We start from the raw sequence: 55,646 nt of genomic DNA on the forward strand, positions 1-55,646 counted from the left end.
AACTGGTTGATGGTGAAAGAGATATCGGTTTTGCCGTGCTCCTGATTGTGAAGCTTGGGTTCTGGGGCCGTTTCAATGCATCAGCGAGCCTGCACCGGCGTGCACTCCCGCCTGAAATGATCGACCTGCGCGCAAATTGAGGGGCATCGCGATGAACTGGAATACACTAGATTTTGTTGTTCGATCTTTGGTCTCGTGGTTCGTGCGAGCCCGTCATGCTGAAAGCTGGATTTTCCGCGGAGCCGTTGCGGTCTTGGTTGCAATCCACGGGGTAAACTGGGTCTTCAAATATTCCGGTACCATCGGAGGTGAGCCCGGATCGATAGAGTTCGGGACGGCAGGTGCTGTGCCCGATAGTATTCTCTGGATCATCACGGTCGTCTGCATCACCCTTATGCTGGGATCGGCCGTGTGGGCCTGGATACGTTATGCGAAGGAGCAACAGCGTCTTGCGCGAAAAAAAGTCTTTGTCATCGAGGGGAGAGGTTTGCGCGATGATGATGGATCATCGCTCAAATCCGCCGTACCCGAAAGCATCACGGGCACGCGTATCGACTACATGCTCGATCTGCGGCAGCGCAAGGATGGTATGATCGTCGAGCCGGAAGATCTCCTTCCACCTGTTGCCGCAATGAAAACCTGGGTCCATCAGGCGCAGAAGGGCAACGAACGTAGCGACCTGACAACAGTCTATGGCGGCCTGACGGCCGTCCCATTGACCTTTTTGACCGGTCTGCTTCTGGACGACGAAGGCGATATTGTCGTCATGGATTGGGATCGGGTTGCAAGCCGTTGGCGCCTGCTTGACGGTCAAGACGATGCATCGCGTTTTGAAATTACCGGTTTGGAACAGGTCGGGGCACAGCGGGAAGTCGTTCTCGCGATCTCGGCTTCGTATATGGTGAAAACCGAGGATCTCGCAACGACGTTTAACTGCCCGATTGTCAGGATGACATTGCCTGACCTGCAATCATCTCATTGGTCTCAGGCGAGGCAGTCAGCGCTGGCCGATCAGTTCCTCGGCGTCTTGAAACAGCTCGATGCAAAAGGCGTGGAGCAAGTCCATCTGGTTCTGGCAGCCCAGAACAGTGTCGTGTTCAATCTCGCTCGTCGATATGACAAGCGAAATCTACCGAGGGTCGCTGTCTATCAGTTTGAACGTTCCCAGGAACGGCGATACCCGTGGGGAATCGAGATGCCTGTTGCCGGGGTAAATGTTGCCCATGTGATTCAGACGGATGAAGGCGCTGCGAGATTTCCGGAACGAACGTAAGGGTGAGCCTCGAGGACAGCTGGGATATGGCGAACGCCTGAGCGTATGGTGCATTTGAGAAGTGTTAGCTCATTTTCGGACCGGGCACTGATCTCAAGGCCAACCTCCATCAGGAGCCGGTCGAGTTTCGCGCGGGGATCAACAGTCTCGTGGTCCCGATGCAAGACGTGATGGAAATGGACCGCTTGCCCATCATTCGAGCGTTCAGCAATCGCCAGCGTGACCGCTTGAAACTTTTGTTCTTTGAACGGTGTTGTATCGCAACCGATGCTATGGTGGTTCAGCCTGCAACAGCCGTGGATGCGCATCGAAAATCGCAGACGTCCCGTTGCTCGCCGACAAGCTTGTCCGAAGCCAGTACCCTGGCTTTTGCCTGTTTGTTTTCTTCGGCACATCTTTTCCAGAAGCGAGTATCACGTAATGGGACAAGGTTGCCATGTGTCGGGTTTTTGCATATATTCAGTGTCGGGTTTTTGTAACGGGAAGCCGATCATGGATCAGACATTGAAGCAACGGATCAGGACAAGAGTTAGCCGGACGAAGAAGACCGACGTCTTCATTCCGCGCGATTTTGCTGACCTGAGCGGCGACGATCAGGTTCTTCGGGCCCTGAGAGCATTGGTAAAGGATGGCGCACTCATACGCCTGGGCTATGGTGTCTATGCCCGGGCCGTACGGTCACGGCTGTCGGGGCGGGTTATGGTCTCCAGTTCAAACGGGTTTCACGGTGCTGCCCTCCAGGCCCTGAACAAACTCGGGGTCCCTTGGGAGCAAGGTGACAGCACCCAGGCCTATAATAGGGGGCAGTCCACCCAGGTCCCGGTTAATCTTACCGTCAAGGTCGGGAAACGTTTCAGCCGCCGGCTATCCGACGGCCGTACGGAGCTTCGCGTTGAGCGATAAGCCGGACCTGCAGACGCTGCTCGAGGTGCAGGACTACTTCGCCCTGCCCTCGACGGCCCTCGTCGAAAAGGACTGGTTCGTCGTGCGTGCCCTCGCGGCGATCCACGACGTAGAGGTCGACGGACTGACGTTGGCTTTCGGTGGCGGGACGGCGCTCGGCCGGGCATATCGTCTGCTCGAACGCATGTCAGAAGACATAGACTTGCGCATCGTAGGGGAAAATGCAGGTGAGCGCGGGTCCCTCAAGCGTATGAGACGTGCGGTAAGCAAACGTCTGCAAGACGCCGGCTTCACGGTCGAGGGCCACGTGCGGGTACTCCAGAACGGCTCTTATGTGCGATACGACCTGCCCTACGAGCCGATCGCCAAGGGCGAGGGTGTCCTACGCCCGGAGATCAAGATCGAAATCGCGGCATTTCCGATCTGCACGGCCCCGGAGTTGTGTTCGGTCACCTCATTCGTCGGAGAAGCCACCGGTCGGCCGGCCGAGGCCAACGATGTTAAATGCGTTCGTCTGGTGGAAACGGCTGCCGACAAGTTCGTCGCGCTCGGGCGCCGGGCAGGTTTTGCTTTTGCCGGGCACGAGCCGCTAGACCATACGCTGGTCCGTCATGTCTATGACATTTCACGCATGGATGGTACGTACGACCTTGATACAGCAGTTGCGATTGCATTGGATACCATGGTGACCGAGTCAAAAAGTGACCGGGCGGACAAATATCCGGACTACAAGTCAGATCCTCGCGCTGAGACGCTCAAGACGTTCGAGATAATGGCGACGCATGCTGAATTCGCTGCGCACTACGAAAAGCTCATGGGCGACATGGTATACGGCGCGCGGCCAAGTTTCGCGGAGGCCTTCACCGTTGTAGAACGCTTTGCGCAGAAAGTCCGCGAAGCCTAAGGGCGGTTTCGCCGATGAAGACTGGAACATTGACCGGAAACGCAGACCCCATCGACAGCCGCCCTGCTAGGCCGGTGTTGCTAACGGGTCACCCGACCTAAAATGGCAGCAATAGGGTCGCAAGCTACCTGACAAGCCTGTCCCCGTTGATGCTTGATTGCGATTCTTGAGGCTTGCGCAGTTTCACGAGGCTGATACCGACAAAGCTGCATCGAGCGACCTGCGCCCACTGCGCGCAAGCCAGGACCTGAAAGTCAGCAGGTCGGGGTTGATTTCGCGCATGAGTTCCAGATCGACCTGCTCGGCGAGCGGCCCGTCTTCCAGACTCTCCGCCATATGGGCGAGATCAGCGTTTGCAGCCAGAACATCTTCCGGAAACCGTTCGTAGGCTATCGGACGACCAATTGCTTCGCTGAGTATGACCGCAAGCTCGCGCCCGGTCAGGCGGTCGCTGGCGATCTTAAGTGTTGCGCCGCCAAAGCGGGACTTGTCGGCAAGCACGGCAGCGACAAACCTGCCGATGTCTTCCACGGCGGTAAGCTGAATGGAATGGTCGGATCGGATCAGGGACACCAGCCGGCCCTCATCCAGACCGAAGCCAGGTCGCACCAGCATTTCCATGAAAATCATCGGCCGGATGATGGTCGTAGTCATGTCGAGCTGTCGAATATGGGCTTCGATACGAGGCTTGGCGTCGAAACGCGGAACGCCTGTCAGTTCATTCCCCACGCTGGCGCCTGAGGAATAAACAAAATGGTTGACGCCGGTTTCAGCAGCGATATCCGCAATCGATATACCATGACGGACTTCGTCTTCGGCAGCCAGGCTGGCTGGCAGTACGCTAAAGACACCGTAAGCGTCTTTCATCGCTGTGCGGACTACTTTGGTCTCTTCAAATGAACCCTGCACAAGCTCGACACCTGAATTCCGCAATTGCAGCGATGCAGCTTTGGTGGAGTCCGGAACGAGTGCGCGAACAGGCCATCCCGCCTTCAACAAGGCTTTGGCGACAGATCCGCCTTGCCTTCCGGTAGCGCCGAAAACCAGAATGGGGTGCTTGCTATTGGTCACTTGAAACCCTCGCGTTAAAACAAGGGCCATCTATATATACGAATGTAATTCTGCCGGAAGACGGCACATTTTTCAGCATCAGGCACAAGGACGATACCCTTGGATATACAGATCGATGCCGGTCCATCGCGCGGATCAGAAAACGACAGACACTTCAGACCCATACCGTCAAACGGGGTCTGCAGCCTGCTGAGTGACAAATGGACTCTGCCAGTTCTTTGGCGTCTTTCTGTCGCGGAAGATCATCGGCTCCGCTTTTCGACATTGAGAAAAGAGGTCGGTGAGATCACCCAGCGCATGCTGACGCTCACGCTGCGAAATCTCGAGCGCGACGGATTTGTTGTACGTCACTATTTTCCCGAAGTGCCGCCGCGTGTCGAATACGAACTGACAGAGATCGCCCATGGAGCTTTGCGCGCCCTCGACGGATTTAACTTCTGGGTCCACGACAATCTGGACACCATCAAGGCGCGCCGGAGCACTTACGACCGGGCAGAGTCTTAGATCAGATCCCCGAGAAGAGCTGAGGTGGAGAGGCCGCTCCAGGTAACCGTTTCGCCAGGCCCGCTTTCCGCGTTATTGGTTCCGCGCTCAACGGCTACGTTCAAGGTCGCAAGCCCCATTTTGTGATCTGTTGTTGTCGATCGTGCCCACGGGGATGTTTGGGCCTGTCGTATCAAAACGACGGTTCGCTCATTGACCTATTTGCCGATTGGAGCATTCGCCGGTTTGCACAATGACAGAACAACCAGTTGGCGGACTCACCTCTTCGCCCAACCGGTGTTTCACCGCTTCACCGCTTCACCGTTTCACCGCTTCGCGTCTTCGCTGATTCACCGATTCTCCGGTTGGCCTGAACACCGATTCGCTCATTCACCGACTTGCCCAATCACGGATTCGCCTGGTCGCGCATCCGCCGGTTCACCGCGTTACCTATTCGGTGAATATGCATTGTGTCATTTCGCCGATACGCTTCTTTGCCGATCTGCCGATGTACCTATTCAGCCAAGCACCGAGCCACTCATTCGCTTATTTGCCGATGCACTCACTCGGCGAAGCACTCATTAACACCATCGCTCAGCCGCGGATTCGCTGAACCACCCGCCCACTTATTCGCTTATTCACTTAACCGCACAATCGCCGATCACCGGAATTACGGGATATCTTCAGCCGGATGAAGGCTCCGGGAACCCCTCAAAACAGGCGGAACCGCCCTCCTCACTTCCGGCCGTACATCGATCGCTCGCGCCCGTCGTTTTTGCCCAACTCTGGCAAAAATTGCAGATCACGGAGATGCCCGGTCGCCCAGGCGACCATCGCCCCTCGGGCGAAACGGCTATTGGTATACCAATAGCCTATCCTGCCATCTCTCACCACCATGTCCAGCCCACGTGCCCGACCCGCCAATGCTGTTGCGAGTCGTCAGACGATGCAACAGCGATCACAGGTGTATCGCCTGTGATCCGCGGAGGAGGAATAGCGCGTGGGCCGGACATGGTGGTGAGAGATGCTGAAGTGAGCCGCCGTCGGGAGCAGTCGGGATGCCCGTGACCGCAGGGAGCGGACATCGATGACATGCGAACGACTGGGCGGCGAACGCACCGCAGGAGAGGAGGATCGTCTGGAGCGGATGCCCGAAGCATGAGGGCGCAGCGCAGGACGATCCTCCTCTCCGTATTGTTTGGGGAAGTCGCGGCAGCGTCCGTTTACCGGCCCGGGAGGCCGGGCGGGGCCTGCCCCGCACCGCAGGGAGAGGGGAGTTTGAGGGGAGAGGCGGCAAGTCTCGCCCCTCAAGACCGCGCGCAGGCTCGATGCCGGCAAGCGGTCAGGACCACGCGGAAAAGACGAGAGGCGACCGTGCCGCCTCTCGTCTTCATATCAGTCGGTCCCCAGTTCGCGGATCACGGCGGCGACAGGCCAGTCGCCGAAATGGGTCCGGCGCTGGGCAACGAGGATGTCGACGGCCGTCTCATTGGCTTCGATGGCTCGGATTGCCTCATCCATATCGTCATAGGGGCCGAGATTTTCGACCGGCTCATAGTCGCCATAGTCTTCGTCCCAGCTGCCGGCAATGTATTGCGGCGCGTTTTTGACACGGATCAGTGCCCGTTCTGCCTCGCGGATGAGACGGAACCCCTCGGTGCGCTGCCGCCAGTATTCCGGGCTTCCACCATCGATGTATTTGATCTTGCGCTGTGTCATAGGAAGTCTCCTTTCGTTTTCTGACGGAAGGAGTCCGCACGATAGCCGCGAGGGGTCAGGGATCGCGGAACGCGGCCGCCGGAGGCGGCAAGCGGGGGAGCCGATTTTCTGACGACGCCCAAAGGCGGCGCCTGAAAATTGGGGGAACCGCGCAGTCCTTGACGCCGGAGTGGCGGGTGCAAAATGGGAAGTCAGGTGCGACCTGGAAAGTCGCATAAGTTTCTGTTTTACAGGAGGAATTCGAGAGATGAACTAACTGATAAAACCGGTTGTTCCATCAACCGTTCCCTACCCGGACATGCGGAGTTGGCAACGACTCGGTGTGAAGCTTCGGGAACAATGTAGCCACCGGGCATCCGGTACACTGAGCCGTGAGGCAACGTGGAATCTGCCAGCACGAGGGCGGTGAGGCGCTAGGGACGAGCGGCAACGATCAACATATGTGAACCTCTGATAAACGTCGTAACCATTGACAAGCCAAACGTGCTGACAGGCTTGACCAAAAGGTATGCAGCAAGGTGTGGTCTCTTCTGACGTGAGCCACCATGGACGATGTGCTGCCGGCGAATAGGAGGGATCCGACCCGCTCAGAGACTTATGTGGAACAGGGTAAGCCCGTAGCGCTGCCGGAAACGGCAGGCGAACCGTAAGGAACGCTGTTGGCGCTGCGGGTAAAGGAAAGCGGAGAAAGCGAAAGCCCGGCTGTAATTGTCGGGATACGGGCTGCAACATCGCCCGACACGAAAGTGGGCAGACTTCCGCTCGGTCATTCATGGCGAGAGAGCATGACAAATCGCTGGACGAGGAAAAGCAGATGACGGCTACCGATGCGAAAACATCGATGGCTGGTGCGTCCTCGCACGAGGCTCAGATGTGGGATCAGGCGAACTGGCTCCACATTGAGGCAACCGTGGAGCGACTTCAAGTACGTATCGCCAAGGCCACTCGCGAAGGCAGATGGGGCAAGGTGAAAGCCCTGCAACGTCTGCTGACCCGCTCGCACAGCGGCAAGATGCTTGCTGTGAAGCGGGTGACGGAAAATCGTGGTAAGAATACGCCGGGGGTGGATGGAGCAATCTGGTCAACCCCGGCGGCCAGATGGAAGGGAATGACGACGCTACAGCACCGTGGTTATCGAACGATGCCACTACGCCGCGTCTATATCCCGAAAAGCAACGGCAAGAAGCGCCCGCTCGGGATTCCCTGCATGCGGTGCAGGGCGATGCAGTCCTTATGGAAGCTCGCTCTGGAACCCGTGGCAGAGAGTCGGGCGGACCCGAACTCCTATGGATTTCGGCCCAGACGCTCGACAGCCGACGCCATCGGCAAGTGCTTCATCTCGTTGGCGAGACACGTTTCGCCAGCGTGGATTCTGGAGGGTGATATCCGTGGCTGTTTTGACGAAATTAGCCACGATTACATCCTCAAGCATATACCGATGGACAAGGGTGTCCTGCGAAAGTGGCTTCAAGCCGGATATATCGAAGAGGAAACCCTGTTCGAGACGACGGCGGGAACTCCCCAAGGCGGGGTAATCTCGCCGACGATCGCGAACATGGTGCTGGATGGGCTCGAAGCAGCGGCACACGCAAGTGCGGGTTCTACGAAACGCGCGCGCGAGAAAGCCTGCCTAAACGTCATCCGCTATGCGGATGATTTTGTCATCACCGGCATTTCCAAAGAAATACTGGAGGACAAGGTCATGCCTGCGGTCAGGAAGTTTCTGGCCGCTCGGGGTCTGGAACTCTCGGAAGAGAAGACCAAAATAACGCATATAGCGGAGGGTTTCGATTTTCTGGGCCAGAACGTACGCAAGTACAACGGCAAGCTCCTGATAAAGCCGTCCAAGAAGAGCGTTAAATCGCTTCTCGACAAGGTCCGGAAGGTCATAAAAGGCAACGCCACCGCTACGCAGGCGTCATTGATACACAAGCTCAACCCCATCATTCGAGGATGGGCCATGTATCATCGTCATGTCGTGGCAAAGGCAACCTTCTCTTTGGTGGATGACCGCATCTGGCGAATGCTTCGGAAATGGGCGTGCCGAAGGCACCCCAATAAGGGAGCACGATGGGTGCAGAGCAAGTACTACCGGATTTATGGAAACCGGAACGGGGAATTTGGCACGGAAGACACCAAATATCGGTTATTCCGCGCAGCGACGGTCTCAATTAGGAGACACATCAAAATCCGCGCTCCGGCCAGCCCATTCGATCCAGTGTGGCACGAGTACTTCGCCCATCGTCGAGCCACGAAATCAGCCGTCGAGTGACCGGGTGCCACGGCATGGTGCTGAAGAATGGCTTGAGCCGGGTACGGGGCGATCCGTACGCCCGGTTCTGAGGGGGCAGCGGGGCAGCAATGCCCCGCTGCTACCCGACAGAAGAAGAGCCCACGGCGCCAGGGGCGCCGTGTCCGTGTTGAGGGAGAGTGTGAGAGGGCTAGGCCCTCTTGCCGCCGGGCGGGCCGGTCGATCCGGACCACCCGGCGAAGGTGCGATGACAGACCCATCCGTCGGGTCCTTAGCGCGTCGTATCGGGTGAGCGGGGACGGGATTGCCGCCCCCTTCTGTCGCCCTCACACCGTGGCGATGACGGCCGGATTGGCGGCCTTCAGCGTGGCGGTAAAACCGCTGACGCGGCTGCCGAATACATGCGGTCCGCTGATTGCCTCGAAAGTCGGTGACAGGACCGGGAACCGGATCGTCAGGATGGCGGCAAAATCCTCGATGGGCCGCTGCGGTGAAACGGTTTCGCCAAACTGGTCGGTACCGACGATCAGGAGATTGCCGGCCAGCGGACTTGCATAATCCGCCACCTCGGTGAAGCATGGGATCTCGTCCATCAGCCCGTTGTCGTCAACGATGATGCAATGGTTCCGGTCGATCCTCACCATGTCGATGAGGTTGCATCCGATATGACGGCGAATGTCGGCAAGGCTGTTTGCCGGATCGATCGTCACCATACGGATGCTGCGGGTTTCGACTTCGACAAGATAGGCGTTGAGGGTCATTTTGAAGCTCCTTCGGTTCGCGAAGCGAAGGGCCTTTCGTCAGGAAGCAGGCCCCGCTCCTGCTTCCCGAGCGCGCGCGGAGCGGCGGGTGAGAGGGGGGCAAGGCGCAGGCGCCGGAGGGGGATCACCCGTCCTGCACAAGCCGGCGCGGAAGGACGGGGAGACCGGCGACTGGACCTTGCTGGGGAGAGAGGGCGGCGCCCTCTTTTCCCGATCAGACCGGAATGGATCGCCAAAGGCGATTTCCGTCGGCGCAGCCGAGGGAGAGGATCGTCACCGGCATCGGCGGAGACCGCTTGCGGGCTCCGTTCGCGCAGCGAATAGAGCCGTCCGCGTAGCGGCTCGCCCTCAATCCCCTTTCACTCCGCAAATATTCGGATAAGGCGGGAAACGAAACAGATTGCGAGGAACGGCAGGCATTGAAGAAGATCGTCAAGCTCGATGACGAGCGAAGCAAACGAACCGACAAGCGGAAACCAGCCGCCACGGCTGAACGAAGACCGCCGAAACGGCCGAGGTGGAAACGCAGCCGTATCCGACCCAGCAGCATCGTATTGGCGACCATCATCGCTTTGGTGGTGTTTGGCGGTTATCTTGTCGCAACGCAGGACATCATCGTTGATCTCGGGCCGCCGATGTCTGCACGGGCAAACGCTCCGGTTTCGGTTCGCTTCGATATCTGTCCGAATGGACCGCATCGCGACTGCGTGGTCGACGGCGACACGTTCTGGCTTGGTGATCAGAAGATCAGGATTGCGGATATCGACACGCCGGAACTCAGCCCGCCGCGGTGTGAGGCGGAGAGGATCAAGGGCGAGGCGGCGAAGACACGTTTGCTCGACCTCCTCAATGACGGGGCATTCTCGCTTGTGGCGGGTGATCGGGACGAGGACAGGTATGGCCGGAAGTTGCGCAGGGTTGTCCGCGACGGGCAGTCCATCGGCGACATTCTGGTTGCTGAAGGTCTGGCGCGGCGCTGGGACGGCGCACGGCATCCCTGGTGCGATTGATCCATCACCGAGATGAATCGGTCGGGCCTGACCGATTCAAATCTCTGGTTGGACGCAGAATCGGCAATCGACGATTCTGTCGTCATGATTGCCCAGCCCTATCAGCTTTATATCGAACGCAGGGACGTCTCGATGAACATGGCTCGTTATTATGCCATGGATATCTCGGAGACCCTGTTTGGAGAGACCCGGCTGACGCGCCGCTGGGGACGCATCGGCGCGCGCGGCCAGTCGAAGGCGCATATCTTCCAGCGTGAAGAGGAGGCGGTGCTGCTGTTTCTCGATCTCGTTCGCCAGAAGCGGACACGCGGCTATCGCCCGGCGGGACGTCAGGTGGAACGAGGCCCGCGCGAGCAGGCCTCGACTGGTGCCTTATCGGCGCCGGTCCCAGTCCGTCTCGAAGGCGATCTCGATCTCGACGAAGAACGGGATCTTGATTGCGAGCTTGAGGCCGAGTTTGCCTTTGCGGAAGAAATGGCCGGCGACTTTGCCGAGTGCGCGCAGCCGGCGACCGGTGGCGGTGAGGAATTGGGCGAGTTGGCGCATGATGTTTACTCCTTTCGATAACGTGTCATTGCGGGGATAGGCCGCGGCCCGGAAAGGCGTGCTGCACCCGAAAGGGCCGCAGCGTATGCGGAGGACCTGCCGGCGACGGAATTTTGAAGCGCGAGGAGCCGAAGGCGGGGAAAACTCCGTTGCCGGCAGGTTGCAGTGCAACGACCGGGCTGCAACATCCCCGATGCCGATGACAGGGGATCTAAAGGAACGACGCGGCAACCTTCCCGATCTCTTCCGGTGGGATGCAGGCTGCGGTATTGGTGTGGTCGGTGGCGAAGCGAAGCGTCGGGCCCTGGCCGCCGGTCGATCCGGCGGGCTGGGCCGGCAACTGCGGCAGAAGCCTCCGTCAGAACGGAGGCTCCGAGGAATGGCTGCCGTCCTGTTCGGCAAGCGCGGCGGCCAGCTCAGCCTGGGCGAGTTCGAGCTCGGCCTTGATCTGGCGGCGCTCTGCGGCATCGACTACGGCCCGCATCTCGGCGCGCAACTCTTCAACCTGGATTTCGAGGGCATAGGTCATCGTCGTCTCCTTGACGTTTGTGAAAGACGGGGACCAGCGGCGTGAGGGGATGGCGGGGTCAAGGATCGCGGCACGCGACCGGCGAAGCCGGCGTATGGGGGAGCCGATTTGCGGAACCTGCCCGGCAGGGCGGGCGGAGCAAATTGATGATGTGGACGGCCCTCCGAACCCGTCGCGCGAGATGCTAAGATCATTCTGCGCAACTCAGAGAAGGAACCGTGTCATGACTTTCGAGAAGATCACTGTCGTCGGCCTGGATCTGGCCAAGAACGTGTTTCAAGTTCATGCTATCGATGACGTCGGCAATGTTATTGTCCGGCGGCAGCTTCGCCGAAATCAGCTCCTGCATTTCTTCGAGCAGTTGCCACCCTGCCTCGTCGGCATGGAAGCTTGTTCGACTTCACATTACTGGGCGAGGGAACTCGGTGCCTTGGGCTTCGATGTGAAGCTTATGCCTCCGGTATATGTAAAGCCGTATGTGAAGCGCGGGAAAAACGATGCAGCAGATGCCGAAGCGATTTGCGAGGCAGTCACCCGTCCAACCATGCGCTTCGTACCGGTGAAAAATTGCGAGCGTCAGGCTCTTCTTATGCAGCACAAGACCCGAGATCTTTTTGTGCGGCAGAGAACGGCTCTGATCAACGCACTCCGAGGCCATTTGGCCGAATTCGGTATCATCACGCCTCAAGGAAAGTTCGGGCTGAAAGCTGCTCTCGAAGCCTTACACGTCGCGAAAGACCATCTTCCTGAACCGTCGTGGCAACCCTTCAAGCACATTCAGATGCAGCTAGAAGAGCTGAGCAATAAGATCGCCGAGCTTGATCGCACCATAATGCAGTGGTGCCGGGACCAAGCTGCCGCTCGGAGGCTGATGACCATCCCAGGCGTCGGCTTTCTCACGGCGGCCGCAATCGCGGCTTCGGTTGGGAATGCCGAGGAATTCAAATCAGCGCGACAGTTCGCGGCTTGGCTTGGCTTAACGCCGCGACAAAATAGTAGTGGCGGAAAGGAGAGGCTAGGGCGGATCAGCAAGCAGGGCGATCGGACAATCCGACGATTGCTGGTAGTCGGCGCCACTGCCGTCATACGACGAGCGCGCATTGATGCTCCATCATTCCCGTGGATCGCGAAGCTCTTGCAGCGCAAACCGGCACGCATGGTGTCGGTAGCGATCGCCAACAAGACCGCCCGCGTCGCGTGGGCTCTTCTGAGAAGAGAGGAGACTTACCGGCACGCAGCCGTTTGAAGGAATCCGGCTCGGCAATCGTCGACCGGAGGAATGAAGGACTGAGTAATGATGGCGAACCGGTTGGACCGGGGATGGAGCAAAGCCTAGGTTCCCCCAGAGCCTTGAGCTCGACAAATTGATTGGCTCTCCATCCGCGGACTTCATCAGGGCCAGTGGCTACAATGCCACGATAAAAGGCCGGACACATGACTGAACCTGACCGATCCCATCGATACAGAGTCTTGCATTCCACGGGCCGTCCACACATGGGGGAACCATGCGTCCTTGAGGCCGTCATTTCCGAACGGCACAATGGGACGATCTGAGCAGACCCCACCTCTCCGTATGGCACCGGAAAGAAGCAGGCGGGTTCGATACCCGCCTGCTTCTTCATCGTATCGGGAGAGACCTGACCTGTTCGTCGGCCTTGTCCATTGGACGGGGGTAGATGGCCCGCCGGGCCTCAGGGACACCCGAAGACGCATAATTCCTGTGGTTTTCGCGCCTTTTCGGTCGAATGCGGATGTTTCGCACTTATCGTTGCGGCATCTTCAAGATCATACCGGAAGGTGTGAAACACGAGGAGCTGTTATATCATGACCACGACCAATGAAATTGCTGACAAGATCGCGTCCGAGCAGAACCTTAGCAAGGTGCAGGCCAAGGCGATTGTGGAGAGCGTCTTCCGGCAGATTACCGAGGCGGCGCTGGCCGGTGCGGAGACGTCCATTCCGAGCTTTGGCAAATTCAAGCTGAAGGAAACACCGGAGCGCGAGGGGCGCAACCCGGCAACCGGGGCGACGATCAAGATCGCGGCCGCGAAGAAGCTGGCGTTTACGCCGGGCAAGGCCGTAAAGGACGCACTCAACGCCTGAGGCATCCCATGACAATGACAAAGCCGGATCCTGGCTCGCTGCCCGGCTCCGGCTTTGTTGCTTTTTGCGAACGACCCCGCCTCGCGGCGGGGCCATTCGTGGATCCCGGTCATGCGGCCTCGCGGTTCGGGCGGGACCAGACGAGGACGTAGTCGCCTTCTTTTTCGGCCGGCCACAGGGCGGCGTTGATCGGGGCGTTGAAGCTCGGATCGTCGAGCTTGAGGGAGATGTAGGGCTCGCCGTTCGCCGAGACCGAGTTCCAGCCGGCTCCCACTTCGGCGGCGCCAGAGGTGACGCGGAAGTCCGGGGCGTCGCGGGAGACGCGCTCGATGGGATTGAGGCGGGCCTTCATTGCGACGGTTAGAGTGCGAACGTTGCCGACGATGGTGTTGCCGTTGGTGGTGAATTCGCCGATGACTGCCATGACTTGGTTCCTTTCGTGTGATCGGGCTGCGCCCATCGCTGCCTCGATGACGGTGTAAGGACCGGGAGCGATCGGTACTGCACCCCTTCAGGGGCCGGAACGCAGTGGAGGGCGGCTGGAGCGGGCTATTTTGTTTCGCGATGCAAAGCCCGGCCTGCCGGGCGGCGGAAAATAGTCCGGGCCGGTCGTTGCGGTCGGCCGATCGAGCCGCAGGCGTCTTGCGGTCACACCAGTTCCATCGAGGTCTGCGTGGGTGCACCGGTGTCCAGGGCGGAGGAACCTGGCAGGGCGCGGGGTCTCGGCGGTCCCCTGCTTCAAACGAACCCTTTCGGTGGCACGGACGTTCGTGATCGGCCGCATGCTGGCGCTTTCGTCCGGCGACGACTTTTTCCGGGACGGTGGGTTTTCCGCCTGCCCCTCCCGTTGCGTTTGAGGCAGCGCACGAATGGACTTCACCGACGCACGGCACAGCTCATCTCATCCCTGTGATGCGTCAGCGGCGGCACCTGATATCTGCCGTCGGCAACCCTGCCGAAAGGGATGAAGACCGCCTTGTCCGGTTCACCGCCGATCAGAACGCCGGGTGTCATGTCCAGGGGCGCCATTGCCGACTTCCGCCTCTGAGGCACGGGTTGCGCTCGCCCGATCGCGCCGGGCTCCTGTCAGACGCGCGATCCGATAGAGATGCCCGGCATAGACGGCAACGGCTTTCCAGTAGACCGCCATCGGCGCCTTGTTCTGTCGCCAGCTCCGTTCGGCGCGTTCCCGCGCGTCAAACGACAGTTCCCGCAGAAGCTCTGCCAGAACCGCACGCGCTTCCGGTGGCAGAGATCGCATTTTTTGCGCCGCGGGCAGTTGCAGAAGAGGGTTGCGCACTTCGGCGCTGGAGGATCGATCAGACACCGCACATCCCCTCGCATTCATTCGGCCACAGATCGAGCTGACCGTGGTCGGCGGCCGTCGACAGGTCCGCCCGATCGAGCGGCACGCCCGAGCGATGGAGAAAGACCTGCCCGCGAATGCCGCGCAATCCGCTGCGAATGGCGCGGTCGACCTCGACCGCATCGATCCAGGCATCGGTGTCGTGATCGCGCATGAAGCGCCAGCGTGCATCGTCATGGAAGGGGCACCCGATGCAGGCGGATTTCGGGGGCTCGGGATAGTCATGGCGGCGCAGCCACGCAAGGCAATCGCGTCGGCTCATGCGCTGTTCGATGAGCGGCCATCGGTTGATTTGCCATGCCTCCCGACTTGGTTTCATTCTGACGACTTCATCAAGGCTGATGCCGATCCATTGTTCCACAACCGGTGCGTCGGGAGACCGCCGGCGGGTGAGCCCGGCAAGCTCGCGGACCTTCCTGCGGATCGGAACGATCTTGTAGTCGGAGGTGCATTGGCGTCGGATCATGCCAATCGAGATTGTCTCGGTTCTGGTCTGGCGTGTGCCGACGGTGACAATTTCGCCGTCCTCATCTTCATCGAGGATCGGCACACGGGAACCGACTGGCGTTACCGTGCGGGTGAAGGCGGGAATGGAGGCCCAGCGGTTGCCAGCGCCTGCCTCCATGAGCTGGTTGCGGATGTTTCCGTTCGAGACGATATGGACCGGGAATGGCAGGACATTGGATGACATCAGCCATGCGAGATGATCATAGACGGCCTTCGGTTCCCATCCGGTGTCTGCGAAGATGGCGCAATCGGGCATCGGACCGATCTCTCCATGGGCCGCCATCAGGGCCATAGTGGTCGATTGCACGCCAGCACCGAGGCTGAGCGCCCGCAGCCGGATTTCAGAGGATCCGGTGACCTGGTTCGGGACAAGCGGAGAATACGCCATCAGCCCGCCTCCCCGTTCTGGTCGACGAGCCACCGGCGCAGGGCGCGTCGCATGAAACCGATGGATTCATTGATCTCCGTGATCCGGGCGTCACCGGCGACATAGCCGCCTTTACAAAACAGATCGACAAGGTGCCGCATGACGTCGAGATAGAGATGCCCGCCGGCGAGCGCGACGTCGCAAAAGGCAAATTTCCGATGCTCGGTGAGCGAAGCGATGTGCATTCCCGGATGTTCGCCAGACGGCATGACGCGGGCATGAGACGTCGGTCGCGGCCAGCGTGTTCCGAGATCGCCCCTCTTCATCGCAGCGACCATAGTTTCCGTCATACGGGCATCGTAGATTTCGATCGGCATGTCTGCAGCGCGGAAGCCGAGATGGGCGGAGAGAAAGGCGACTTGCGCCTTCTCCCTTCGCGGATCGACCGTGCGCAGCGTCCGCCAGAGCGGGCCATCGTAGCGGTCGATGGCCGGCATGTATCGGGGATCGTTGCGTTTGGTCGCCGAGCACGCCAGGATGAGCAATCTCGTGCACGGGAGGGCCATCACGCAGCCTCCCTGTGTTCAGCACCGTTCGGCTGCAAGCCATGCAGATAGGCGGTGGCGCGTTGCGCATGGGCCGCTGCCTGGAAGATTGCGCGCTTATCTTCACCCAATACCTTCAACCATGAGTGGAGGTAGCTTGCATGGTCGGGCCGTGGTTCGAGCTCGGGCGAAATTCCCACGTCCGCGGCTAAAAAAACGCTGCCCAGCTCGGCAATTAGCTCTTCGCGGCTACGCTCCGATCTGTCCTTGGCATAGCGGCTGAGGTCGCGTCCGACCCGCTCCGGACTTGCCGTCCAATGGGTTGCCTCGTGACTCAAGGTTGCATAGTAGCTGGCCGCATCCTTGAACGTCTCGAAGGGGGGCATCTGGATGTAGTCCATGACCGGCGAATAATAGGCCTGGCTACCGCCATGCCGGATAAGGGCCCCGGTGCGGCGAAAGAACCGGTCAACCTGTTCGAGGCGCTCGACGGGATCGATCTGCACGACCGGATGATGGTAATAATGGTCGGGCAGACCGTCGATCTGTTCGACATTGAATACGCTGTAGGCCTTCAGGAACGGGATCTCCCGATCGACCTCGCCGCCCTTTCCATCGTCCTCGGACTTTGTGAAGCGGCTGGCGAAGACGACGGTGGAACCGGTCTCGCCCTTGCGCACGGCAGCATCCAGCTGCAAGGCCTGTTTGAACGTCATCCAGGTCTGTGAGGCAAAGCCTCGCGCGATACCCTCCGACCACAACAGGAGGACGTTCATGCCGGAATAGGGCTGTCCGTTGTGGCGCAGCGGCCGGGTAACCCGACCAGCGGCGTTGGCGGAACTCCAGGGTTTCATCCACGGCCGGACGCCTTTTTCCAGATCGGCGATGATCCGGTCGGTGATCCGTGAATAGATATCGCTTCGATCGCTGTGCTCTTTCCTGCTCATTTTCCTTTGCCCTCCAATCAGGAGGCCGCGCCATTGCGGCCTCGTCGCGGAGGGACTAGGGCAGGAGCTGTCAGGCGGTGAGCTGCACCGGAACGGCCGGAACGCAGTGGAGGACGGCGCAGCCGTTGCGGCTTGCCGCCGGCTCCTGCAGGACCGACAGCAAGGACGGGGCCGCATTGCAGCGACCGTTCAAAGCCTCTTGGCCATCGATGCGCTCACGGCAGGGGCAGACCCACACTGGTCCTCACCCGAAGACGACAAAGGGGTGGCGCGCTGGACGGAGATGGATAGGGTCAATCCTGTTGGGTACCGCCGATATCGATACCGGGTGTGCCGCCGGCCATATCGGCCTGCAATTTTCTTTGGCGGCGAATTTCGGTCACGCGCAGTTGCGCTGCCATTCTGTCGTCGGCACTGACCGGCGATGTCGGACGTCCGGCAATATCATGGCGCATGGCATCCGGCTGGGCGCAGGCCAGCAGGTAGTTTTTTGCAGCCGCATAGGCGGCGACAGCACGCCGAAGACGGATCCTGGCAATTCCAGGCTGAAGTCTGCCGCTGAATTGCTCGAAGATGCCGATCTCGAATGGTAAGATCGGATCGGTTTCCTGCTGCGGAAGGATTGCCGCGGGTTCGGTCAGCAACTCGTTGATGGCAGCGGCTTTTTTGAGATCATTGGCACTGGCAGGAACCGGGCCTTGCGAGGTGACCCAGGGCTTCATCTTGGACGTTTGTTCGTTGTTCATGTGATCCCCTTCGATAACGCCGTCCATGGGGATATAGTGACAAACTGCGACGGTTAAACGGCTGCCGGCGAAGCTGGCCGAAAGCGGGCACCGCTATAGGCACAAAAAAAGCGGGGCCGAAGCCCCGCCATCTTGCGGATCAGTCGAATGCCGCCATCTGTGCCGCGGCAGCCTTGCGGTCGAGATTTTGGCCGGGATTTTCGACCGGGCGGTCGAACGGCTTCCAGCTTTCACCAACCACCTGTTCATAGGCCGCGACGGCCCCTTCGGCTGCCATCCGCAGGGCGTGGGACTGTATCGCCATGTCCGCGGCAAACTCGCGTTTGCGCTGGGCGGCGCTATCGTAGCCGACCGGTCCATCGAGGTCCTCGTCGCGGGCGTCGTTGGCCGCCTTGGCCGTTGCATCGCGAGCCTCGGTGACGGCGCGGCTGTAAAACTGTCCCGCACCATGAGCGGACCCGACATAGGCGCCAACGACACGCTGGAGATGGATCTGCATCGCCCGCTCGCCCAGGCCCTCGGAAAGGCTGTCTGCGGTTTCGATAATCAGCCGCTCATGCAGATCGCGGATGCCGCCGCTATCGACCACGGCGGTCCCGAAACTCTCCGCGATCAGCAGTGCCTGTGCGGTATCGGGGCAAGTGAGCCGAACCATTTCGAGGGTGGCTCCCTTGCGGAGCTGGACGACGCGTGCCGACGGACGGGGCGACTGACGGGAGGGGGTAGCGGGCTTTGCCATGAGGGTTTCCTCTTCGGGTTTTCCTCCGGGGACCCGAAGCGGCCCCTTGCCGCTCCGTCCCTCGGGTGCGGTCTGGAAAAGCCGGCGGAATGACGGTTGCTTCAGGGTCCGGGGCGGCCATGACGAGCGTCATCGGCCTGCGGCCAAGCGGGGTGCAGCCCTGCGCGGGACGCGGGATGGTGATGTGAGACAGGCTGTTCCGGCCGCCGCGCGGCGCGATAGCGGCCTTGAAGCAGACGGCCGCCGGTTTAGACCGCAACACAACCGAGGGGCGGAGCGGCAAGGGGTTTAAGGCATCATTGGAAACGCGTGGTGGGATACCCGCCCGACAATGACGCGCCCTCACCACAATTGGCGATCACCGTGTCAGCACCCCGGGTCCCCTTCGCAAGACCGTCCCTGCGAGGTGCTCACGCAACCCTGCGGCCGGCCTCTTCGCCGAGTTTTCGACGCAGCGTGTCGATCGCCTGCTCCTGACGAGCCAGTTTGCCGGCGAGCCCATCGAGTTCAAGACGCCGCTCGAATTGAAGCCGATCGAGATGTGCCTGAAGCAGCATCTGGTCGTTTCGGCACCACCGCGTACCCGACCGCTTGCGGGATGAGTGTCTCGCCTTTGCCTTCTGTGTGATCGTAATGCGTTCGGCGCGGCATGCGATCTGCCGATGAACGAGATCGAGGTGCCGGCGGGTGTCCCGATGGGCTGCCTCCATTCGCTTCAACAGCACGCGAGGATTGACGGGTTTCATCCGGCCGTCCTCCGCGCCTTCCAGCCCACGAAGCTCGACGAACCGTCGTAGAGTTGATGACGGCCCGGATCGATGACGAAACCGAGCGGGTTCCGGGTGCCATATTCGGGACTTGGCACAAGATAGCGCCGCTCCCCGGCAGAAAGGTCGCGTTTCCCGCCGAGCGTGGCGATCACTTCGGTCATGCCTTGATGCTGGTCGGAAAGGATGGCGGAAATGACCACCCAATCGTCTGCATGCGCGGTGTCGAAAAGCCTGCGGGCCTTTTCCCAGGATTCGGCAGGATCCAGCACGCAGCCGTTGATTGTTTCCCACGCATCCGGCCAGCTATTGCGGATCGTATTTCCGGCGATCCGGCGCTCGTAGCTGGTGAATAGCTCCGGGAAAGTCACGGCGACGATCGCCCATTCGGCATCTTCTTCGTACCACGGGGTCTCCTTGCGAAGCGAAGGATGGATTCGCAGATTGCGTTCCATCGACAGGTGAAATCCGCCGTGACCGGCCGTCATGTGTGACGTCACACCCTCGGCATAGACCGTCGCCATTTGCGAGGCGCCCCATGGGGTGCTGCAGGCGATCCGCCTCTCGACACGGTCAAGACCTGCAAGCTCGCGACGGTGTTCGGCCGTCTCGAACACGCGATCGCGGAATGCCGCCTCGTCGTCCAGCCGGCGTTCGTGACCGTAAAAATCGGCTCGTGTCATCTCCGCGAGTGGCCGGTACACACGCCAGGCACTGGCAAGGAAAACGCCGCCATCAACCAACGGCAGCATCGCGAGCGTGATATCGCCGATCCGGGCGACCGGGAAATCATCAGCACTGCGCGCGAACTCGACCCCTGAATTTTGGGGGGTCATTGCATCATGGGCGTTGGCTTGCCTGTTCATGCCACCCTCCCCTCGATCCGGTCAGCGGCAACCTCATCCGCGGTGACCTCGCGCAACATCGTATTGCTGAAGCCACAGCTCCGTACCCAGATCTCGGCATGGGCTTGATCGGCCGCAAGATGCAGGAGTTCAGCATCCTCGGCATCACCGTCAAGAATACGGATGGAGCCGACCTGAGGCCGTTCAAGCACGGCGAAAGTGAGCACGCTGCCGACGGAAAACATCCTGAAGTCGGCGCCGATGATGGCACCGAGATCGTCGATACCGTCCGTGGCAACCTTGAAACTTGCGGGAATGCGAGACTGTGCCATGACAGTACGGCTGCGTTTACGCACCAGCCGTCCAACCGCATTGTCGCGTTTCCATCCGGCAAGCGTGTGAATTCTGTCCTCGGACGGGCGAGGATTGCCGTCCGACCAGGAAATGACGGCGCCGATCGGCGCAAGGTCGAAGATCATGAGTGCGGACATCTATGTCCTCCTTCTCGATAAGGGAATTGAACACGAAAGCGCCGCCGGACAGGCCGGCGGCGGTAGATGATTTCGATGTACAAAGGGAATGGCGGCTTATGCGGCGGCCTTGTCCTCGGACGGGCTTTCCTGGCTGCGCGTTACCTCTTCCAGCACGGCGTGCGGATGCCGGTGGCGGGCGAGCCATTCTTCCGCCGCGGGATGATCGGCAGCGACATGAACGAGCTCCGCGCCCTCGCCGGCGCGATCGAAGATGCGGACCGAACCGATCGCCGGACGCTCCACCACGGTGAAACTCAGGGAGCAGGCGCCAACATCGAAGGTGCGATAGACACGCAGCACGATGGTGCCCTTGCTGCCATGGTCGCCTTCATGGATGGTGAAGCAGTCAGGCGCGGTGTAGCTGCCACGGGTCTGGCTGGGCTGCTTGCGGATCAGGCGGCCGGAGCTGTTTCTGGTCCTCCAGGCAGCGAGTTTTTTCTTATGGCGCTCCGGCGGCTTGGGCGTTCCATCAGACCAGGACACGATGGATCCGATCGGAACGAGCGTGAAAACGAGAGAGGCGGACATGAGATTTCTCCTGTGGATTTGAGGGGCTGGAAACAAAACCGCCGCCGGTGATGAGCCGGCGGCGGGTGACGATCTGGATGAGAGCTGCACCGCTATTCGGCGGCGATACCGTAGGCGCTGTCGTCTTCGTCGGTTGCCGGCGTGTCGGATCCACCGTCTGTATCGGCAGGATCCTCACCCGATTCACCATCACCGGCTTCGGACGGGTCGCTGTGAGCCGCCTCGGTTCCAGCCTCGACATCCTCGGAGGCGGCAATCTCCTCCTCGTCACTACCCGGGCCGTCGTCATCGGCGTCGATGACCTCGCCACGCTTTATCAGATCTGCCACGTCGCCAGCCTCCGGTGCGAAGAGAGCCGAGGGGTGCACGAAATGGCCGTCCTGATAATGGTCGACCAGCGCAGCGCGGGTTTCGCGCACCTTCTGGCGCGGCAGAACGGAAGCGTCCTTGCAGGACGCCTCCAGCGCCTGGCGCGACAAGCAAAGCAGGAAGTCTTCGCTGCCCATATTCGGCAGATAGCCATCCGCCCCGATGGCATCGCCGGCAATCCTGGAGATAACGCCACTGTTCGACATACCACGGCGGCATGACAGCACCTCGACCAGCGTCGAGCGGGCAACGACCCGCAATGTGTCGAGATCGAAGGACAGCTTGCCATTCTCATCGATCAGTCGGACGACATGCCGGGCAAAACGCTTCTGCCCGTAAACCGTGTCCCCGGCTCCGGAATCGACGCGTACGTTGGTACCTGCAAAGGCGAGTACCAGCAGAGCCAGCAATGTATCGTCCTCGATCGGCGCGCGGCCGAGCGCCTCATGCAAGGCATCGGTCCGAAAATCCCCGACCATGTCGAGGCCCTTCTGAGTGACATCGGGGCGTGGTTTTGCGCCAATGATCGTGTCGTCCTCGGCCTCTCCGACACCGCCCGTCGTCGCACCACCGGCGCCCTTCGGCTTCTTCACCTCGGGAAGACGATAATAGACCGTCTGCACTTTACCATCACGATCGAGATAGATGCCGGCATGGTCCGATTTCTGCGGCTTGCTGTAGACGCGCTCGGCTTTCCTGGGCAGTTCCGGCTGTCCCCAGGAATTGACCTCGACGATGGCACCACGTTTCGGGAGATTGGCCGTCATCCACTCGTGCTGAGCACCGAGGAAGCCCTCGACGTTGGTTGTGTAGCGCGTATCCTCGTCGGCCGGAGCGAAGAGATCCTCGACCCATTCGACACCATAGGCTGCCGCGAGATCGTCGCCGAAGCTCGCGTCCTTGGCGTACATACGCTTCTTGGCAAGTGCACTGGAAATCTGGTGCCAGGATGCCCGCTCGCCCTTCTTCGGCTTGTTGGCTTTCCAGACCTGCTTCTGTTCTTCGACACTGGCGGAGGCGATGGTGCGAAGCTGCTGCTCGGACGGCATGTCGCCGAGCGCCATCTGGTCGAGCATCGCAGGCAATACGTTAGCGAGAAGCCTGAGCTTGCGGACCTGCCGTACCTGAAGTGTCAGCGCCAGCGCGATCGCTTCCTCGGTCCAGCCGAGAGCCACGAGCCGTTCGATGCCACGCCATTGGTCGACCGGGTTGAGGGGTTCGCGTGCCGTGTTTTCCACCATGGAGCGCATCGCACCATTGTCGTTCGCCGCCTCATCGACGAGAACCTGAATTTCCTCAAGGCCAGCGGCGATGGCCTGGCGCACGCGGCGATGGCCGGCATCGATGATGTAGCCGTTACCGCCATCCTTTTCGGGTTCGACCACTGGCGGCTGGATAATACCGACGGCCTTGATGGTGGCCAGAAGTAGCGCATCACCCTGTGGCGATGACTTTGACTGGCGTGTCTTGTCGGGGTTGTCTTTCAGCGCGCGTGGATCGAGCGTGACAAGATACATGGGTTTCTCCTTCACCGGATACGGAGCGGCCCGTTGCCACTCCTGTTCGTGTCTTCTTTTTTCCGAAGACATCTTCCGGACCGCGGGACGGCCGGACCGGCGCAACTGCGGCCGAGCGTCCCTGCGGCGAAGGACAAGCGGGGCTATGGGCCCTGCGAAGGACGAGTTGCCGGGATGCGGCAGGCGGCGGTTGAGCGTGAGCGTCGGCGGGAGGACCGATCTGCGACCGGTTTCTTCTTCCCCCTTTTCTTCCTTCCCATTCTTTTTCCGCCCACCACGCACGAGGGACAGGCCGATGCCACCTCTTGCGAGGCGCGCGACATCAGAGTTGAGCGAAAGATAAAAAAATGGGCCGTCGGAAACCGCGGCCCATGAAGTGTGGAGATCTTGAACCTCCAGAGGGGAACAGCTGATGCGACGGAACTGGGAGGTGACCGTCAAAATGCATCAGCTATGTGCTGTATGACTAATTTCTGCCCAGATGGAAACTATTTATTGTGCAATGCAGCCATGCAGATGCTGCACTGCGTTTGTGAATGGCCCCAATTGCCGAGCACAGTTCCGCTGACCACATGCCCGCAAACGGGGTTGGAATATTTCTGGGTCCGGATGCGGGTTTGCGCAAAGATTGAGCGCTATCGCGGTTTCGTCGCTATGTTTTGGCGCGAACGAAGTTTATCACACCGCTGCTACATGGCAGGATCCCAAGGATTGACGAGTTTCACGCCCATCCCCGCAAAATCCTTGATGTTGCGCGTGACGAGTGTCATGCGACGGGTGAGCGCCGTTGCCGCGATATAGGCGTCGTTGATCGGCTTGGGGTCAGGCACATGCCATTTGGCTGCCTGTAAGGCCGCCGCGTCGTCAAGGGGAAGGATTCGACCCGAGAACGCCGTAATAACCGTGTTGTCCAGCCAGTTGCGCAATACTCTCCCGGCAGCGCTGTCATTGTGTTCCACCAACCGCACACCGATCTCAAGCTCATGCAGAACAACAGAAGAGATGAACGTTTCGGCCGGATCAACGGTTTCGTTCCAGACCACGACATTGGGATGCGCCTTGCCGCTCACAATCTTGCGCAGTTCGGAGACAACATTCGTATCGAGTAACAGCATCAGGACAGGTCAACTGCCTGCGCACGTTCCGTCCGCGGCGAAAGCGGCAAATCTATTTCTCCCGCACCCGGTGCAGCCAGCATGTCGCCGAGCGTCCGCATTTTTCCGGTCAGCCGTTTATACTCGTCGAACGACAAGAGGACATGCGCTGGCCGTCCTCTGTCGGTGATGATGACTGGCCCCTCGTTGGCCGCGCGTTTTGCGCGGCCAAGATCCTGATTGAGTTCCCGGCCTGAAAGCGTGGTGACCGTCATGACAAGCCTCCAAATATCGTGGTTACGTAACTACATTTAGCGCGCATCACCTTAAATTGCAAGATAAGCCGCCTCAGCTGGCACATAGGGTGCGGGAACGGAATCGTCGCGCACTGGTTTTATCCTATTTTGATGACCAGTTTGCCGAAATGGCCTGCATCCCGCAGCGCGTTATAGCCGGCTTCTGCTTCCTCGAAAGGGAACACCTGGTCAACCTGGGGGGTGATTCCGGTCTTCACGAGGGACGCGAGCGTTGCCACGGGGCCGACATAGATCCCCTGCAGGGTGATCCGCTTTTCGAGAATCGCTCCCGTATCAATGTGACCGTCAAACCCGGTTAGCACTCCCATCAGGGAGATACGACCATCAAAACGGGTAGCGGCAAGTGTCTGGCTGAGCGTGGCCGGGCCAGCGACGTCAACCGCCAGGTCAGCGCCGATGCCATCTGTGAGTTTCAGAACCTCATCCTGCCAGGCCGGAGTACGGCGATAGTTGATGACTTCATCCGCGCCCAGCTTACGGGCACGCTAGAGCTTTTCGTCCGAGCTGGAGGTGATGATGACACGGGCGCCTGCCTTTTTAGCGAGCTGAAGAGCGAAGATCGATACGCCGCCCGTGCCGAGCAACAAAACGGATTCACCTGGCTGCACCGGCCGACGCTCAAACAGGGCGGCGAACGCCGTCACGCCAGCGCAAGGCAGCGTCGCGGCTTCCTCGAACGTCATCGCGTCCGGAAGGCGCACGATGCTGTCGGCGGGCACGACAATGCGCTCTGTCAGAACGCCGTCCATGGTCTGACCCCCGAGGCTTGTTGCCTTCTTGGCGGCAGTGATCGGGCCATCTACCCATCCCGGCATAAATCCGATTACCACGCGATCGCCAACCTCCCAGCCGTCTACCTGTTCGCCCACGACCGACACGATGCCTGCGCCATCGGAGAGCGGCACCACGTCTTTGAAGTTTCTGGCGATGATCACGTCGCGGAAGTTAAGGGAGGCAGCGCGCAGATCTACGGCAACTTCGCCTTTCTCCGGCTGGCGCACATCGGCCGAGGCGAGCTTGAGGCGCGGGTTTTCGTTTCCGGTCAATATGTATCGTTGCATCGAGGCATCTCCTTTTCAGAGCCTCCAGATAAGCCTACAAGTCAATTTGATGAAGTACGTACAAATTGAGCATGTAGTATCATGAACGATAGTACCCGCATGAAACGGGGGCGGCGCCGCGCCGATCGCACCGGATGCGCAGTCGAAGCTACGCTGTCGGTTATCGGCGGCATATGGAAGCCAGTCATTCTGTTTCACCTGCTGGACGGCAAGCTGCGTTTCAACGCACTGTGTCGCCTCGTCCCGGCAGCCACACCCCGCATGATGACACTGCAATTGCGAGAGCTGGAGGTGGATGGGATCATTCGGCGCATCGTTTATCCCGAGGTGCCGCCCAAGGTAGAATATGAACTCACCTCGCTCGGTGTCTCACTCGCCCCCATACTGATAACGATGCGCGACTGGGGCGAGCAATTCCAGAAAATGCACTGAGACGGCGGGACCGACTGGCCGCATTCGTTGCGCTCCCTGTTTTCTTGGGGATGCGGAGCGCTCATCAATTTATAGACCAGCTATCGCGAGCGTAGGGAAACAAGGTTGTTGCCACACGCCACCCGCTCGTTGATGCTGGATTACAGTCAATTGTGATAGGCAGGATCCTTTGGCATGGCAGAACCCCGTTCCCCGCGCCTCGCGGTGCTTATCGACGCTGACAATGCGTCCGCGAAAATCGTTGATGGCCTTTTTGAAGAAATTGCCAAGATCGGCGAAGCGAGTGTTCGACGCATCTATGGCGACTTCGCCAATCCTCGTTCAAAGGCGTGGATCGACGTTCTCGCAAGGCACGCAATCATTCCCCAGCAGCAGTTCGCCTACACGGCCGGCAAGAATGCTTCCGATATCACGCTTGTCATCGACGCGATGGACCTGCTGCATAGTGGTCGCTTCGACGGTTTTTGCCTGGTATCTTCCGACAGCGATTTCACCCGCCTCGCCTCTCGCATCCGTGAACAAGGCATCGACGTCTTCGGTTTTGGAGAGCAGAAGACGCCTGAAAGTTTCAGGCAGGCCTGCCGGCGTTTCATCTATACCGAAAATCTGTTGCCCGTGGCTGCCGCGAACGGGACAGATACGGCACAGGCGACAGCCTCTCTCCAGCCTCCGACAGCCGCCACGCCCATCATCAGGAAGGTCATCGCCCAGATGGAAAGCGAGGATGGATGGGTGCCGCTTGGCGCCGTCGGCAATCAACTTGCAAATCTCGCTTCGGATTTTGACCCGCGAACTTATGGGTTTCGCAAGCTGAGCGATCTCGTGAGGAAAACAAACGCCTTCGATCTTGAGCATGCAGAGGGCCGCCCGCTGCGTATCCGGGTCAAGCAAAAATCTGGAAAAAAGAACGGATAGACCCTGTGTGCCGCGTATGAGATTTAGTCGATACGGCTGATTTTTGCGCTCAAGGTTGCGAGATACGGCTTGAAGGCTGCGGCAATCTTGGAAAGAAAGCCTTTGCTGAACGATCCCAGCACTTCCATGTTCGGGTCATAGTGGAAGGAGGTCTCTGCCACGTCGTGATTGAATTCCGACACAGTAATCCAGGCATCTTTCCAATCTCGGATACCGGCACGGCGGCATTCGAGCTGCGGGATCTCGAGCGCTGTCTGATCTGAACGTGGTGGTGTTCCCGAGATTGCCAGCAGAATGAGATTTGTCTGGCTACCTTTGGCGATTGCAAGAACCATGCAGACGGGCCGTTCTTTTCGACCCTCCGTCTCCCCTTTGTCGCGTTGCCATGCCCAAAGATAGGGGTAGGAAATGACAGAGCCATTCGACGGTACGTCAACCATTGGGGTCACGCCCTTCCTCGATCAGCCTGTCCAGTTCAGGCAGGACCATCGCCGCGAGGTCAGCTGGTGCTTCATTGGGGCCGTAGACCCGGCGGGGATCGCTCCTGCCTTTCAACGCCTCAAACTCGTCATAGGTCATCAGCACATATCTTGGCTTGCGATGCTGCGTGATCGCAACAGGCTGACGATCAGCTGCCATCGTCACGGTCTTGATGTCACGCAGCAGTTCGACAGTCGAAAACTTTTTCATGGTCACGCTCCATTCAATTTAATCGGAATATACAAATTATTTGACTATTTTGCAATTCCGGCGGTTCTGCGTATGTGAACAGCCGAAGGCAGCGTAGAAATACAACTTGTCCCCCCCGATCAGCGGGGACAAGCGATGGAAGCGATCAGGCTGCCTGCTCAACACCGTGGCTCTCCTCACGCATCGAGGCGGCCAATGCCTCATCGACATCGCTCAACTGGCGACGCTTTAAAGCAAGTTCCTCAGCGAAGGCGAAGCTGCCGCCCTCACGGGTGCGATATGAGGCGAGCCGTCGGCGGGCGTCTTCGAGACGATGGCGATAACGATCACGCTCCTCCCCGAACCCGTCGAGCGCATGTTCGAGGCGGGAGATCGCCCCGAGCGGCGTTACCGTGACGGCTAGGTCGATCTCGTAGTCCGCACCGGTGCGCTGCAGCAGCGTCGCATAACGATAACCGTCCGCCTTGCCAAACCGTTCGCCCTCATAGATGAGATCGAACCCGCCGATCGATGCGAGATGAACCTCCCCATGCTGGCGAAGCTGTACGAGCGTCAGGATTTCCCGCATCAGTGCCCGGCCAGCCTCCTTGCGTTCATCGTGGACCTCACCCAGAACGGTCATGGTGAAGGAATCCGCCGCGGTCGGAATCAGCCGTATCAAGTCCTCACCGATCTCAGCGATCCGGCGGGTCGCCGTTTCGATGTCACGCTTGGCGTCACGGATCTGGCGTCGAACGGCATATTGATCGTCGTCGTGGGCAGCACGCAACCGTTCGAGCCGGGCGATATCGGCCTCCAGACCTGCCTTTTGCATCAGCCTCTCGTCACCACTGGCGATCGCTTTCGCCATTGCGAACTGGTTGGCCTGGCCCTCGCCGAGATCTTCAAGCCTGCGGATCGAGGTATCGCCGCTCAACGCCGCAGCGATGAACCTCGCCTTGCGCTCATTGTTCTGCCACATGGATGCATCGAGACTGCCCTCCGTCGCGTAGGCGAAAATATCGACCTCGTCATGCTGATTGCCCTGACGGACGATGCGTCCTTCGCGTTGTTCGATCTGGGAAGGCAGCCACGGCACGTCGAGGTGATGCAAGGCTTTGAGGCGCAACTGCGCATTAACACCTGTTCCCATTGTCTCGGAGGATCCGAGGAGGAACCGCACCCTGCCGGCACGCACATCGCCGAACAACCGTTGCTTGGCCTCGGTCTTCTTGTAGTCCTGCATATAGGCAATTTCGGAAGCGGGCACGCCGAGCCGGATCAGTTCATCGCGTATCCAACGATAGGCGGAGAAGCCACGTGTCTTCTCGACATTCATGGTTCCGAGATCGGAAAAAATCATCTGGGCAGCACCCGGCACATCGTAATCCTTGCCATCCGGGCGGCGGAAAATGCTTTCACCTGTCTCCTGCCAGATCCGGAAAGCGTTGCGCACAAGCATGTTCAGCTTGTTTTCGTCCTCGTTATCATTCGCCGGCATGACCAGACGAAGATCGATCGCCGCGTGGCGGCCGTCGGTGATCACCGACAGGAGAATGTCGTCACCGGGCTGCGCCGGTCCCTCACGCATCTCGATTGCCTTGATGCGCGCTTCGAGGATCTGCTGATACATCTTGAAGGCAGGCGTCGGCTTGGCGGTGACGATCTGGCGGCGGCCGGTCGAAATCGCCGGCACCCTGACATATTCGCGAAGATCGTCGGGCATCACCACGTCGGCGAAGGCCCGGAACATGGCGATCAGCTCCGGGACATTCACGAAGCTCGCAAAGCGGCTGACGGGTCGGTACTTGCCGGACGGCTGGATCTCCAGCTCGGTTGACGTATCGCCGAAGCAGCTTGCCCAGGCGTCGAACTCGTGCAGGCCACGTTCGGCAAGCGCGTCATGTCCGAGCAGCCGCTGGATCGAGAACATCTCGCCGAGCGTGTTCGTGATCGGGGTCCCCGAGGCGAGCACCAGCGCGCGGCCGGGATTGCGAGTTTCGATGTAGCGGGATTTCACATAGAGATCCCAGGCGCGCTGCGAACCGTTCGGATCGATGCCCTTGAGCGTCGACATATTTGTCGCGAACGACAATTTGCGAAATTCCTGGGCCTCATCAACGACGATCTGGTCGACACCGATCTCGGAGATGGTCAGAAGATCGTCCTTGCGCGTCGAAAGCGCTTCAAGCCGTTCCTGCAATCCCTCCTTCAATCGTTCCAGCCGCTTGCGTGAGACACGATCCTCGCTGTCGACCCGGGTCAGCAATTCCTCATAAAGCTCCAGTTCGTCGTGGATCATCTGTTGTTCAAAGGCGGAGGGAACACCGATGAACTTGAAAGCCGAATGGGTGATGATGATCGCATCCCAGGTCGCGGTCGCGGCGCGGGAGAGGAACCTCGCCCGCTTGTCCTTGGTGAAGTTGGTCTCGTCCGCAACAAGGATGTTGGCGGATGGATAGAGCGCCAGGAACTCTCGGGCGGCCTGTGCAAGGCAATGTCCTGGCACGACCTGCATGGCTTTGGCGATCAGGCCCAGACGCTTCTGCTCCATGATCGCGGCGGCCATCGTCATGGTTTTTCCCGCCCCGACAGCATGCGCGAGGTAGGTGGAACCAGCGGAGATGATGCGCCAGATGCCACGCTTCTGGTGAGAATAGAGGCGGAAGGCGGCGCTGGCGCCCGGCAGTTTCAGATGCGAACCGTCAAAAGCCCGAGGCGCGATGTTGTTGAACCGGTCGTTGTAGATTCTGGCCAATCGATCGGTGCGATCCGGATCGGTCCAGACCCACTTCTGGAACGCCTCCTTGATCTTCTGAAGCTTGTCGCGCGCTGCTTCGGTGTCGATCACATTGAAGATGCGCCGCTCGCCGCCGACGTCCTTGATCGTATCGAAGATCTGCGGCACGCGGGAGTTCAGTGCATCGGCGAGCAGTTCGCCGGCATCGCGCCGGCTGGTGCCCCATTCGGACGTACCTGCTGCACTGTATCCAAGCTGGCGCGCCTCGACCGTCCAGCTGCCGAGTTCCGGCATGTGGTGGATACGGATCTCGGCGCCCATCAACTCCTTGACGAAATCCACGACGTCGGATGCGGGGATCCAGGGAGCACCGAGGCGGGCGGTAATATCGGAAGGCCGAAGATCGGCCGGCTGGACCGCCTGCAGGGCACGGACATTGCGCTCAAAAGCTGGATCGAGTTTGGCCGCTGCTTCCGCTTCTGTCATCCTGGTCCGAACCGGACCCGAGAGATAGGCATCGGAGGTCTGCCAGGAGCCGTCGGTGGGATTCTGGAAGATTGCTTCGCCGAGTTCTTCGATCACCTCCTCGGCGGACATGTGCAGCAGTTCGGCGATGTGTTCGAGATCGACACGGCCACGTTCGTTGAGCACGACCGCAAGCGCATCCCCGGCGCTGGTGATGACAGGCGCAACCGGTGGCGCGATTACCCGTTCGGAGAAGATCGGACCGGGCTTTGCCGTGTCGGTATCGAGGTCGTAGTCCTCGATGGACGCGACCAACCAGCAATCGGGATCGTCCCTGAACGGCGCCAGGTTCGGTTGGCGGTGGGTCTCACGGACCTCACCGGTCTGTTCGTCCTCGCTGATCGAGACGGTAGTATGATTGATCGGGCCGAATTCCCGAACAAAGGCCCCCCAGGCGATGCGCAGCCGGACCTGAAGATCCCGCCAGGGACGATCCTGTTCCTGGGCTTTCAGCACCTCGCGAACGGCATCGCGGATCGGGAGCAATTTGCGGATAATGCGGGCATGCTTTTCCGGAATGCCGTCGCCGCCGCGACCCTTGCGTATGCCGATAGGCACGGGGGAGCCGTCGATCAGTTGCATGAGGGAATTTTGGCTGTCGAGGAAAAAGCTGCCTTCGCGGACTTTGGCATTATCGGGCTTCAGGTCGACGATCTCGGCGAGTTCTTCTTCCAGATCGAGATCAATGATACTCGGCTCGCCATCATAGAGATGTTCGGGAAGCAGCGAGATGGCGTCCTTCAGCAGACCCTCAAGGTTCTCGCCGGGACGCGGCTGGCAGGTATAGGTCTCGCCAAAGGGCCCGGAGGTCAGGGCATGGTCGCCGAGCACGAAGACGGGATGTCTGGCAAACCAGCGATTGACGCGGATCGCGCCCTCATCGGCGGTGGCGGGCCGGATCTCGTCGACGTCAAGCCAGGTGACATCGCCTTCGGGCTCTCCGGCCTTGCGTTTGCGGAAGAACAGGATGTCGACCACGACATCGGTCCCGGCATCTGCGCGAAACGCGCCTTCCGGCAGGCGAATGGCGGCGACAAGGTTGGCCGATTTCGCGATATGCTCACGGGCCGTCGTATCGGCCTTGTCCATCGTACCGTGGGAGGTGACGAAAGCGGCGAGAGCGCCTGGCTTCAGCAGATCGATCGACCTTGCAATGAAGTAATCATGCAGTCTGAGACCCAGGCTGCGATAGTTGCGGTCGGAGCGCACCGTTCGATCAGAAAACGGCGGGTTGCCGATGGCAAGATCGTAGATCACCCCAAGATCGGTGCGGGCGAAATCGCCATTGACGATCCGCGCCTTCGGCTGAAGGAGGCGGACGATCCGGGCGGTGACCGGATCGAGTTCGATGCCGGTGACATAGCTGGAGGCGCGGAATGCCTCCGGCATCAGGGCCGGGAATAGACCTGTACCGATTCCCGGTTCAAGAACGCGGCCGCCGCGCCATCCCAGACGTTGAAGACCTGCCCATATGGCGCGAATGATGAACTCGGGCGTGAAATGAGCATATTGCGTGCAACGTGCCAGCGAGGCGTAATCCGTCTCTGAAACCACACTTTCCAGCGAACCGCCAAGATCGTCCCAACCGTCCCTGAATTCGACCTCGCCGGGGCGACGGAACATGCCGTTCGCCAGTTCGGAGGCTCCGAAACCGGTGAAGCGGATCAGCCGCTTCTGGTGTTCGCGCGTCACCGGAATATCGAGCTTCTCGATCTCGTTGGCGGAGAGGATGGCGGCGACATTGATCCTGGCGCGCTCCTTCCAGCTTTTCGGAAGGTCGCGATCATCGTCATCGAGATAGAAATTGGCACGATCGCCCATCTTGCGAGGCGACGGTAGTTTCGCCGCGACAACCGGTAACGGGACGATAGGCGCTTCAGGCGCGGCGCTTGTGTTTTCAGGCGTGGCCGGTTCGGGGGCAAATTCTTCGTTCATGCCAAGGCCAAAACCAAGCCCGGAGGAGAGCGCGGTATTGCCGAACATATCGAGGGAAAAGGAATCGTTGGACATCTGGTGAATGCTCCTGAAAAAAGACGAGCGTCATCGACCGGGTGAACCGGCATGACGCTCGCGTGGAAGGGGGAAAGGTTGTGGTTGTAGCGGACGCCGATGCGTCAGCCGCGTTGAATGACCGAGATCTGCATCGCGTCGTCATCGAAGGCGAAAGAGAGATGCGTACCGCCGGGGCTGGCGGCGATCATTGCTTCGAGGCTCTCGGCATCGATGAAATCGACACCGTCGTCGCCGCCGAAGGTCTGGCGTTTGACCTCGAACCAGTCGTCATTTCGCTCGGGGTGGCATTGTTCGGCATAGATGACCAGCGGCTTGCCGTTGTCAGGCAATTTTCCGTTGGACATGACGTAAACCCCATGGTCCCCGACGAGCCAAAGGCCGGGCTTCTCGCCCTTGCCGGGTTCGAGCCCATAATAGGGGTCACGGAAGCCGCCATTGACTTCTGCATCGGCTCGACCACGTGCGATGACGTCGAGGATGGATTGGACCGGGAAAGTCAACATGTTCGATCCTCCCTCAAACCGCGATGGGAAGTGGCGGGATCTCATTCGCCACCGATGCTGGCCTTGCGGCGGCCGCAGGTGACGGCGGCGTCGGATCCGGATCGTCGTCATTGGCAGCCGCCGGGATGAACCGGCTTTCCGATCCACCAGGCCGACCGGCAAACGATGGAATTGAAGTTGACGTGAAGGACTTGCTGGGCATGCTCTTCTCCATTCTGTTGAGCGACCGATCGCGCGGCCGGAATAAAATCCGCCGGGGCATGTCGTGGCTTTGTGATCGCTGTTTTTCGGGGATGGAGCGGAAGCTCCCCGACGCTTTTCGCGTCTTTTCGGACCTTCCAATCCAGCTTTTCACCGCCGCATTGGCGATGGCCGGTCAAGGGCCGCTTTAGCGGCAAAGCCCGCCCTTGACGGGCCGGAGCCACATGCGGCAGAGGTCTTCTTTTCTTCTCCTTCCCTCCCCTTCCCTTCCCTTCACAGGGTCCGGAACCAGAAACGACGGTCGGCCTCCAGCCGTACATGCTCGGAGCGGGCGTTCCATTCGGGCATCAGCCGCGCCTTGCAACGCAGGATCAGGCGTGTCTCGCGGCGGGACCGTTCATCGTCATCGCCAAACAGATCAGGGTGAGCTCGGAGGCACCGCAGAAGACGCTCATTATTCATCGGCGCCATCCCAGACGTCCGCAACGTCATCGTCCAGCCGTACTTCAAAGGGGCCGGGCCAGTCCCGGATCCATTGCGGAGCATCACCTTCGTAACGCAGGTCATCCCTGATCTCAGCCTTGGCATACCAGTCCGCCTCTGTCGGAAACCGTTCGAGAAGCAGCGACCGCGACACGGTCCGGTCTGTCGGCTCGGAGACATCGTCCTCAATCGCCTGATCGTCGCGCCAGATCTGGGGTACGAACGTCAGCGTCACGCGCAGGTCCTCCGATAAAGTGACAGGCAGACGCCGGCGTCCCTCATCCAATGTTTGCAGTTGGTGGTCCGCACCATAGTTCCGGGTTCTCTCATAGACCGGGTCGTCCACCTCATCGACGAGATAACCGACCACTTCCCCGGCATAATCGGCCTCGATCACGCCGTTGCCACGGGGATTGAGGCTGACGGCAAATCCGTTGCCGAACAGACGTTCGTCAGCCGCGGCCATGGTCGCCCGGTGGTTTTCGGCATCGACTTCAACCTTCACCCGGACCACGGCGTAGACATGGACGAAATGCTTTCTGCGCGCAGGATCGCCAGGATCCTTTCCAGCTGCCGACATTGCGGGAGATGGGGCTTGCTCGCTCATCGGTTTGCTCCCTGCTGCACGTCGAGCTTCTTCAGCACGCGGACGGCGGCGTCCTCGAGCGTTGTTGCGAAGTCCGGGCCATTTTCCGTCCATTCGAGCACTTCGAGGACTGCCGGGATAAATCCGTAGTCGAACGGGGCATGACGATCGATCAGCTCCCGTCCAAGATGGTCATGGATCTGAAGCGCATAGATGGCAGCCGGCCGCGCCCAGCGCCGCAGTTCGATCGAACCGAGCTGGGTCCAGTGCAACATCAGAGCATGAATGTTCCGCACCAGCGGCTTGTCGTGTTCGAACAGGATGCGGTAGTCCTGCATGGCCTCCCAGCAGCACAGGGCCGCGTCCAACTGCCGGCTATCAATGTCGGCGATCACTGGCGCCGACGTGGCGAAGGACTCGATGAACCGGCGGATGGTGGTCAGCGAGTTGCGACCGCCCCGATCGAGCATGAACTGGTCGTGCGGGAAACGCCCTGTGATCTGGCGGTCGATCGTGCGGCGCATACGCGCAAGAACCGGATCGGCATTTGAGAGATCAGGCGCACCGGGCGGGTATCGCAGGCCCTCGGCGGGCCTTTGTGTCTCGGTCGCAGCGCGCAGATCCTCAAAGAGATTGTCGCTGGAACGGCCGGCGCATTCCGTTGCGGTGATCAGCATGATGCTGGCGCTGAAACTGTCAGGTCTCTGCGATGAATGCCGGGACCATTCGAGCACGCGCACTTCCGAAAGCGTTTCGGAGCGCGCGACAATGTCCTGCAGAATGAACTCCCAGGAGCTCGGTCGCAGATCGATTTCTATTCTGTCCCGACCATCGATCTGGTCACGCCAGCATTCGGCAACGATCCGATTCAGTTCGCTCTTGGGCGCACGGCGAGACGTTTCATAGGCTGCCGAGAGATCGCCCGCCGCCAGGCTGAACGTCAGGGCGGCGCCGCGGTCGGTATAGAGCAATAGCGCGTTGTCGACCTCGCCTGCGTCGAACACGCTGGAGAGAACCAGCCGTTCGAGTTCGGTGATGTCGACGAGTGGGATCGCCGGGTTGATCACGATGGTGGTTTCGAGGTCGTCCATGGGGTTGTCCTTTTTGAAAATGGAAAGGCCCGAAACGATGCTCCGGGCCAGTTGGTCGGAATGAATGTTGATTGACTGCGGCGTTGCGGATGGCGGTCAGGGTACCGACAAAAGCTGCTGCACCTCGTCGGGAGACAGGTGGACGAGAAGTTTGAGAACGGGCCTGAAGCCCGGCTTGCGGACGATAATGGTCCTGAACCCCTTATTGCCCGGCGGCCAGACGTCGTCGGCATAGCCGCCATCGCTACCCGCGCCGTTCCAGATGCGTTCGAGCTCTTCCTCGCGGATGTACGGGACAGGTTCGCCGGTCTCCCGCGCGACAATCGCCGCCCGCATGGCCTCAGGCGTCACGGCGGGATCGGTGACGCTGACGAAACCGTGGAACCAGCGTTCGCCATAACTGGTCACAAGGCTAAAGAGACGGACCGGATCTGCTCGGGGCGCCGCCCTGGGAGCACGATAAGACCACCGGGCCGTAGACGGCCGAGAAACAGACCAGCCATCGCGCGCGCCGCGGGCTCGTCGAGCTCGAACCACTCACCTGCATGCAGGATACCGGTGAAGCGTCGCAGGGACATGGGTGCTGTATCGTGCCTCGAGAGGAGCGCTCGAACTTCAGCAGCAGACGCCGTCCCCGTGTTGATGCGACGGAACGGCGAGAAGAGAGATGTGGTGGGCATCCGGATCGCTCCTTCGATGACGGGGTTCTGTGGTCGGACTGACGTCAGTCCGTCTCGTCGGATGCGAGGCCGTCGAGATAGCCGGCCAGCGCTTCGGTGTGCCGGTTCTGGTCAAGCCAGCGGGAGATTTGCAGCGACAACGTGAAACTGTCCCAACCCGCGGCGGCGGCGATGCCCTCCAGACGGCTCCGGGTGTCATGGCCACCGGTTTCATTCGAGCCGGTGTCTGGCGCCGGCTGCGTTGGGTGCTCGTTCCACATGCGCTCCAGCATGTCGGTCGTCGAGGAATACTGGATCGCCGTCTTCGTGATGCGCATGACACTGCCGCCGAAGCCGTCTGCGCGCATTTTCGTGCAGGTGAAGGCCGCGGTGACGACGATCTCGTCCAATATGGATGAACGACGGGCGATATCCTGAAGGATCTCGTCCCAGCCCGGCCCAGCCGTCAGATCGATATCAAGATCATCCGGAAGATCTTCCTCGGGGGTGGCTTCGTGCTCCTCCAGCAGCTTGGTCACGTAGACGGTGATCCTAGATTCGGTGCTTTGGGACGCATGAAGAGCCTCGCGAAGCTCGCCGATACCTACGGTAATGACGTGGGAAGGCCCACACCAGGAATGAAAATAGAACCCGTCCTCTTCGGCACTTTCATCGAACACGAGCGGCAAGAGGAGAGCTTCGAGAGGGGTGACGTCGTGAAACGGGACGTTCGGGGTTACCACGGTGGGAGAATGATAGTCGGCCATGTCACGCCCCCTCACGCTGCGATGGAAACGGGAAGGTGGCGCAGATGCACGGGCAGTTTCGCAGCGATCTCGTCGTCGGTCAGGTCTTCGAGCAGCTTGAGCGTGGTGCCGGCCGCGCCACCATAGAGGATGATCGTTTTCTTGCCGCGTGAGGCGTGTGGCCAGCGATCAGTGGCATAGCCCCGATAATCATCGGCCGTGCTGCTCCAGATGTGGTCCAGACGCTCATCCCGGGTCATGGCACGCACCGGCCGGGTTTCGCGCTCGGTGATGGCGAGCCGCATGTTTTCGACAGAAGACGTGTCTGAAAGATCGCAATAGCCGTGGAAGTGGCGGATGGTTCCGTCGATGCGCAGCGCGAAGAAGACGCTGGTGATCGATCCGGTCAGAAACTCGCGCATGGCGAACAACGACCCCCGGATCCATAGGGGTGGCAGGATCTCGAACATGTAATCGTGTTCGCTCTCGCGGATCTCAAACCATTCCCCGCTGTAGAGCGCTGTCGCATCATCGTTCCAACGATCAGGTCGCTGGGCGTGGCGGTCGAACATGCGGAACATCTGGTGGCGATCGGCGACCCCCTGATAGACCTTGCGGATTGCGGGTGAGGTATTCATCTTCGGCTCCCTGGGAGTTGTTCCGGACCGATGCGCGGCGCTGCCCTCTCGACCTCACCATCCACTTCAGTCCTTCATTACCCCTTCTCAGCCGCCGGCATCGTGACCGGCCGGGTCAAGGGCCGGCTTCAGGCCGGGCGAAGCTTCCCTTGATGCGGCTGGCGCGAATGCGGCACGCCTTCCCTTTCCCCCCTTCTTTTTCTTCTTTCCGCCTCCCTCTCCTGCAGAGCCTCGTTCCAGTCATCTGCAGGAGGCCGCAATCGCTGCCAGCCACAGCCCGCCTCTTCCGCAAGGGTTCGAAGCCGATCGGCGAACGTGTCGCCCTGCGCGTTATTGTCCGTTGCCGCGACCAATTGGACACCGGAAGGGGCGGCAAGCATGCGCAGCGCCGCATCTGTTGCCGGAGACCAGCCCCCGCCGGTACTGAGATAGAGGGTGCCATCACGCAGACCCTCGAAGGCAGCAAGGCTCATGGCATCGATCGCCGCTTCAGTGACACAGAGCCGGGACGCCACAGACCGGCCGAGGCGAAACAGAACCTTTGTTCCCCCGGTCGAAAAGCCCCTCCATTCCGGGCCTCGCTCCTCCCAGCCCGTAATGGCGCCAAGATCGTTCGTATGGGCGGCCCACATGCTGCCGTAAGGTCCTTCGCGAACAGCGTTCTGGGAAATGGCAGCATGGAGTGTATGCGATGGCAACAACCTTATTTCGGAGAGATAGTGCCAGGTCTGAGAACCAGGCCATGGCCGGCGTTGGCGGTTCCATCGTTCGGCAATTGCAAGGTTTGGCCCTCGGACACGATTAACCGTGCGTCTGGCGGTTCCTTGCGGGACATAGCCGATCAACTCGGCGACGCGATCGCGTGCTGCCCTAAAGCCTCCGCCATCCAGATGGGCGACGAGCGAGAATACATCACCCTTGGCTTCGGAAAGCGGGTCAAACCAGCCGTGACCGTCATGAATCATGATGATGATTTCGCTGTCACGGCGATATTTTACCGCCCGCAGGGTGCTCTCTTTCAGATCGATGACGAAGCCCGCTTTTTCCAGCACCGCAGAGCATGGCACACGAATGCGCAGTTCCTGGATTTCTTTCTTTTCCATTCTCTTTTCGGCATTTCTTGCCGCCCTCTTTTCCACTTGGGTTGCCTTCCCACACATTTTGCGGGACCCCATCTGACAGCCGCGAAGAGCATGCGGAGGCAAGGGCGCGGCGGGAGTTGCCGGCAGGTCCGGAACCACAAGCGCCACCTGCCCGCCGCGGCGAAGCTTCCCTTGCCGCCGCCGGCTCGCAAGCGGCACCCGAGAGGGCAAGCCGGCGGCGTCTTGAGCCGGCTTCATCAGGCTCGGCTCGATCAAGCCGCTGCTAGCGAACGAAATGTCACTAAAGAGCGGCAACCTCCATCCGGACCGTTGGAAAGTTGGCTGGCGAAACACTCCAGGCTTTCACCTAGCGCCCATTTTGACTGCCACAGGCCCCTTCCACGCCATTCTGCGGATATGCCGATATTCGCAATGTCGAGGGAGCCGTGATCGAAGATAATCGAAGAAATTTCAGGACAAATTCAACAAGATCACATATCGTCCGCAGCGAAGCGGTACGCGCCGCTTCGGGGCGTCGAAACCCCTCATACCCGGTTGGTGCCACCCGTAAGGCACCAGACTCCTTGACCTTTGCGGTCGGGGGACCTGTGGCGTATGCAATAGGTTCTCCGGAACTAAAGGCCATGGGGCCGTGGTATGCGGTTTCGAATCCCCCGATCACCAGGGGTCAATGAGCATTGAACGGCGGGGGCGCACCGCCGAAATTGCTTTAGGAGAAACCATTGGCACAGGACATTGCCTTCACCTTTTACACATATTCAAATGCCGGTGTAACCGCCGAGGAGCGTTGGAAGCCAACCGGCATTCCAGATGTTTTCTTTGACAGTCATGAAGAAGCTCAGCGCGCCTTGAAAGAAATGCGCGCAGATATAGTAGCCGACCCCGAGATGGAGTGGCCGGTTATGAACATAGAAAAAGTAGTAACAGTCCCCGTCAACTCAGAGAGTATACTTGCGTTATTGAATAAGGGCTTAGGTTCATTTGTTCAGCGTTACGAAGTTGTTGAGAGTATTGGGCCGTCGCAATGAACTCCATGTTCGCCGATGTGCGCCGGGGTCCGGGTCAATCAGCACGGTCATTGCGCGAGGCGATCGCCTGTTGGCCGAGCGGGAAAGATTGTCGCTCCACGCATCATTTGTCTGCACGCCTGAAAGTATCTGTCCTGGGCGTATTTTTGCAGTGAGCACTGCTCCTGCAGCAGTTGCATGTAGTTATGCCGAGCTTCTGGAATTTCGATTTCACCGGCTATCCATTGCTCGATCCAAGCCAGCTGGTATCGGTTTCTTTGGAAAAACTTGCTTGGCGCAAACGGTCAAAAGGCCTTGCAACGGCACGTCCTCGTCGCTCAATTTTCATTTGCAGCAACTCATATAGTCTCGCTCGACGACGCTTTGCATTAAATCGCTGGGGAATGTGCGTAGCGGTTAACGGAATCTCGATTGAGTATCCTCTGCGGATCAATGGGTGCATATTGATCGGCAAGATTCCGCGTCTTGGGCAATGCTGTCCGACTCTTGATGGTTCAGTGTGATGGGCTCATCCCCTCACCCGTTGGACAGAGAAAATCCATGATGCCGCGATCCGACGCTGCCCGCTTCTGCCGACATGTCCGCCGATCGGTGGGCAATCACCTCCCCTCCCCTCTGGGTTCTGCAATAGATTCAGATCAAGCCAGGGCAAAGATTCAAGAGGCGGGATCTTTTCTTCATCCACATTCTTGCCATAACAGGCGTCGAACACATTCACCACTTCCCGCGGCACGGCAATCGGTGTGTTCGATATTCAAGCGCGCAAAGCTCGGGCCACGGACGGGAAGTTCGACGGGCGCACGGAAAGGCGCACCGCCAACAAGGGGTCGGGTGACGAAGCTAACTCACCCCTTCGTTCTCTTTATGTTCTTTCTTGGCGCTACGACAATGAGCCGACGATTATTAAAGGGCCCCGGTGTTGGGGAGTAACAGATACATGCGATCCAATGACAGATGCGGGTCGACAGGGCCTGTCAAAATCTTTGCCAGTCAATCTGGAACACCAGCTAATGATGTGCATTTCCAGCCTATGTCAGACGAGGGTATTGTCGTCGCATAGGGCTCGCACCAACGATCCAACACGAACCCAATGTTCGGTATAGCTACCGTCAAGAGCGGCAGACCCACTCACCAGATCCGTCTCAAGACCCCGAGAAATCGGGACTAGTTCGACCAAACTTCCATGAGAATCCATGTGAAAGTGAAGACCATGAAGAGGCCAAAGAGCAGACTGCTTATTGCAGCTCGCATAACCTCACTGTAATCGCAGAACCGGCCGGGACGTTGTTTGTGCGCTCTATTCGGGAGCTTGACCAAACTGCGCCGCAGCTGAGGCGAACTGGATGTACGTAGTCCGCCATATTAAGACCCCTGGAAAAACCACGGATGTAGACGGTGATCCGCTCGAAAAGCCTTCGAGCGCATGTGCTATGCGCGCCCTGTTCTTAGAGGTGGGACACCAATGGGAGAGCTTGCAGCAAAAGCTCGTTGAACCTTCAGACGAAGAGCATCAAAAGGCAACCACCAGATTCCACGTGACGCGCGATCCGGACGGCCTCACCTCGGCAAGCGATTGAGCCTGGACATCATCCACTCGTTTTCTTCACGAAGCTTGTTCATCATCAGTCGTTTTAGGTAGCGATTGTCAGCCTCAAGCAACGCGAGTACGCTTGGCGCTGTGTCGTCGTCCTCCGTTCTGAAGAGTTTAGGGGCTATCGGAGGTGCTCGTTTGGCTCCCCTCCCCTTCCGCACCTGAGCTCGGCCTGGCACCGGTTTTGCTGAATCGTCATCCTGCGCCGGAACCATTAATGCGGCTTCGGTAGTCTGATCGTCTAGCGCGCCGACATCCGGGCTTTGCTCCGGCATTCGTTCGCCGCCCGAAGAAAGCGTATGTTGATGTGGTTCTGGCTGCGATTCCAGAATCGATACCGGCGATGCACTATCAGGCGTTAGCGAGCGAGGTGCAGTGCCCGCGTTTGCCAAATCACCCGGTACCATCCCATCGACTTCGATTTGTCGAGCGACGGCCTGCAAATCGAGACTGCCCCAAATTGAGGTTCCTCTTGGCTTCACTTGGCGCCTGTTCGTCTTGTACTCGACGACAAAATTGGGTCGTGGTGTTCTCATGGGTCGTATGTCTGAATTAAATAGAGTCCCAAGACCAATCGACTTGGGCCCGTTATAAAGCGCATGCTCATCAGCTTCATGCGTTCCTATGGCTCGATAAACCTTAATATGATGGCTATTTCAAACCCAGCCTTCGACGCAAATCGGCGTTTTCCGCCCGAAGTTTTTCTGCCAGGAGTTTGCGCAGCCGACGGTTCTCTTCTTCGAGGTGAACAAACTCGGCAAACTCATCATCTTCTGGAATTCCTGACTGGGGAGCGGGTCCCAGCGCTTTTTTCCATTGATAATAGGTTTGGTCAGATATCCCGGCCTTTTCAACCGCGGCCTTGAGGGTATCGCCAGCCGCAACGTGCTCATCAATGTGGCGAACGCGGTCGAGCTTCTCCAGTTCGGTTAGACCGCGGCTTTTCCGCCTTACTTGCTTTTTCGTGTCCCCACGGGCCTTGCCACCTGCAACGCTTCTTGACTTGGAAGGCGACTTCGGACCTCGTTGTTCAATCTCAGTCTGCGGGTCCCCTTCAGCAGGGGTACGGATTTCTTCGTCAGCCATTGATTATCCTCTATTGCTACATGATCTTCTCTGCCACCTCTGATCGCGAGTCAACTCATCCGACAAGCTCGGCAATGGCCCAAGCGCTCATGGTACATAACTCCCCCGTCGCCGCCGTCCTGCGCACCAAAATCAACAGACACAAAAAATCACGGCAGTTAATTATCGCGGGAGCAAACAACGTCGAGTCTGTTGGCTTTGAACGCGCGGCTCAAATCGACAGCAAAGGATACAACATCTGATACTCCTTCGGCATCGCCGCGGTTGGCGGAACGAATTGCGGGCAGGGGAAATCACAACATGGCTTATCGAAAACCGTCTACAGGTATGCAAATTGACCAACAGTCGCGACAGGGAAAAAGACGGTTTTCAAAAATCTTTTTATTTTCAGCGCATTAGTTGCTGTGGGAGCTCCCACAAGATGTTGCCGACCAACTGGTGTTGTTTTTGTCAGAAAGTCGGACCTTCATATTAACACAGCTAGCCCTTGATCTGCAGTCCTCTTCTATATCGGACAGCCTATCGAGCAAACGTGTGACGTCAACCTTCCGTCTATCTGTTTTGCCTCAACGATGAGCCACCCTCTTCAAGCAGGATTGTGCCGCTGAAGCCTGCGACCTCATCCTCGTTCACCGCGATGGACTTGGAGGGGTTTGCCTTGGAGTTTCGTCCAACAGATTGAGGTCTTCACCCCGATCCTGCTGGTGTTATCGCGGGCAGTTCAAGGAAGCCAGATCCGAGAAACAGCGCCTGAACGGTGAAAGCGGCCATCTAACTGTGATAGTTGCTCTGACAGTAGCCTCTGTCAGCGCAGATGTCGGACACGGCTTTCTGGACATGTGATCGATGACCGGAACGCTTTCAACGAAGACATTGCCGAGATACTTGCCTTCGTCATTTTCCAAGAAGGAGATTTCCGGTCTTTTTTTCACTGCCGTGAAAGGGAGGACATCGCCTGCGCTTTTTAGATCCCATACGAGGCGTCCAGGCAACGATACCCGACCAGATCCTCCTCCTGGCTCCTTCTCATTGCAGACTGCCGCGTCGATTGTTGATGAACGGCGTCCCAAAACTCCTTTCGACGAAACCAATACGCAACACTCCTAGATCGACCGACCTGCTGATTGTGGAGATCGGCCAGGTCGATATCATTACCTTGGAATGAATGTACGGCCGCCTGCCAAACCCGATGGATATCGATTAAATTTTTGTCGCAGTTTTGAAGTCTTTAGCAGGCGCTTCTCTCCCATATCCACGTCGGCAAGCGGTAATTTGAGATGCACTTTATCCATTTGGGTCGCCCACGCTCTACCGTGCTTCCGGAAACCGCGGAAGATGGGTTGCGGCTGTAACGGCCGAAACCGAAAGGTAAATCAATCCCGCGACTAGCGGGCTGCGCAAGTGGTCGAACAATCTTTTGTGGCGCGATAGTCTCGCGCTGCCGAGCGCGTTGCATAGATATCGTTCGCCAGTTTCAGCTCGACAACCTTCGCGCAAACGCTGTCTCAAACGTGGCGCAGGTACAACCTTCAATTCATGGCCGAGCTCGCAGGAGGTCTCGTTAATGTATCTCCTGTCTTAGATGCTCATACGCACATTGCCGCGTTCGCAAGAGGTAGCGCCGATCAAGATATGGATGACGCGGCCATGGGGTTTTGTAGCGATCCCGTTTCCAAGCCTTCTGACATCGCTCTTTCGCCCAGCAGAAGAAATGTGTGATGCGTTCCGGCCCTCTCAACTGTTCCCGCCAGGATTTTGCAACGGCACCATCGGCGATGAAAACCGTTGGCCGCCTATGCCTCGTGGTTCGGCAGTGCAATAGACTGCCAGCGCCGCACCAAGACCAAACGAGACCCAAGGGTTCCCGCCAGACCTATCCTGCGCTTCGAGCCTCTCGCCGACTAACGTTGAGGAGCGCCATCACCATAGGCCCGATCGAGAACTCCCCGCGCTCGGCTCGCCGCGTCAGGTCTCTGAGGTATCCTCCCGGAGAATTGATCATATTCGCCTTCTCGAGGATGCAGGCCGCCGCCACCGCAGCGTTTTCAGGCCCCAGAACCTCACAGGCCTCCTGATACGCGGAAGCACTGATACCCAGCATTGAGCGCACGACGACAGCAGCGGACATAAAATCTCGCCAGTGCACAATTTCTCCGTTCTTGCCGTAATCCGCAATCTGCGGGCATGCCTTCATCACCAATCCCAATGGGAACACCTTCGGCGGCTCACTCCGTCTTCCACTAACGGCACTCGGCTTTGCTCCCAGCTCTTTTCTGGAGCGTGGTTCAAGTTCATTTAGGGGTTCGGGTTTTGAATTCTGTATGTGCTGCTCAATATGGGCAGCATTGGTGCTATTATTTATGACTTTATCGTGCATTGCCAGTCGGTTGAGTACTTCTTCCTTCAGTACTCCCATCTCATCGAGCATGGCCGTCGCCTGGCTGAGATCCGGGGAGCGTGGGATACGGGCAATGAGCCCCACATACGTGTCCTCAACAGCTTGCCAATCTCCGTCAGCCCCCTCTTCCATAGCCGCTGTGATTAGCTTCCTGACGTCCCGCCGGCAAACGGTCAGCGCCTCCCTGACTTTCTTGAGGGCCGCGCGGTCGGCCAATATCTGTTGGGCCATCATTGCGAATTCTTCAGCACGAGCGAGCAGGGGAGACAGGTCGAAACCGAACGCGTGATCGACTGTGCCGGATGTATTTTTCCGCGCATAACGCTTGCCGTTAGCGCTGTCCCTTCGGACGATCAGTCCCGCATCGACCAGAACCGCGATATGCCGCCGAAGCGTCGAACCAGGCATGCTGTGCGCTCGCAGTGACAGTTGGATGTTTGATGGGAAAACAATGAGTTGCGCATCCGGACGAAGCTCGTTTTCGGGATAGAAGCTCAGAAGCGCGTCTAGGACCGCGAGGCTGTTTGACTGGATCCCTAACAACTCGATAGCCACCGAGGCGTCGCGGAACACTTTCCACTTGTCTACGCTCTTGCCCGCCCTGATTTCCCCGGCAGTTAGTTGCCGCCGTACGAGGGCAAGAGATATCGGACGCCGTCCGAACGGCGTTGAAACATTTCCTGTCTGCATCGTTTTCTACCTGTCAACAGGCAAAAGAAATTTGTTCGCCAAAATGGCGCCGAAAACTCTTGACGATGATTCTCGAAAATGCGAATCTGAACTTGCTAACGAACAGAATAGGGCTTCCGAGACGGCGACGTTTTGGGGGCTCTTTTCTTTTGCGGGTTAAGCTTCCTTCTCTTTGTCCTTGCTGGCCTGATGCTCCTCATAGAGCGCGGCCAGTCGTTCGAGTACGAAGGTCGCGAAGTCTGGCGTGGCCTTCTTGTCGATAGTTATTTCAAGTTTGGTCCTGCCGTTCTTGAGTTGGGCCAAGCGCCCCCCAGTTGATGTCGACAGCACTACCGGAACTCCCCGCTCAAGTCGGGCGGGTTTGAGATAAGCGATAATCTTTTTAAACCGCTCCTCCGATGGGAGAGTGTTCAGTGATCGAGCCAGATCGTGAACTTTTGCAGGTTCGGGAAACTTTTCAAGAAGCTCCGCCAATTGCTGCCAATTGCCCCGTCCGATTCCGGGCGCCGGGCCAATTGCGTCGACCAGTTCGGGCGGGAGAGCATCCACAAGGGCCATCATACGGGAGATGTCTGCTCTATCGATTGACATCGACGCGACGATAATCTCCCGTGTGAATCGGTCCTTTAGATTGGCCGCGAACCGCGCTTTCTCAATATAGGTGAGATCCGCACGCTCATTGTTTTCTTGACCCTGCGCGATCACCAGTTGTTCGTCGGTCAGTTCACGGACAATGGCTTTCGCCTTGATCCCAAGCTCTTTGAGCGCACGGAGGCGTCGATGTCCGAACGCAACTTGATACTTGTCTGGAAATTCGGGATGCAGACGAACGAGAATAGGGACCTGCTGTCCTTGTTCAGCGATCGATGCCTTCAAACCTTCTATGTCGCCGTCCATGCGGTCCTGAACAAACGACGGTTCTACAATGCCGGCGTCAATCTCGATTACCGCCTGGCCTTCCATCAGGCTCTTTTCTATCTCATCGGCTCGGCGGCTGCGGTCGTTCAGATCTCCGACCGACCGCTTGATAGCTGACATCGGTTTCGTAGACCCCTGAAGAGGCCTGGCATGTGGAGGCGGTGCCGGCGTTACGACAGGTGTTGGCAGGTCGGAGAACAGATTCTTTCGGCTCATGTTCTACCCCACGTCTTTTTGATGAGTCCTTCAATCTCATGATTGACACTGTTCATCGCTTCGAGCGCGCGATCATAGGTGACGCGGTTAAACTGACTTCTGTCGACCTCAAAAAGGGTCTGGTTGGTCAGGCCCGCGTCTGAGACCGCGGTACTCTTCACCATGGAATTAACCATTACGTTTGCTCCGAACAAGGATCGCAGGAACGCCACCATCTGGTGCTGAGGCCCGTCGGTGGGTTCAAAACGCGTGACGAGATAACGCATCCAGTTTTGTTTATCGTCGGCTCCCGCTTCTCCAATTGTGTCCATCAAGTCACTGGTCATCGCCAAAAACTGGTTCATGGACATGACGTCTAGCATTTGTGGGTGGACTGTAATCAGAACTGACGTCGCTGCGGTCAGTGCAGAAAGCGTCAAATAACCAAGCTGGGGAGGGCAGTCGATGACTACGACGTCATAAGCATCGGCGATCTCATCTAGCGCGTCCGACACGCGGGCAAAGAAAAGCTTGTCGCCGGGCACTCGGTTTGCCAGAGCCATAGGGGTTGCATGTTCGAATTCCATAAGTTCAAGATTACCGGGGATCAAATGAAGGTCTGGAATATAGGTTGCTCTGACAATATCCTGGATCGGCCGTCGCTCATCATCATATCGGATAGCGCCGTAGATCGTGTCGTTCGGACCGACATCCGTTTCTGGCTGGCTTCCAAACAACGCCGATAAGCTCGCTTGAGGATCAAGATCGACAGCAAGGACGCGATATCCTCGAAGCGCCAGATATTGGGCAAGATGGGCTGATGTCGTTGTCTTTCCCGAGCCGCCCTTAAAGTTCATGACAGCAATGATCTGAAGTTCCTCACCCTCACGGCGATGGGGCAAGTATCTCCCGGCCGGCCGACTGCCCGCATCCATGTACTGGCGTATTTTCGCAATGTCCTCGACAGAATATACGCGACGGTTGCCTGGACCAGAAGCCACTTTGAAGTTCAGGCTATCATCTTTCTCCATCTCGCTAACAATGGTGCGAAGATACCCTTCCGCGCAATCGAAAAGCTTCTCAGCCTCTGCCGGCGAGAAGTTTCGAATCGTCTTGCGTGCGTGGGGCGGAAACATCTTAGTTTGGTAAGCTTGAAGTTGCGCCGACAGCGCAGCCGAATGGGTTCGGACAAGATCCCGAAAACCCGAAAACTCCTCGATAGGTGCCAAATCCAAATTCACCATTGCCGCACTTTCTTACCCAAGATACGGAGTTTTGCCAGCGCACGGCTAAACTCCGCAAACAGATAAGACGCGATTTCCGGTTTCCGCAAGCGCTTTATAGTTAATGAGATATTAACGCTGGGCCATTCATGTCGCGAATGAAGCCGGAATTTCGCCTCAAACTCCCAGAAACCGGCAGATGTTGGCCTTTTTCATTCAATAATAACGGTTCCCAAAAAAAGAGTCGATAAACACGGTTCGATCATCATTTTCGTCCGAGTTGCTGCACGTATTAATGAATCACTGCCCATTTGGCTGAAGTGAGTCGGCGCAAATAGCGGCCGATACCGGTTGTTGTGCCGGTTCTTCAACTGCAAGCAGGCGGAGATTCCGCAGTCCGACGCAAGTCGTCTCTTACAAAGATACTGATGGTGTCACTATCCAACTCACGCAGCTATCAGCGGGAGTTTCGGCGGGGCAAGCGAATTCGCCTTGTGCCGCTGGTGGCATACGGCTTGCGCTTCAGTCTGATCCCTTTGAGTGAAATTACGAACAAAGATACCGCACAGATCAGCAACAAGTACCCGCCTACATGCTGATAAGCGAATACGCCTAATATGCCTCCAACAAGGAAAGCTCCTATCGTCCAAATGTGTAACGTGAGCCGTGTACGGTTTTCAACAGCGTACGTGTCTGGCTCTCGTCCCCGAAGAATGTCCAGCGCAATACCAAGTTCAATGCCTACGTCGGTCGCCATCCCGGAGACATGGGTGGTCCGCACGCGAGCATCGGAAATTCGGGTGACGGTGGCGTTCTGCAATCCCATTAAAAAGGCCAGCCCAAGTGTTAAAAGGGGAGGGCGCCACATTGCAAGGAACCAGATGTCCGCTATCCCGAGCACAGCGAGCAGGATGGCTTCCAAGAGGATGCTATAGGCATAGATGGCCGCGATGCCGCGGCGCCGTCCTGAGTTGATAAGGAGGGACGAAATCGCGGCACCGAGGATGAAGATTATGATCACGGTGAAGAAAAAAACTGCCTGTCCCCAATGCGCGGTCGCAAGATGGTCGGACAGAGATGAAACGTTGCCGGTCATGTTGGCGGAAAAGAACCCAACGGCATAGAAGGCTGCGGCATTCAACGCGCCGGCTATCATCGCCAATGAGCAGGCGAGGTTGAGGTTGATGCGCTCGTTACGGGCGGCGCCCTGGCTGATCAGCATTCCTACGATCCGAAGTGTTCACAAGGTCGGGTAGGCCGAACCCTATGCGTTGCGTACGTCATAGTCCGGCGGCCTTAGTTAGATTGACCCTGAACCTGTCTCGACGTCGCTGATACCGCCTGGTCATCTCGGCCGAGGCGTGCCCCAGTTGCTTTTGGACATAACGCTCATCGACTTCGGCAGAAGAGGCGAGGCCGGCCCGCAATGAGTGCCCTGAGAACTTCAACCAACGCTCGATCTCGGCCAGGTCGCCTCGAATACCCGCGGCCATCGCTGTGCGCTTGACTAGGCGGGCGATTTCTTTGTCGTTCAAGCGATCCGATCCAACGGCCTTTCCTTGTCCGGTAACCCGCCGGAAGAGGGGGCCATGGGCGAGCTTGGCGTATTTGATCCAAGTTTGGAGCGCGAGGACGGGGCAGGTGTTGTCGGACGAGCCTCTACCGATCTCCACTTCACGCCAACCCGTCTTGCCCCGAAGCGTCACCAGCATGCCTTTGTCGAGGATCTCGATCCAACCGCGACCGTCTTCGGTCTGATCTGCCTTGAGATCGAGGCAAACGATCTCGGACCGTCGAAGTCCGCCGGCATAGCCGATCAGCAGCATCGCCCGGTCGCGCATGCCACGCAACGTGCCGCGATCGATCGTTTCCAGCATGGCGATGATGTCGGTTGCCATGACCGCTTCCTTCTGGACCGGCGGGCGGGCATGGCTGTTGCGAATGCCGGCCATGACAGTTGCAATATGCCGGTCCTTACGATCGAGGCTCAGGCCGCGTTGCGCGTAATTCCAGGATATCGATGAGAGGCGTCGTTCAATCGTAGAAACGGAATTTGGCTTGGCTCCACGCTCCACGGATCCCGAGGCGCAGGCGGTGATGTAGAGACCAACGGTTTGAGGATGCGGGGGGAGGGGGGAAAGATTGGAGCGTCGGCACCAGGCAGAGAAATGTTTCCAGTCTGATGCGTAAGCTTTGCGGGTGTTGACGGAACTGGCCGCCTCGACGTAGCCGCGCGCCCGATCGGTGAGATCCTGAAGGTGGCCCGGCAAGCCGAACCCCGGCTGCGGGGCAGGGGACGGGGCTACCTCCGCCAGATCCTCATCAGCAATGATCTTTCCCTCACTATTCATGCCGCTTCGATATCCGTCTGCTTAAAATCTTCCCCGATGAAGAGAAGGGCGTCGTCGGCCCGCTTTGCCAGCGCGTAGGAAAAGCAGTCCGCAAAATTCAGTCCGGCGCGATGTCTGCCCATGCCATAGGTGAGCCACGCTTGGGTGGCGAGATCGACCAACTCGGCATCGACCGGAATGATTTCCGCCGCGATCTTGGAAAGCCACAAGTCGATTTCGGCCAATGCATGCTCGCCACGACGGCTGACCATCACCATGCGAGCTTCGAACACGCATGTCGCCGGTACCAATCGGATCGGGTCGGCGACGATGGCTCTCTCAAGTCGTTCCGCCTGTGGCTCGTTGCGCAGGATCGTGACGATCGCCGATGTATCGATGACCATCAGTTCGGGATTCCGTGCTCATCGAACCCGACGATGTCCTCGTCGCTGCGCTTTTCCAACTCTGGAAGCTGTGCTCCTCTTTCTGATAGCGCGAAGTTCATCAAGCATGCGGTCCTTCGGGACGTCGGCATGCCCGAGTCGGTGAAGGCGCTCGGTCAGGGCCTGGTGGATTGCCGCCGTTTTGCTGATACCCTGGCGCCGAGCGAGCTCGTCGACGAGCGCTACAGTGGCTGGATTTTTGATGTTCAGCGACACCACAACCTCCAAAAATCTACCTTTTCGTCATTATCTACCAAAACTTAAGACGCGCGTCAACAATGTCCGATAATGCAAGATTATCGGACGTTTTAAATAACATACAAGCCGTGCGGTTTAGTCGGATATAACTGGCGTAAACTGCGCACATGAACTATGCTTCCGGGCATGGATTCGATCGCGACCCCGCACTCACCCTCACCGACCTGGTCATCCCGCCTGCCGGGCTGGGCGCTGTCACGCGGCCGCGACCCGAGCGATATCGACGCCGCCTTTGTCGCCGGTATCGCCCTGAAATCACTCGATGATCTGATCCGCGCCGAACCGCCATGGCTCGGCTGCTGGCGCGATCGCCTTGCCCTGAAATCCGCCGCCATTGCCGCCCGAATGCTTGGTCGCAGCGAGGAAGAAACTGCAATCCGCGACGCGGTGTTGCTGACGTCTTCTGGCGATGATCCCGGCCCGGCTGGAAAGCTGTTTTTGGCCACACGAATCCTGGCGCGCCGGACTGGGACGCTCGCCACACCGTTTGTTAAGGAGCTTGTCGCGCTGCTAGGGATGACGTGGGACAACAACCTTGCCTCGATCCCGGACATCGTCGATTCTGCAAATCAGTCCGGGCGAGCAACACCCTTCGCGGTGGCGGACCTTATAACGGCGATCTCTGCCGTTCGCCCGGACGCCGAGGCGCTGGCCTTTGGCCTCGCCGAGCTCGTGCTGGCGCAAAAGCTGAACTGGCCGAAACCCGTGCCGCTGCTGCTGCCCGAGCGTTTTGGCCCGGCGTTCCGCACCATCGGTGGTCGTGGTCGCGTCCGGCCCGGCGAACCGGCCTATTCGAAGGCCGTCTGTCTGGCATTGGTTAGCGGCGTCGAGACCGCACTACGCTCCGCCGTCGAGATTGATCGCCGCGCCGCTCGGTTGCTGGCCGTGGCGCCGAAAGTGCGAACCAAGGGCGCCGAAGCGGTGATCCGCAAGTTGCTGAACGAGGATGCGATCGCCGCTTCGGCTCCCGGCAGCAGTCTTTCGCGATGGGCGGCCAACCGTCTGTTCGACCGGCTCGAAAGTTTCGAGGCGGTGCGCGAGCTCTCCGGCCGCTCCTCCTTCCGGATTTTCGGGTTGTGACGATGGCGGGAGCGAGCACAGCCAAAGCCAACCGGCGTCAAGCGAAGGATCGACAGCAAGAGGTCCTGTACGATCGGGAGCTCGAAGAGCTGCCGCCGGAGCTGCGCTGGCGGGAATGGATGATGCGGGTCGAGGCGGTGATCTTTGCCTCAGCCGAGCCGGTCAACCGTGAGACGCTGGCGCGGGTGGTGGGAAAAAACTGCAGCATCGATCTGCTGATAGACGATCTCATCGAGGAACTGCGAGACCGGCCCTATGAACTGGTGTCGGTTGCCGGCGGCTGGCAGCACCGGACCCGGCCCCGTTTCGCCGAGACGATCCGGTCTTCTTCGGCGCCAACCCGGGGAGGGGCAGCAGCCCTCTCCGAGTTCGAGGCGATGGTGCTGATGGCGGTGGGATATTTCCAGCCGGTGACCCGCGGCGAACTGTCGAAGATTTTTGGCAAGGAGGTCAGCCGCGACGTCATCGGTAATTTGCGGAGTGGCGGTTACGTCGGCTCCGGGCCACGGAGCCCGACGCCAGGCGCGCCATATACCTATGTGACGACGCCACACTTTCTTTCGGCGTTCGGCATGGATACGCTGCGCGACATGCCGAATATCGAGGCACTGGAAGATGCGGGCCTTCTTAGCAGTAGAATCGGATCAGAAGCTTTCATCAACGATCCAGGTGACGAGAACGATGAAGCTGACGCTGACCCTAGTTAGCCGTCTTTGGTTCGATCGCTAGGGTTAGGATCTGTAATTTGCAGAGCTTGGCGGTGTTGTCCCTTGAGGGTTTCAAGGATCTGTCCGCACTGATGGCTGCAGGCAGCGATCGTGCTTTATCGGGTTTCACAAGGTCGAACGTTGCATTGACTCGATGCGGGCTTCTGGCCCATCCGGTAACCTTCGCAGATCGTTCGTCCCTGCGTTCCCTCTCGGGACACCGCCCTCGGATCAGCTATCCGGCTTCACCGCTGGCAAATAATCTTATCTCACCTCATGCTTCGAACAAAGTGCCATCGCGCAGCATGGCATGCATGATGACGGCAAGACGACGCGCCAGCGCCACCCGTGCCTTCCGCAGTCCACGCCGCTTGGCGATCTTCATTGCCCAGCCCTTGAGCGGGAAGCTCCCACGACTGCGTGTGAGGATCGAGTTGGCCGCTTCGTAGAGGAGTTTCCGCACCGTGCTGTCACCTTGTTTGGTGATCCGCCCCGTCAAATCGATTTCTCCTGATTGATGACGTTTGGGGACGAGGCCAAAGTAGGCACCGGCAGTGCGTGATTGTCGGAAGCGGCGGACTTCATCAACGGCAGCGACAAAAGCAGCAGACGTTTGCACACCGACACCGGGGATGCTCATGAGTTGCCGGCAGGATTGCGATCCATGAGCGAGCTCACGTAAAACCCGATCCATCTCCTTGATCTGCGCCGTCAGGCCTGTTCTCACTGCAAGCAGTGCGGTGATGCTTTGGCCCAAACCGGGTGTTTTAGCTGCCTCCATCACCCGATCAATAAACGCCTTGCCTTGGCCAGGCCCGGGCTTGAAGCCGAAGGTCGCACAAAGACCGCGGATCATGTTGTCGAGGCGAACTCGAGATTCGACCAGGTGGTTGCGTGTCGTAATGATGCTTCGCACGCCGTGCGCCGCAGGAGATTTGACGTGCACTTCCTTGTAGAACCCGGTTCTGGCCAGTTGGGCCAGGCCGGCTGCGTCATGCGGATCGGTTTTATTGGCCTTCAATGCCTTTAGGCTTTGATGTGCCTGCCGGGCATCGATGCAGACAATGGGAATATCCAGAGCACGCAAGCCATGGCAGATCGCCGGCGACATACGTCCGGTTTCTATTACAGCTCGTTCGACGTCGCCGACTTCGCGCAATGCATATGCGATCATATCAGGACGGCTCTCGACCTTCATCGAGGCGACCTTCTTACCAGTCTCGTCAACAATGCAGATCTGCGTGGTTTCCATCGACAGGTCCAGTCCGGCATAATACGTCATGGCTGCTTCCTTCCTTCAGCTTTGGATAGCCAGAAGTGTGACCCATCTTTCAGGTCCGAGGGAGGCAGCCACAAATTACCCGATGACTCATTGCTCATAGCCAGAAGATAACGGTCGCAGCGAGAGCGATGGCGGAGAGGAAGACCATTGGGCATCTGTCGTAGCGCGTAGCGACACGCCGCCAGTCTTTGAGACGCCCGAACATGATCTCGATCCGGTTGCGCCGTTTGTAGCGGCGTTTGTCGTATTTGATGGTTTTGTTGCGGGACTTCCGCCCCGGAATGCAGGGGGTGATCCCCTTCGCCTGTAAAGCGTCACGATACCAGTCGGCATCATAGCCACGGTCGGCCAGTAGCCATTTGGCCTTGGGAAGTTCATCAAGCAAGGCGGCAGCACCGGTGTAATCGCTGATCTGACCGGCCGTAATGAAGAAGCTGACCGGGCGACCATTCGCATCCGTGACGGCATGAAGCTTGGTGTTCATGCCGCCTTTCGTGCGTCCAATCAGGCGGCCCGCACCCCCTTTTTTACCCGCAGGCTGGAAGCTGTGCGGTGGGCCTTGAGATAGGTCGCATCGATCATGATGGTCTTGTGCTCTGCAGCTTCAGGCACAGCCAGGCCCTCCATCATCTGGATAAAGATGCCCTTGTCGCTCCAGCGTTTCCAGCGGTTATACAAGGTCTTCGCCGGACCATATTCCCTCGGCGCATCACACCACCGGAGGCCGTTGCGATTGACGAAAATGATGCCGCTCAGGACACGCCGATCATCGACACGCTGGCGGCCATGGCTCTTGGGGAAATAGGGCTGAAGACGGGCCATTTGCTCGTCCGTCAGCCAAAACAAATTACTCATCAGTCGGGCTCCTATCCGCCCGTCTGAATCATAGCCGTCAATTCAAATCAATGGGTCCTGACCCTAGGCTAGTCGCATGGCTGGCTGAGAATGGTCCACGCTCCCGCCGCGTATGCTCCGTGTGCGTCGGGGCGTTCCTCCTTGCAGAAGCGGGCTTGCTTGCTGGTCGCTCTGCCACGACGCACTGGGGTTTCATAGAAACACTAAAGCGCAAGTGTGACGGCGCGACCATTCTTGATGGCCCAATCTTCGTACACGACGGCAACATCTGGAGTTCGGCCGGTGTGAGCGCAGGCATCGATCTTGCGCTGCATCTTGTCGAAGATGACCACGGCCGGAAGCTTGCAATGGATGTCGCGAAGATGTTGGTGGTATACTTTCGCCGCCCGGGAAATCAGCATCAATTCAGCACCAGCCTGTCGCTTCAGGCTTCGACGGACACCGATTTCTCCGATCT

At 58.9% G+C, this 55,646-nt stretch carries 59 protein-coding genes and 1 pseudogene (2 of these 60 only partly in view); 19 read left to right on the top strand and 41 right to left on the bottom strand.

Annotation, left to right across the window (positions count from 1 at the left end; all coding sequences use genetic code 11):
* From N5D22_RS21940 to N5D22_RS21955, 4 genes are all read left to right on the top strand, one after another.
* Positions 1–140, top strand: partial view of a Mov34/MPN/PAD-1 family protein gene (locus N5D22_RS21940; protein ID WP_107341216.1) — the final stretch only. The gene continues 322 nt to the left of window position 1, outside the view; only the last 140 of its 462 coding nucleotides appear in the window; its start codon lies off the left edge, out of view; it ends in the stop codon at positions 138–140.
* 11 nt (positions 141–151) lie between these two features.
* Positions 152–1,273 (top strand): SAVED domain-containing protein, encoded by a 1,122-nt coding sequence (locus tag N5D22_RS21945; RefSeq protein ID WP_072492868.1) that lies wholly within the window; start codon positions 152–154, stop codon positions 1,271–1,273.
* A 492-nt stretch (positions 1,274–1,765) separates the two neighbouring features.
* Entirely contained in the window at positions 1,766–2,176 is a 411-nt protein-coding gene (locus tag N5D22_RS21950; RefSeq protein ID WP_036589581.1) for a DUF6088 family protein, read from the top strand.
* A complete protein-coding gene (locus N5D22_RS21955) occupies positions 2,166–3,080 on the top strand; it encodes a nucleotidyl transferase AbiEii/AbiGii toxin family protein (protein ID WP_036589577.1) in 915 nt (304 codons plus the stop codon). The genes N5D22_RS21950 and N5D22_RS21955 overlap by 11 nt, the downstream gene beginning before the upstream one ends.
* 183 nt (positions 3,081–3,263) lie before the next feature.
* Here the strand turns inward: N5D22_RS21955 and N5D22_RS21960 are convergent, their stop codons facing one another.
* Complete coding sequence (locus tag N5D22_RS21960; RefSeq protein ID WP_036589575.1) at positions 3,264–4,151, bottom strand: NmrA/HSCARG family protein; 888 nt, start codon at positions 4,149–4,151, stop codon at positions 3,264–3,266.
* 99 nt (positions 4,152–4,250) lie between these two features.
* Here N5D22_RS21960 and N5D22_RS21965 point away from each other — a divergent pair, with 99 nt between their 5' ends.
* Positions 4,251–4,655, top strand: a complete 405-nt coding sequence (locus tag N5D22_RS21965) for a helix-turn-helix domain-containing protein (protein WP_036589573.1) — start codon at positions 4,251–4,253, stop codon at positions 4,653–4,655.
* 1,374 nt (positions 4,656–6,029) lie between these two features.
* Here N5D22_RS21965 and N5D22_RS21970 read toward each other — a convergent pair.
* Positions 6,030–6,353, bottom strand: coding sequence for a hypothetical protein (locus N5D22_RS21970; protein ID WP_011982970.1), 324 nt, complete (start codon positions 6,351–6,353; stop codon positions 6,030–6,032).
* Positions 6,354–7,167: 814 nt separating this feature from the next.
* Here N5D22_RS21970 and ltrA point away from each other — a divergent pair.
* The gene (gene ltrA, locus N5D22_RS21975; RefSeq protein WP_036589594.1) at positions 7,168–8,625 is read left to right on the top strand and encodes a group II intron reverse transcriptase/maturase; all 1,458 of its coding nucleotides are present in this window, start codon (positions 7,168–7,170) and stop codon (positions 8,623–8,625) included.
* Between the two features lie 305 nt (positions 8,626–8,930).
* Here ltrA and N5D22_RS21980 read toward each other — a convergent pair whose 3' ends face one another.
* Positions 8,931–9,365, bottom strand: coding sequence for a DUF3846 domain-containing protein (locus N5D22_RS21980; protein ID WP_011982969.1), 435 nt, complete (start codon positions 9,363–9,365; stop codon positions 8,931–8,933).
* A gap of 554 nt (positions 9,366–9,919) precedes the next feature.
* On the opposite strand from N5D22_RS21980, the gene N5D22_RS21985 reads away from it, so the two are divergent.
* Entirely contained in the window at positions 9,920–10,375 is a 456-nt protein-coding gene (locus tag N5D22_RS21985; protein WP_234800337.1) for a thermonuclease family protein, read from the top strand.
* 84 nt (positions 10,376–10,459) lie between these two features.
* Positions 10,460–10,696: pseudogene (locus tag N5D22_RS21990) on the top strand (WGR domain-containing protein); the annotation flags it as partial.
* Between the two features lie 583 nt (positions 10,697–11,279).
* Here the strand turns inward: N5D22_RS21990 and N5D22_RS21995 are convergent.
* Entirely contained in the window at positions 11,280–11,450 is a 171-nt protein-coding gene (locus N5D22_RS21995) for a hypothetical protein (RefSeq protein ID WP_011982966.1), read from the bottom strand.
* Between the two features lie 223 nt (positions 11,451–11,673).
* Between N5D22_RS21995 and N5D22_RS22000 the strand changes: the two genes are divergently transcribed.
* Together N5D22_RS22000 and N5D22_RS22005 are read left to right on the top strand one after the other, a co-directional pair.
* The gene (locus N5D22_RS22000) at positions 11,674–12,696 is read left to right on the top strand and encodes an IS110 family transposase (protein WP_036567425.1); all 1,023 of its coding nucleotides are present in this window, start codon (positions 11,674–11,676) and stop codon (positions 12,694–12,696) included.
* A gap of 578 nt (positions 12,697–13,274) precedes the next feature.
* Positions 13,275–13,553 carry an HU family DNA-binding protein gene (locus tag N5D22_RS22005; protein ID WP_011982965.1) on the top strand — a complete coding sequence of 93 codons (279 nt, stop codon included), beginning with the start codon at positions 13,275–13,277 and terminating at the stop codon, positions 13,551–13,553.
* A 109-nt stretch (positions 13,554–13,662) separates the two neighbouring features.
* On the opposite strand, the gene N5D22_RS22010 is transcribed toward N5D22_RS22005, so the two are convergent.
* The 16 genes from N5D22_RS22010 to N5D22_RS22085 form a co-directional block, all read right to left on the bottom strand.
* Positions 13,663–13,977, bottom strand: a complete 315-nt coding sequence (locus N5D22_RS22010; protein ID WP_035226669.1) for a DUF736 domain-containing protein — start codon at positions 13,975–13,977, stop codon at positions 13,663–13,665.
* 452 nt (positions 13,978–14,429) lie between these two features.
* Positions 14,430–14,582 carry a hypothetical protein gene (locus N5D22_RS22015; protein WP_155275990.1) on the bottom strand — a complete coding sequence of 51 codons (153 nt, stop codon included), beginning with the start codon at positions 14,580–14,582 and terminating at the stop codon, positions 14,430–14,432.
* A gap of 290 nt (positions 14,583–14,872) precedes the next feature.
* A complete protein-coding gene (locus N5D22_RS22020) occupies positions 14,873–15,814 on the bottom strand; it encodes a hypothetical protein (protein ID WP_036589571.1) in 942 nt (313 codons plus the stop codon).
* Positions 15,814–16,359, bottom strand: a complete 546-nt coding sequence (locus tag N5D22_RS22025) for a hypothetical protein (protein ID WP_011982962.1) — start codon at positions 16,357–16,359, stop codon at positions 15,814–15,816. The genes N5D22_RS22020 and N5D22_RS22025 overlap by 1 nt, the downstream gene beginning before the upstream one ends.
* The gene (locus N5D22_RS22030; protein ID WP_062653237.1) at positions 16,359–17,285 is read right to left on the bottom strand and encodes a zincin-like metallopeptidase domain-containing protein; all 927 of its coding nucleotides are present in this window, start codon (positions 17,283–17,285) and stop codon (positions 16,359–16,361) included. The genes N5D22_RS22025 and N5D22_RS22030 overlap by 1 nt, the downstream gene beginning before the upstream one ends.
* Before the next feature lie 293 nt (positions 17,286–17,578).
* Positions 17,579–18,031 (bottom strand): ProQ/FinO family protein, encoded by a 453-nt coding sequence (locus N5D22_RS22035; RefSeq protein ID WP_036589660.1) that lies wholly within the window; start codon positions 18,029–18,031, stop codon positions 17,579–17,581.
* A 139-nt stretch (positions 18,032–18,170) separates the two neighbouring features.
* The gene (locus tag N5D22_RS22040; protein WP_011982959.1) at positions 18,171–18,770 is read right to left on the bottom strand and encodes a hypothetical protein; all 600 of its coding nucleotides are present in this window, start codon (positions 18,768–18,770) and stop codon (positions 18,171–18,173) included.
* 410 nt (positions 18,771–19,180) lie between these two features.
* Positions 19,181–19,516 (bottom strand): hypothetical protein, encoded by a 336-nt coding sequence (locus N5D22_RS22045; protein ID WP_011982958.1) that lies wholly within the window; start codon positions 19,514–19,516, stop codon positions 19,181–19,183.
* Positions 19,513–20,403 carry a hypothetical protein gene (locus N5D22_RS22050; protein WP_011982957.1) on the bottom strand — a complete coding sequence of 297 codons (891 nt, stop codon included), beginning with the start codon at positions 20,401–20,403 and terminating at the stop codon, positions 19,513–19,515. Before N5D22_RS22050 ends, N5D22_RS22045 begins: the two co-directional genes overlap by 4 nt.
* Positions 20,400–20,873: a hypothetical protein gene (locus tag N5D22_RS22055; RefSeq protein ID WP_011982956.1), complete on the bottom strand. Its 474-nt coding sequence runs from the start codon at positions 20,871–20,873 to the stop codon at positions 20,400–20,402. Before N5D22_RS22055 ends, N5D22_RS22050 begins: the two co-directional genes overlap by 4 nt.
* A gap of 96 nt (positions 20,874–20,969) precedes the next feature.
* Positions 20,970–21,443: a hypothetical protein gene (locus tag N5D22_RS22060; RefSeq protein ID WP_011982955.1), complete on the bottom strand. Its 474-nt coding sequence runs from the start codon at positions 21,441–21,443 to the stop codon at positions 20,970–20,972.
* 92 nt (positions 21,444–21,535) lie between these two features.
* The gene (locus N5D22_RS22065; protein WP_011982954.1) at positions 21,536–23,329 is read right to left on the bottom strand and encodes a ParB/RepB/Spo0J family partition protein; all 1,794 of its coding nucleotides are present in this window, start codon (positions 23,327–23,329) and stop codon (positions 21,536–21,538) included.
* A gap of 689 nt (positions 23,330–24,018) precedes the next feature.
* Positions 24,019–24,444 carry a type II toxin-antitoxin system VapC family toxin gene (locus N5D22_RS22070; protein WP_011982953.1) on the bottom strand — a complete coding sequence of 142 codons (426 nt, stop codon included), beginning with the start codon at positions 24,442–24,444 and terminating at the stop codon, positions 24,019–24,021.
* Positions 24,444–24,698 carry a type II toxin-antitoxin system Phd/YefM family antitoxin gene (locus N5D22_RS22075; RefSeq protein ID WP_011982952.1) on the bottom strand — a complete coding sequence of 85 codons (255 nt, stop codon included), beginning with the start codon at positions 24,696–24,698 and terminating at the stop codon, positions 24,444–24,446. Before N5D22_RS22075 ends, N5D22_RS22070 begins: the two co-directional genes overlap by 1 nt.
* Before the next feature lie 119 nt (positions 24,699–24,817).
* Positions 24,818–25,213 (bottom strand): zinc-binding dehydrogenase, encoded by a 396-nt coding sequence (locus tag N5D22_RS22080; protein WP_080514378.1) that lies wholly within the window; start codon positions 25,211–25,213, stop codon positions 24,818–24,820.
* A 12-nt stretch (positions 25,214–25,225) separates the two neighbouring features.
* Positions 25,226–25,801 (bottom strand): NAD(P)-dependent alcohol dehydrogenase, encoded by a 576-nt coding sequence (locus N5D22_RS22085; protein ID WP_049768470.1) that lies wholly within the window; start codon positions 25,799–25,801, stop codon positions 25,226–25,228.
* Between the two features lie 81 nt (positions 25,802–25,882).
* On the opposite strand from N5D22_RS22085, the gene N5D22_RS22090 reads away from it, so the two are divergent.
* Both N5D22_RS22090 and N5D22_RS22095 read left to right on the top strand, forming a co-directional pair.
* A complete protein-coding gene (locus N5D22_RS22090; protein WP_011982951.1) occupies positions 25,883–26,233 on the top strand; it encodes a helix-turn-helix domain-containing protein in 351 nt (116 codons plus the stop codon).
* A gap of 174 nt (positions 26,234–26,407) precedes the next feature.
* Positions 26,408–27,148: an NYN domain-containing protein gene (locus N5D22_RS22095; protein ID WP_011982950.1), complete on the top strand. Its 741-nt coding sequence runs from the start codon at positions 26,408–26,410 to the stop codon at positions 27,146–27,148.
* Between the two features lie 23 nt (positions 27,149–27,171).
* On the opposite strand, the gene N5D22_RS22100 is transcribed toward N5D22_RS22095, so the two are convergent.
* The 4 genes from N5D22_RS22100 to N5D22_RS22115 form a co-directional block, all read right to left on the bottom strand.
* Positions 27,172–27,588 (bottom strand): hypothetical protein, encoded by a 417-nt coding sequence (locus N5D22_RS22100; protein ID WP_035226674.1) that lies wholly within the window; start codon positions 27,586–27,588, stop codon positions 27,172–27,174.
* A complete protein-coding gene (locus tag N5D22_RS22105; protein ID WP_011982948.1) occupies positions 27,581–27,838 on the bottom strand; it encodes a type II toxin-antitoxin system Phd/YefM family antitoxin in 258 nt (85 codons plus the stop codon). Before N5D22_RS22105 ends, N5D22_RS22100 begins: the two co-directional genes overlap by 8 nt.
* A 145-nt stretch (positions 27,839–27,983) precedes the next feature.
* Entirely contained in the window at positions 27,984–33,092 is a 5,109-nt protein-coding gene (locus tag N5D22_RS22110) for a DEAD/DEAH box helicase family protein (protein WP_011982947.1), read from the bottom strand.
* Between the two features lie 104 nt (positions 33,093–33,196).
* A complete protein-coding gene (locus N5D22_RS22115; RefSeq protein WP_011982946.1) occupies positions 33,197–33,598 on the bottom strand; it encodes a DUF3085 domain-containing protein in 402 nt (133 codons plus the stop codon).
* A 125-nt stretch (positions 33,599–33,723) separates the two neighbouring features.
* Here N5D22_RS22115 and N5D22_RS22120 point away from each other — a divergent pair, with 125 nt between their 5' ends.
* Positions 33,724–33,990 (top strand): hypothetical protein, encoded by a 267-nt coding sequence (locus tag N5D22_RS22120; RefSeq protein WP_011982945.1) that lies wholly within the window; start codon positions 33,724–33,726, stop codon positions 33,988–33,990.
* A gap of 82 nt (positions 33,991–34,072) precedes the next feature.
* Here N5D22_RS22120 and N5D22_RS22125 read toward each other — a convergent pair whose 3' ends face one another.
* The 7 genes from N5D22_RS22125 to N5D22_RS22155 form a co-directional block, all read right to left on the bottom strand.
* Positions 34,073–34,261, bottom strand: coding sequence for a hypothetical protein (locus N5D22_RS22125; protein ID WP_142627586.1), 189 nt, complete (start codon positions 34,259–34,261; stop codon positions 34,073–34,075).
* Positions 34,254–34,889: a hypothetical protein gene (locus N5D22_RS22130; RefSeq protein ID WP_011982944.1), complete on the bottom strand. Its 636-nt coding sequence runs from the start codon at positions 34,887–34,889 to the stop codon at positions 34,254–34,256. The genes N5D22_RS22125 and N5D22_RS22130 overlap by 8 nt, the downstream gene beginning before the upstream one ends.
* Positions 34,886–35,959, bottom strand: coding sequence for a hypothetical protein (locus N5D22_RS22135; RefSeq protein WP_036589489.1), 1,074 nt, complete (start codon positions 35,957–35,959; stop codon positions 34,886–34,888). The genes N5D22_RS22130 and N5D22_RS22135 overlap by 4 nt, the downstream gene beginning before the upstream one ends.
* Before the next feature lie 96 nt (positions 35,960–36,055).
* Positions 36,056–36,367 (bottom strand): hypothetical protein, encoded by a 312-nt coding sequence (locus tag N5D22_RS22140; RefSeq protein WP_049768469.1) that lies wholly within the window; start codon positions 36,365–36,367, stop codon positions 36,056–36,058.
* 316 nt (positions 36,368–36,683) lie between these two features.
* On the bottom strand, positions 36,684–37,385 hold the full coding sequence (locus N5D22_RS22145) for a hypothetical protein (RefSeq protein WP_011982942.1): 702 nt from the start codon (positions 37,383–37,385) through the stop codon (positions 36,684–36,686).
* Positions 37,386–37,396: 11 nt separating this feature from the next.
* Complete coding sequence (locus tag N5D22_RS22150) at positions 37,397–38,002, bottom strand: DUF1419 domain-containing protein (RefSeq protein ID WP_011982941.1); 606 nt, start codon at positions 38,000–38,002, stop codon at positions 37,397–37,399.
* Positions 38,003–38,130: 128 nt separating this feature from the next.
* The gene (locus N5D22_RS22155) at positions 38,131–39,105 is read right to left on the bottom strand and encodes a DUF3991 and toprim domain-containing protein (protein WP_035226685.1); all 975 of its coding nucleotides are present in this window, start codon (positions 39,103–39,105) and stop codon (positions 38,131–38,133) included.
* Positions 39,106–39,827: 722 nt separating this feature from the next.
* Between N5D22_RS22155 and N5D22_RS22160 the strand changes: the two genes are divergently transcribed.
* Together N5D22_RS22160 and N5D22_RS22165 are read left to right on the top strand one after the other, a co-directional pair.
* Positions 39,828–40,133 carry a hypothetical protein gene (locus tag N5D22_RS22160; protein ID WP_011982939.1) on the top strand — a complete coding sequence of 102 codons (306 nt, stop codon included), beginning with the start codon at positions 39,828–39,830 and terminating at the stop codon, positions 40,131–40,133.
* A 1,343-nt stretch (positions 40,134–41,476) separates the two neighbouring features.
* Positions 41,477–41,710, top strand: a complete 234-nt coding sequence (locus tag N5D22_RS22165) for a hypothetical protein (RefSeq protein WP_035226686.1) — start codon at positions 41,477–41,479, stop codon at positions 41,708–41,710.
* A gap of 665 nt (positions 41,711–42,375) precedes the next feature.
* Here N5D22_RS22165 and N5D22_RS22170 read toward each other — a convergent pair.
* Positions 42,376–42,810 carry a transposase gene (locus N5D22_RS22170; protein ID WP_011982936.1) on the bottom strand — a complete coding sequence of 145 codons (435 nt, stop codon included), beginning with the start codon at positions 42,808–42,810 and terminating at the stop codon, positions 42,376–42,378.
* Between the two features lie 74 nt (positions 42,811–42,884).
* Between N5D22_RS22170 and N5D22_RS22175 the strand changes: the two genes are divergently transcribed.
* Positions 42,885–43,052, top strand: coding sequence for a hypothetical protein (locus N5D22_RS22175; protein WP_155275991.1), 168 nt, complete (start codon positions 42,885–42,887; stop codon positions 43,050–43,052).
* A gap of 1,631 nt (positions 43,053–44,683) precedes the next feature.
* Here N5D22_RS22175 and repC read toward each other — a convergent pair.
* The 7 genes from repC to N5D22_RS22210 all read right to left on the bottom strand — a co-directional run bounded on the left by repC (position 44,684) and on the right by N5D22_RS22210 (position 51,226).
* Positions 44,684–45,898: a plasmid replication protein RepC gene (gene repC, locus N5D22_RS22180; protein WP_011982934.1), complete on the bottom strand. Its 1,215-nt coding sequence runs from the start codon at positions 45,896–45,898 to the stop codon at positions 44,684–44,686.
* A 156-nt stretch (positions 45,899–46,054) separates the two neighbouring features.
* Positions 46,055–47,032, bottom strand: a complete 978-nt coding sequence (gene repB, locus N5D22_RS22185; protein ID WP_011983024.1) for a plasmid partitioning protein RepB — start codon at positions 47,030–47,032, stop codon at positions 46,055–46,057.
* Positions 47,029–48,255 carry a plasmid partitioning protein RepA gene (gene repA / locus N5D22_RS22190; RefSeq protein ID WP_036589493.1) on the bottom strand — a complete coding sequence of 409 codons (1,227 nt, stop codon included), beginning with the start codon at positions 48,253–48,255 and terminating at the stop codon, positions 47,029–47,031. The genes repB and repA overlap by 4 nt, the downstream gene beginning before the upstream one ends.
* 436 nt (positions 48,256–48,691) lie before the next feature.
* Positions 48,692–49,456 (bottom strand): YoaK family protein, encoded by a 765-nt coding sequence (locus tag N5D22_RS22195; protein WP_011983022.1) that lies wholly within the window; start codon positions 49,454–49,456, stop codon positions 48,692–48,694.
* A 58-nt stretch (positions 49,457–49,514) separates the two neighbouring features.
* Complete coding sequence (locus N5D22_RS22200; RefSeq protein WP_011983021.1) at positions 49,515–50,585, bottom strand: site-specific integrase; 1,071 nt, start codon at positions 50,583–50,585, stop codon at positions 49,515–49,517.
* Complete coding sequence (locus N5D22_RS22205; protein WP_011983020.1) at positions 50,582–50,968, bottom strand: type II toxin-antitoxin system VapC family toxin; 387 nt, start codon at positions 50,966–50,968, stop codon at positions 50,582–50,584. The genes N5D22_RS22200 and N5D22_RS22205 overlap by 4 nt, the downstream gene beginning before the upstream one ends.
* An 18-nt stretch (positions 50,969–50,986) precedes the next feature.
* Positions 50,987–51,226: a type II toxin-antitoxin system VapB family antitoxin gene (locus N5D22_RS22210; protein WP_308400497.1), complete on the bottom strand. Its 240-nt coding sequence runs from the start codon at positions 51,224–51,226 to the stop codon at positions 50,987–50,989.
* A gap of 165 nt (positions 51,227–51,391) precedes the next feature.
* On the opposite strand from N5D22_RS22210, the gene N5D22_RS22215 reads away from it, so the two are divergent.
* Together N5D22_RS22215 and N5D22_RS22220 are read left to right on the top strand one after the other, a co-directional pair.
* Positions 51,392–52,345 (top strand): DUF1403 family protein, encoded by a 954-nt coding sequence (locus tag N5D22_RS22215; RefSeq protein ID WP_234797303.1) that lies wholly within the window; start codon positions 51,392–51,394, stop codon positions 52,343–52,345.
* A 2-nt stretch (positions 52,346–52,347) separates the two neighbouring features.
* Positions 52,348–53,052, top strand: coding sequence for an SMC-Scp complex subunit ScpB (locus N5D22_RS22220; protein WP_052821095.1), 705 nt, complete (start codon positions 52,348–52,350; stop codon positions 53,050–53,052).
* Between the two features lie 274 nt (positions 53,053–53,326).
* On the opposite strand, the gene N5D22_RS22225 is transcribed toward N5D22_RS22220, so the two are convergent.
* Together N5D22_RS22225 and N5D22_RS22230 are read right to left on the bottom strand one after the other, a co-directional pair.
* A complete protein-coding gene (locus N5D22_RS22225) occupies positions 53,327–54,334 on the bottom strand; it encodes an IS110 family transposase (RefSeq protein WP_052821096.1) in 1,008 nt (335 codons plus the stop codon).
* Positions 54,335–54,428: 94 nt separating this feature from the next.
* Positions 54,429–55,189 (bottom strand): IS5 family transposase gene (locus N5D22_RS22230; protein ID WP_172873216.1). Its coding sequence is split into 2 segments (ribosomal slippage): positions 54,429–54,865 and positions 54,865–55,189, totalling 762 coding nucleotides; the frame shifts between segments, so codons are not numbered across the junction.
* Positions 55,190–55,239: 50 nt separating this feature from the next.
* Between N5D22_RS22230 and N5D22_RS22235 the strand changes: the two genes are divergently transcribed.
* Positions 55,240–55,646, top strand: the 5' portion of a protein-coding gene (locus tag N5D22_RS22235; RefSeq protein WP_072492865.1) for a helix-turn-helix domain-containing protein. 304 nt of this gene lie beyond the right edge of the window; the window shows 407 of its 711 coding nt (coding positions 1–407); its start codon is at positions 55,240–55,242; its stop codon lies off the right edge, out of view.

Source organism: Agrobacterium sp. GD03872 (genome assembly GCF_029840625.1).
In the GTDB taxonomy this organism is placed as follows: Bacteria; Pseudomonadota; Alphaproteobacteria; order Rhizobiales; family Rhizobiaceae; genus Agrobacterium; species Agrobacterium fabrum_A.

What these genes read in the sequence shown, in the direction of transcription:
- N5D22_RS21945 (WP_072492868.1), top strand. Translation starts at nt 152, where the DNA reads ATGAACTGGAATACACTAGATTTTGTTGTTCGATCTTTGGTCTCGTGG.
- N5D22_RS21950 (WP_036589581.1), top strand. Translation starts at nt 1,766, where the DNA reads ATGGATCAGACATTGAAGCAACGGATCAGGACAAGAGTTAGCCGGACG.
- N5D22_RS21970 (WP_011982970.1), bottom strand. Translation starts at nt 6,353, where the DNA reads ATGACACAGCGCAAGATCAAATACATCGATGGTGGAAGCCCGGAATAC.
- ltrA (WP_036589594.1), top strand. Translation starts at nt 7,168, where the DNA reads ATGACGGCTACCGATGCGAAAACATCGATGGCTGGTGCGTCCTCGCAC.
- N5D22_RS21980 (WP_011982969.1), bottom strand. Translation starts at nt 9,365, where the DNA reads ATGACCCTCAACGCCTATCTTGTCGAAGTCGAAACCCGCAGCATCCGT.
- N5D22_RS21995 (WP_011982966.1), bottom strand. Translation starts at nt 11,450, where the DNA reads ATGACCTATGCCCTCGAAATCCAGGTTGAAGAGTTGCGCGCCGAGATG.
- N5D22_RS22000 (WP_036567425.1), top strand. Translation starts at nt 11,674, where the DNA reads ATGACTTTCGAGAAGATCACTGTCGTCGGCCTGGATCTGGCCAAGAAC.
- N5D22_RS22005 (WP_011982965.1), top strand. Translation starts at nt 13,275, where the DNA reads ATGACCACGACCAATGAAATTGCTGACAAGATCGCGTCCGAGCAGAAC.
- N5D22_RS22010 (WP_035226669.1), bottom strand. Translation starts at nt 13,977, where the DNA reads ATGGCAGTCATCGGCGAATTCACCACCAACGGCAACACCATCGTCGGC.
- N5D22_RS22015 (WP_155275990.1), bottom strand. Translation starts at nt 14,582, where the DNA reads ATGGCGCCCCTGGACATGACACCCGGCGTTCTGATCGGCGGTGAACCG.
- N5D22_RS22020 (WP_036589571.1), bottom strand. Translation starts at nt 15,814, where the DNA reads ATGGCGTATTCTCCGCTTGTCCCGAACCAGGTCACCGGATCCTCTGAA.
- N5D22_RS22025 (WP_011982962.1), bottom strand. Translation starts at nt 16,359, where the DNA reads ATGGCCCTCCCGTGCACGAGATTGCTCATCCTGGCGTGCTCGGCGACC.
- N5D22_RS22030 (WP_062653237.1), bottom strand. Translation starts at nt 17,285, where the DNA reads ATGAGCAGGAAAGAGCACAGCGATCGAAGCGATATCTATTCACGGATC.
- N5D22_RS22035 (WP_036589660.1), bottom strand. Translation starts at nt 18,031, where the DNA reads ATGAACAACGAACAAACGTCCAAGATGAAGCCCTGGGTCACCTCGCAA.
- N5D22_RS22040 (WP_011982959.1), bottom strand. Translation starts at nt 18,770, where the DNA reads ATGGCAAAGCCCGCTACCCCCTCCCGTCAGTCGCCCCGTCCGTCGGCA.
- N5D22_RS22045 (WP_011982958.1), bottom strand. Translation starts at nt 19,516, where the DNA reads ATGAAACCCGTCAATCCTCGCGTGCTGTTGAAGCGAATGGAGGCAGCC.
- N5D22_RS22050 (WP_011982957.1), bottom strand. Translation starts at nt 20,403, where the DNA reads ATGAACAGGCAAGCCAACGCCCATGATGCAATGACCCCCCAAAATTCA.
- N5D22_RS22055 (WP_011982956.1), bottom strand. Translation starts at nt 20,873, where the DNA reads ATGTCCGCACTCATGATCTTCGACCTTGCGCCGATCGGCGCCGTCATT.
- N5D22_RS22060 (WP_011982955.1), bottom strand. Translation starts at nt 21,443, where the DNA reads ATGTCCGCCTCTCTCGTTTTCACGCTCGTTCCGATCGGATCCATCGTG.
- N5D22_RS22065 (WP_011982954.1), bottom strand. Translation starts at nt 23,329, where the DNA reads ATGTATCTTGTCACGCTCGATCCACGCGCGCTGAAAGACAACCCCGAC.
- N5D22_RS22070 (WP_011982953.1), bottom strand. Translation starts at nt 24,444, where the DNA reads ATGCTGTTACTCGATACGAATGTTGTCTCCGAACTGCGCAAGATTGTG.
- N5D22_RS22075 (WP_011982952.1), bottom strand. Translation starts at nt 24,698, where the DNA reads ATGACGGTCACCACGCTTTCAGGCCGGGAACTCAATCAGGATCTTGGC.
- N5D22_RS22085 (WP_049768470.1), bottom strand. Translation starts at nt 25,801, where the DNA reads ATGCAACGATACATATTGACCGGAAACGAAAACCCGCGCCTCAAGCTC.
- N5D22_RS22090 (WP_011982951.1), top strand. Translation starts at nt 25,883, where the DNA reads ATGAACGATAGTACCCGCATGAAACGGGGGCGGCGCCGCGCCGATCGC.
- N5D22_RS22095 (WP_011982950.1), top strand. Translation starts at nt 26,408, where the DNA reads ATGGCAGAACCCCGTTCCCCGCGCCTCGCGGTGCTTATCGACGCTGAC.
- N5D22_RS22100 (WP_035226674.1), bottom strand. Translation starts at nt 27,588, where the DNA reads ATGGTTGACGTACCGTCGAATGGCTCTGTCATTTCCTACCCCTATCTT.
- N5D22_RS22105 (WP_011982948.1), bottom strand. Translation starts at nt 27,838, where the DNA reads ATGAAAAAGTTTTCGACTGTCGAACTGCTGCGTGACATCAAGACCGTG.
- N5D22_RS22110 (WP_011982947.1), bottom strand. Translation starts at nt 33,092, where the DNA reads ATGTCCAACGATTCCTTTTCCCTCGATATGTTCGGCAATACCGCGCTC.
- N5D22_RS22115 (WP_011982946.1), bottom strand. Translation starts at nt 33,598, where the DNA reads ATGTTGACTTTCCCGGTCCAATCCATCCTCGACGTCATCGCACGTGGT.
- N5D22_RS22120 (WP_011982945.1), top strand. Translation starts at nt 33,724, where the DNA reads ATGAACCGGCTTTCCGATCCACCAGGCCGACCGGCAAACGATGGAATT.
- N5D22_RS22125 (WP_142627586.1), bottom strand. Translation starts at nt 34,261, where the DNA reads ATGAATAATGAGCGTCTTCTGCGGTGCCTCCGAGCTCACCCTGATCTG.
- N5D22_RS22130 (WP_011982944.1), bottom strand. Translation starts at nt 34,889, where the DNA reads ATGAGCGAGCAAGCCCCATCTCCCGCAATGTCGGCAGCTGGAAAGGAT.
- N5D22_RS22135 (WP_036589489.1), bottom strand. Translation starts at nt 35,959, where the DNA reads ATGGACGACCTCGAAACCACCATCGTGATCAACCCGGCGATCCCACTC.
- N5D22_RS22145 (WP_011982942.1), bottom strand. Translation starts at nt 37,385, where the DNA reads ATGGCCGACTATCATTCTCCCACCGTGGTAACCCCGAACGTCCCGTTT.
- N5D22_RS22150 (WP_011982941.1), bottom strand. Translation starts at nt 38,002, where the DNA reads ATGAATACCTCACCCGCAATCCGCAAGGTCTATCAGGGGGTCGCCGAT.
- N5D22_RS22155 (WP_035226685.1), bottom strand. Translation starts at nt 39,105, where the DNA reads ATGGAAAAGAAAGAAATCCAGGAACTGCGCATTCGTGTGCCATGCTCT.
- N5D22_RS22165 (WP_035226686.1), top strand. Translation starts at nt 41,477, where the DNA reads ATGTACGTAGTCCGCCATATTAAGACCCCTGGAAAAACCACGGATGTA.
- N5D22_RS22170 (WP_011982936.1), bottom strand. Translation starts at nt 42,810, where the DNA reads ATGGCTGACGAAGAAATCCGTACCCCTGCTGAAGGGGACCCGCAGACT.
- N5D22_RS22175 (WP_155275991.1), top strand. Translation starts at nt 42,885, where the DNA reads ATGGCCCAAGCGCTCATGGTACATAACTCCCCCGTCGCCGCCGTCCTG.
- repC (WP_011982934.1), bottom strand. Translation starts at nt 45,898, where the DNA reads ATGCAGACAGGAAATGTTTCAACGCCGTTCGGACGGCGTCCGATATCT.
- repB (WP_011983024.1), bottom strand. Translation starts at nt 47,032, where the DNA reads ATGAGCCGAAAGAATCTGTTCTCCGACCTGCCAACACCTGTCGTAACG.
- repA (WP_036589493.1), bottom strand. Translation starts at nt 48,255, where the DNA reads ATGGTGAATTTGGATTTGGCACCTATCGAGGAGTTTTCGGGTTTTCGG.
- N5D22_RS22195 (WP_011983022.1), bottom strand. Translation starts at nt 49,456, where the DNA reads ATGCTGATCAGCCAGGGCGCCGCCCGTAACGAGCGCATCAACCTCAAC.
- N5D22_RS22200 (WP_011983021.1), bottom strand. Translation starts at nt 50,585, where the DNA reads ATGAATAGTGAGGGAAAGATCATTGCTGATGAGGATCTGGCGGAGGTA.
- N5D22_RS22205 (WP_011983020.1), bottom strand. Translation starts at nt 50,968, where the DNA reads ATGGTCATCGATACATCGGCGATCGTCACGATCCTGCGCAACGAGCCA.
- N5D22_RS22215 (WP_234797303.1), top strand. Translation starts at nt 51,392, where the DNA reads ATGGATTCGATCGCGACCCCGCACTCACCCTCACCGACCTGGTCATCC.
- N5D22_RS22220 (WP_052821095.1), top strand. Translation starts at nt 52,348, where the DNA reads ATGGCGGGAGCGAGCACAGCCAAAGCCAACCGGCGTCAAGCGAAGGAT.
- N5D22_RS22225 (WP_052821096.1), bottom strand. Translation starts at nt 54,334, where the DNA reads ATGACGTATTATGCCGGACTGGACCTGTCGATGGAAACCACGCAGATC.